The sequence below is a fragment of the Lysinibacillus pakistanensis genome (assembly GCF_030123245.1).
Taxonomy (GTDB): domain Bacteria; phylum Bacillota; class Bacilli; order Bacillales_A; family Planococcaceae; genus Lysinibacillus; species Lysinibacillus pakistanensis.
The window spans coordinates 122501-180171 of sequence record NZ_CP126101.1; the positions used below are offsets into that span (position 1 = coordinate 122501).

At 38.1% G+C, this 57671-nt stretch carries 54 protein-coding genes, 1 tRNA gene and 2 rRNA genes (2 of these 57 running past the window's edge); 38 read left to right on the top strand and 19 right to left on the bottom strand.

Annotated elements, in window-relative coordinates:
• The 3 genes from QNH24_RS00635 to rrf all read left to right on the top strand — a co-directional run.
• Positions 1 to 12 (top strand) — tRNA-Ala (locus tag QNH24_RS00635); it begins 64 nt to the left of the window's first position.
• 215 nt (positions 13 to 227) lie between these two features.
• Positions 228 to 3155 (top strand): 23S ribosomal RNA (locus tag QNH24_RS00640).
• Between the two features lie 113 nt (positions 3156 to 3268).
• Positions 3269 to 3384 (top strand): 5S ribosomal RNA (gene rrf / locus QNH24_RS00645).
• 389 nt (positions 3385 to 3773) lie between these two features.
• Here the strand turns inward: rrf and QNH24_RS00650 are convergent.
• Positions 3774 to 4445 carry a LytTR family DNA-binding domain-containing protein gene (locus QNH24_RS00650; protein ID WP_283870284.1) on the bottom strand — a complete coding sequence of 224 codons (672 nt, stop codon included), beginning with the start codon at positions 4443 to 4445 and terminating at the stop codon, positions 3774 to 3776.
• Positions 4446 to 4660: 215 nt separating this feature from the next.
• Here QNH24_RS00650 and aceA point away from each other — a divergent pair, with 215 nt between their 5' ends.
• Both aceA and aceB read left to right on the top strand, forming a co-directional pair.
• Complete coding sequence (gene aceA / locus QNH24_RS00655) at positions 4661 to 5944, top strand: isocitrate lyase (RefSeq protein WP_283870285.1); 1284 nt, start codon at positions 4661 to 4663, stop codon at positions 5942 to 5944.
• A gap of 112 nt (positions 5945 to 6056) precedes the next feature.
• Positions 6057 to 7655, top strand: a complete 1599-nt coding sequence (aceB, locus tag QNH24_RS00660; protein ID WP_283870286.1) for a malate synthase A — start codon at positions 6057 to 6059, stop codon at positions 7653 to 7655.
• 326 nt (positions 7656 to 7981) lie between these two features.
• On the opposite strand, the gene QNH24_RS00665 is transcribed toward aceB, so the two are convergent.
• On the bottom strand, positions 7982 to 8647 hold the full coding sequence (locus tag QNH24_RS00665) for an O-methyltransferase (RefSeq protein WP_283870287.1): 666 nt from the start codon (positions 8645 to 8647) through the stop codon (positions 7982 to 7984).
• A gap of 128 nt (positions 8648 to 8775) precedes the next feature.
• Between QNH24_RS00665 and QNH24_RS00670 the strand changes: the two genes are divergently transcribed.
• The 6 genes from QNH24_RS00670 (at position 8776) to QNH24_RS00695 (ending at position 13884) form a co-directional block, all read left to right on the top strand.
• Complete coding sequence (locus tag QNH24_RS00670) at positions 8776 to 9663, top strand: LysR family transcriptional regulator (protein ID WP_283870288.1); 888 nt, start codon at positions 8776 to 8778, stop codon at positions 9661 to 9663.
• A 68-nt stretch (positions 9664 to 9731) separates the two neighbouring features.
• Positions 9732 to 10127, top strand: a complete 396-nt coding sequence (locus QNH24_RS00675) for a GntR family transcriptional regulator (protein ID WP_283870289.1) — start codon at positions 9732 to 9734, stop codon at positions 10125 to 10127.
• A 4-nt stretch (positions 10128 to 10131) separates the two neighbouring features.
• Positions 10132 to 11226 carry a DUF1648 domain-containing protein gene (locus QNH24_RS00680; protein WP_283870290.1) on the top strand — a complete coding sequence of 365 codons (1095 nt, stop codon included), beginning with the start codon at positions 10132 to 10134 and terminating at the stop codon, positions 11224 to 11226.
• 137 nt (positions 11227 to 11363) lie between these two features.
• Complete coding sequence (locus tag QNH24_RS00685; protein WP_283870291.1) at positions 11364 to 12035, top strand: response regulator transcription factor; 672 nt, start codon at positions 11364 to 11366, stop codon at positions 12033 to 12035.
• The gene (locus tag QNH24_RS00690) at positions 12032 to 13405 is read left to right on the top strand and encodes a sensor histidine kinase (protein WP_347342937.1); all 1374 of its coding nucleotides are present in this window, start codon (positions 12032 to 12034) and stop codon (positions 13403 to 13405) included. Before QNH24_RS00685 ends, QNH24_RS00690 begins: the two co-directional genes overlap by 4 nt.
• A 74-nt stretch (positions 13406 to 13479) precedes the next feature.
• Positions 13480 to 13884, top strand: coding sequence for a hypothetical protein (locus QNH24_RS00695; RefSeq protein ID WP_283870292.1), 405 nt, complete (start codon positions 13480 to 13482; stop codon positions 13882 to 13884).
• A gap of 57 nt (positions 13885 to 13941) precedes the next feature.
• Here the strand turns inward: QNH24_RS00695 and QNH24_RS00700 are convergent, their stop codons facing one another.
• A complete protein-coding gene (locus QNH24_RS00700; RefSeq protein ID WP_283870293.1) occupies positions 13942 to 15885 on the bottom strand; it encodes an SEL1-like repeat protein in 1944 nt (647 codons plus the stop codon).
• 185 nt (positions 15886 to 16070) lie between these two features.
• Here QNH24_RS00700 and QNH24_RS00705 point away from each other — a divergent pair, with 185 nt between their 5' ends.
• The 4 genes from QNH24_RS00705 to QNH24_RS00720 all read left to right on the top strand — a co-directional run bounded on the left by QNH24_RS00705 (position 16071) and on the right by QNH24_RS00720 (position 19932).
• Positions 16071 to 16784 (top strand): glycosyltransferase family 2 protein, encoded by a 714-nt coding sequence (locus QNH24_RS00705; protein WP_283870294.1) that lies wholly within the window; start codon positions 16071 to 16073, stop codon positions 16782 to 16784.
• 65 nt (positions 16785 to 16849) lie between these two features.
• A complete protein-coding gene (locus tag QNH24_RS00710) occupies positions 16850 to 17110 on the top strand; it encodes a metal-sensitive transcriptional regulator (protein ID WP_004233098.1) in 261 nt (86 codons plus the stop codon).
• 231 nt (positions 17111 to 17341) lie between these two features.
• The gene (locus tag QNH24_RS00715) at positions 17342 to 18496 is read left to right on the top strand and encodes a transglutaminase domain-containing protein (protein WP_283870295.1); all 1155 of its coding nucleotides are present in this window, start codon (positions 17342 to 17344) and stop codon (positions 18494 to 18496) included.
• Positions 18497 to 18627: 131 nt separating this feature from the next.
• The gene (locus tag QNH24_RS00720) at positions 18628 to 19932 is read left to right on the top strand and encodes a transglutaminase domain-containing protein (RefSeq protein WP_283872710.1); all 1305 of its coding nucleotides are present in this window, start codon (positions 18628 to 18630) and stop codon (positions 19930 to 19932) included.
• A 26-nt stretch (positions 19933 to 19958) separates the two neighbouring features.
• Here the strand turns inward: QNH24_RS00720 and QNH24_RS00725 are convergent, their stop codons facing one another.
• From QNH24_RS00725 to QNH24_RS00755, 7 genes are all read right to left on the bottom strand, one after another.
• Positions 19959 to 20906 carry an N-acetylglucosamine kinase gene (locus QNH24_RS00725; RefSeq protein WP_283870296.1) on the bottom strand — a complete coding sequence of 316 codons (948 nt, stop codon included), beginning with the start codon at positions 20904 to 20906 and terminating at the stop codon, positions 19959 to 19961.
• On the bottom strand, positions 20903 to 22417 hold the full coding sequence (argH, locus tag QNH24_RS00730) for an argininosuccinate lyase (protein ID WP_283870297.1): 1515 nt from the start codon (positions 22415 to 22417) through the stop codon (positions 20903 to 20905). Before argH ends, QNH24_RS00725 begins: the two co-directional genes overlap by 4 nt.
• Before the next feature lie 27 nt (positions 22418 to 22444).
• On the bottom strand, positions 22445 to 24166 hold the full coding sequence (locus QNH24_RS00735) for an ABC transporter permease (RefSeq protein ID WP_430674669.1): 1722 nt from the start codon (positions 24164 to 24166) through the stop codon (positions 22445 to 22447).
• Between the two features lie 12 nt (positions 24167 to 24178).
• Positions 24179 to 25249 (bottom strand): ABC transporter ATP-binding protein, encoded by a 1071-nt coding sequence (locus QNH24_RS00740; RefSeq protein WP_283870298.1) that lies wholly within the window; start codon positions 25247 to 25249, stop codon positions 24179 to 24181.
• Between the two features lie 889 nt (positions 25250 to 26138).
• The gene (locus QNH24_RS00745) at positions 26139 to 27230 is read right to left on the bottom strand and encodes an extracellular solute-binding protein (protein ID WP_283870299.1); all 1092 of its coding nucleotides are present in this window, start codon (positions 27228 to 27230) and stop codon (positions 26139 to 26141) included.
• Between the two features lie 197 nt (positions 27231 to 27427).
• Entirely contained in the window at positions 27428 to 28354 is a 927-nt protein-coding gene (locus tag QNH24_RS00750; protein WP_283870300.1) for a DMT family transporter, read from the bottom strand.
• Between the two features lie 18 nt (positions 28355 to 28372).
• Positions 28373 to 28936 carry a GNAT family N-acetyltransferase gene (locus tag QNH24_RS00755; RefSeq protein WP_283870301.1) on the bottom strand — a complete coding sequence of 188 codons (564 nt, stop codon included), beginning with the start codon at positions 28934 to 28936 and terminating at the stop codon, positions 28373 to 28375.
• Between the two features lie 491 nt (positions 28937 to 29427).
• On the opposite strand from QNH24_RS00755, the gene QNH24_RS00760 reads away from it, so the two are divergent.
• The 8 genes from QNH24_RS00760 to QNH24_RS00795 all read left to right on the top strand — a co-directional run bounded on the left by QNH24_RS00760 (position 29428) and on the right by QNH24_RS00795 (position 34589).
• Positions 29428 to 30375: a carbohydrate kinase family protein gene (locus tag QNH24_RS00760; protein WP_283870302.1), complete on the top strand. Its 948-nt coding sequence runs from the start codon at positions 29428 to 29430 to the stop codon at positions 30373 to 30375.
• 19 nt (positions 30376 to 30394) lie between these two features.
• Positions 30395 to 30826 carry a protein-tyrosine phosphatase family protein gene (locus tag QNH24_RS00765; protein WP_283870303.1) on the top strand — a complete coding sequence of 144 codons (432 nt, stop codon included), beginning with the start codon at positions 30395 to 30397 and terminating at the stop codon, positions 30824 to 30826.
• A 182-nt stretch (positions 30827 to 31008) separates the two neighbouring features.
• Complete coding sequence (locus QNH24_RS00770) at positions 31009 to 31212, top strand: PLDc N-terminal domain-containing protein (RefSeq protein ID WP_054771953.1); 204 nt, start codon at positions 31009 to 31011, stop codon at positions 31210 to 31212.
• The gene (locus QNH24_RS00775; RefSeq protein ID WP_283870304.1) at positions 31209 to 32102 is read left to right on the top strand and encodes an ABC transporter ATP-binding protein; all 894 of its coding nucleotides are present in this window, start codon (positions 31209 to 31211) and stop codon (positions 32100 to 32102) included. Before QNH24_RS00770 ends, QNH24_RS00775 begins: the two co-directional genes overlap by 4 nt.
• Complete coding sequence (locus QNH24_RS00780; protein ID WP_054771954.1) at positions 32099 to 32881, top strand: ABC transporter permease; 783 nt, start codon at positions 32099 to 32101, stop codon at positions 32879 to 32881. The genes QNH24_RS00775 and QNH24_RS00780 overlap by 4 nt, the downstream gene beginning before the upstream one ends.
• Before the next feature lie 131 nt (positions 32882 to 33012).
• The gene (locus tag QNH24_RS00785) at positions 33013 to 33306 is read left to right on the top strand and encodes a hypothetical protein (RefSeq protein WP_283870305.1); all 294 of its coding nucleotides are present in this window, start codon (positions 33013 to 33015) and stop codon (positions 33304 to 33306) included.
• A 233-nt stretch (positions 33307 to 33539) separates the two neighbouring features.
• Positions 33540 to 33662: a hypothetical protein gene (locus QNH24_RS00790; protein WP_283870306.1), complete on the top strand. Its 123-nt coding sequence runs from the start codon at positions 33540 to 33542 to the stop codon at positions 33660 to 33662.
• Positions 33663 to 33884: 222 nt separating this feature from the next.
• Positions 33885 to 34589, top strand: a complete 705-nt coding sequence (locus QNH24_RS00795) for a CBS domain-containing protein (RefSeq protein ID WP_283870307.1) — start codon at positions 33885 to 33887, stop codon at positions 34587 to 34589.
• A gap of 17 nt (positions 34590 to 34606) precedes the next feature.
• Here the strand turns inward: QNH24_RS00795 and QNH24_RS00800 are convergent, their stop codons facing one another.
• A complete protein-coding gene (locus QNH24_RS00800) occupies positions 34607 to 35326 on the bottom strand; it encodes a DUF421 domain-containing protein (RefSeq protein WP_283870308.1) in 720 nt (239 codons plus the stop codon).
• 113 nt (positions 35327 to 35439) lie between these two features.
• Here QNH24_RS00800 and QNH24_RS00805 point away from each other — a divergent pair, with 113 nt between their 5' ends.
• Positions 35440 to 36645 carry an MFS transporter gene (locus QNH24_RS00805; RefSeq protein WP_283870309.1) on the top strand — a complete coding sequence of 402 codons (1206 nt, stop codon included), beginning with the start codon at positions 35440 to 35442 and terminating at the stop codon, positions 36643 to 36645.
• A 67-nt stretch (positions 36646 to 36712) separates the two neighbouring features.
• Here the strand turns inward: QNH24_RS00805 and QNH24_RS00810 are convergent, their stop codons facing one another.
• Positions 36713 to 37399 (bottom strand): adenine nucleotide alpha hydrolase family protein, encoded by a 687-nt coding sequence (locus tag QNH24_RS00810; protein ID WP_283870310.1) that lies wholly within the window; start codon positions 37397 to 37399, stop codon positions 36713 to 36715.
• A gap of 724 nt (positions 37400 to 38123) precedes the next feature.
• On the opposite strand from QNH24_RS00810, the gene QNH24_RS00815 reads away from it, so the two are divergent.
• The 10 genes from QNH24_RS00815 (at position 38124) to QNH24_RS00860 (ending at position 46590) form a co-directional block, all read left to right on the top strand.
• Positions 38124 to 40535 carry a Na+/H+ antiporter subunit A gene (locus tag QNH24_RS00815; RefSeq protein WP_283870311.1) on the top strand — a complete coding sequence of 804 codons (2412 nt, stop codon included), beginning with the start codon at positions 38124 to 38126 and terminating at the stop codon, positions 40533 to 40535.
• Positions 40525 to 40947 carry a Na(+)/H(+) antiporter subunit B gene (locus tag QNH24_RS00820; protein WP_283870312.1) on the top strand — a complete coding sequence of 141 codons (423 nt, stop codon included), beginning with the start codon at positions 40525 to 40527 and terminating at the stop codon, positions 40945 to 40947. Before QNH24_RS00815 ends, QNH24_RS00820 begins: the two co-directional genes overlap by 11 nt.
• A gap of 3 nt (positions 40948 to 40950) precedes the next feature.
• A complete protein-coding gene (locus tag QNH24_RS00825; RefSeq protein ID WP_283870313.1) occupies positions 40951 to 41289 on the top strand; it encodes a Na(+)/H(+) antiporter subunit C in 339 nt (112 codons plus the stop codon).
• Positions 41282 to 42787, top strand: coding sequence for a Na+/H+ antiporter subunit D (locus QNH24_RS00830; RefSeq protein ID WP_283870314.1), 1506 nt, complete (start codon positions 41282 to 41284; stop codon positions 42785 to 42787). The genes QNH24_RS00825 and QNH24_RS00830 overlap by 8 nt, the downstream gene beginning before the upstream one ends.
• A complete protein-coding gene (locus tag QNH24_RS00835) occupies positions 42787 to 43269 on the top strand; it encodes a Na+/H+ antiporter subunit E (protein ID WP_054771957.1) in 483 nt (160 codons plus the stop codon). Before QNH24_RS00830 ends, QNH24_RS00835 begins: the two co-directional genes overlap by 1 nt.
• Positions 43269 to 43553: a Na(+)/H(+) antiporter subunit F1 gene (locus tag QNH24_RS00840; protein WP_054771958.1), complete on the top strand. Its 285-nt coding sequence runs from the start codon at positions 43269 to 43271 to the stop codon at positions 43551 to 43553. The genes QNH24_RS00835 and QNH24_RS00840 overlap by 1 nt, the downstream gene beginning before the upstream one ends.
• Positions 43531 to 43890, top strand: coding sequence for a Na+/H+ antiporter subunit G (locus tag QNH24_RS00845; protein ID WP_283870315.1), 360 nt, complete (start codon positions 43531 to 43533; stop codon positions 43888 to 43890). Before QNH24_RS00840 ends, QNH24_RS00845 begins: the two co-directional genes overlap by 23 nt.
• A 439-nt stretch (positions 43891 to 44329) precedes the next feature.
• Positions 44330 to 45130: a transporter substrate-binding domain-containing protein gene (locus tag QNH24_RS00850; RefSeq protein ID WP_429983635.1), complete on the top strand. Its 801-nt coding sequence runs from the start codon at positions 44330 to 44332 to the stop codon at positions 45128 to 45130.
• Between the two features lie 85 nt (positions 45131 to 45215).
• A complete protein-coding gene (locus QNH24_RS00855) occupies positions 45216 to 45875 on the top strand; it encodes an amino acid ABC transporter permease (protein ID WP_283870317.1) in 660 nt (219 codons plus the stop codon).
• Complete coding sequence (locus tag QNH24_RS00860) at positions 45868 to 46590, top strand: amino acid ABC transporter ATP-binding protein (RefSeq protein WP_283870318.1); 723 nt, start codon at positions 45868 to 45870, stop codon at positions 46588 to 46590. The genes QNH24_RS00855 and QNH24_RS00860 overlap by 8 nt, the downstream gene beginning before the upstream one ends.
• A gap of 103 nt (positions 46591 to 46693) precedes the next feature.
• Here the strand turns inward: QNH24_RS00860 and QNH24_RS00865 are convergent, their stop codons facing one another.
• Positions 46694 to 47761 carry a saccharopine dehydrogenase family protein gene (locus QNH24_RS00865; RefSeq protein WP_283870319.1) on the bottom strand — a complete coding sequence of 356 codons (1068 nt, stop codon included), beginning with the start codon at positions 47759 to 47761 and terminating at the stop codon, positions 46694 to 46696.
• Positions 47758 to 48462, bottom strand: a complete 705-nt coding sequence (locus QNH24_RS00870) for a class I SAM-dependent methyltransferase (RefSeq protein WP_283870320.1) — start codon at positions 48460 to 48462, stop codon at positions 47758 to 47760. The genes QNH24_RS00865 and QNH24_RS00870 overlap by 4 nt, the downstream gene beginning before the upstream one ends.
• 320 nt (positions 48463 to 48782) lie before the next feature.
• On the opposite strand from QNH24_RS00870, the gene QNH24_RS00875 reads away from it, so the two are divergent.
• On the top strand, positions 48783 to 49835 hold the full coding sequence (locus tag QNH24_RS00875) for a helix-turn-helix transcriptional regulator (RefSeq protein ID WP_283870321.1): 1053 nt from the start codon (positions 48783 to 48785) through the stop codon (positions 49833 to 49835).
• A gap of 10 nt (positions 49836 to 49845) precedes the next feature.
• On the opposite strand, the gene QNH24_RS00880 is transcribed toward QNH24_RS00875, so the two are convergent.
• Positions 49846 to 50145 (bottom strand): winged helix-turn-helix domain-containing protein, encoded by a 300-nt coding sequence (locus tag QNH24_RS00880; protein WP_347342970.1) that lies wholly within the window; start codon positions 50143 to 50145, stop codon positions 49846 to 49848.
• Positions 50146 to 50654: 509 nt separating this feature from the next.
• Here QNH24_RS00880 and QNH24_RS00885 point away from each other — a divergent pair.
• Complete coding sequence (locus tag QNH24_RS00885) at positions 50655 to 51116, top strand: GNAT family N-acetyltransferase (protein WP_283870323.1); 462 nt, start codon at positions 50655 to 50657, stop codon at positions 51114 to 51116.
• 147 nt (positions 51117 to 51263) lie between these two features.
• Positions 51264 to 52073: a metallophosphoesterase gene (locus tag QNH24_RS00890; protein WP_283870324.1), complete on the top strand. Its 810-nt coding sequence runs from the start codon at positions 51264 to 51266 to the stop codon at positions 52071 to 52073.
• A gap of 12 nt (positions 52074 to 52085) precedes the next feature.
• Here QNH24_RS00890 and tatC read toward each other — a convergent pair whose 3' ends face one another.
• Genes tatC through QNH24_RS00910 form a run of 4 tightly spaced genes read right to left on the bottom strand, consistent with a single transcriptional unit; the run spans position 52086 to position 55652 of the window.
• Positions 52086 to 52931, bottom strand: a complete 846-nt coding sequence (tatC, locus tag QNH24_RS00895; protein WP_283870325.1) for a twin-arginine translocase subunit TatC — start codon at positions 52929 to 52931, stop codon at positions 52086 to 52088.
• A gap of 11 nt (positions 52932 to 52942) precedes the next feature.
• Positions 52943 to 53146, bottom strand: a complete 204-nt coding sequence (tatA, locus tag QNH24_RS00900; protein ID WP_283870326.1) for a twin-arginine translocase TatA/TatE family subunit — start codon at positions 53144 to 53146, stop codon at positions 52943 to 52945.
• A gap of 30 nt (positions 53147 to 53176) precedes the next feature.
• Complete coding sequence (locus QNH24_RS00905) at positions 53177 to 54889, bottom strand: GMC family oxidoreductase (RefSeq protein ID WP_283870327.1); 1713 nt, start codon at positions 54887 to 54889, stop codon at positions 53177 to 53179.
• 16 nt (positions 54890 to 54905) lie between these two features.
• The gene (locus QNH24_RS00910; RefSeq protein WP_283870328.1) at positions 54906 to 55652 is read right to left on the bottom strand and encodes a gluconate 2-dehydrogenase subunit 3 family protein; all 747 of its coding nucleotides are present in this window, start codon (positions 55650 to 55652) and stop codon (positions 54906 to 54908) included.
• Between the two features lie 296 nt (positions 55653 to 55948).
• Here QNH24_RS00910 and QNH24_RS00915 point away from each other — a divergent pair, with 296 nt between their 5' ends.
• Positions 55949 to 57671, top strand: the 5' portion of a protein-coding gene (locus QNH24_RS00915) for a methyl-accepting chemotaxis protein (RefSeq protein ID WP_283870329.1). 299 nt of this gene lie beyond the right edge of the window; 1723 of the gene's 2022 nt are visible here — the first part of the coding sequence; its start codon is at positions 55949 to 55951; the stop codon falls past the right edge of the window.

A 57671-nucleotide genomic window follows, 5' to 3' on the forward strand; every position in this document is an offset into this window, starting at 1 on the left:
TAGGCTCCACCAATCATTTGTTCTTTGAAAACTGGATAAAACGACATTGAAATTGTAACAAACACATTTATTTTTTAAGTTTTTTTATAGGCTTAATAACATAATAAAGGTTTCAAGACACGAGCAGTTCTAGGAAGCAATCGAGTGAATGAAGGAGCGTACTTAAGTACGTAACTGATTGAACGAGTGAAGCTGACAACGAAATGCGATGTGTATTGAAAGCTGCAGGTTAAGTTATTAAGGGCGCACGGCGAATGCCTTGGCACTAGGAGCCGAAGAAGGACGGCACTAACACCGATATGCTTCGGGGAGCTGTAAGTGAGCTTTGATCCGGAGATTTCCGAATGGGGGAACCCACTACGTTTAATCGCGTAGTATCTTGACGTGAATACATAGCGTCTTGAAGGCAGACCCAGGGAACTGAAACATCTAAGTACCTGGAGGAAGAGAAAGAAAAATCGATTCCCTGAGTAGCGGCGAGCGAAACGGGAAGAGCCCAAACCAAGAGGCTTGCCTCTTGGGGTTGTAGGACACTCTATACGGAGTTACAAAAGAGCGAGTTAGATGAAGCGACTTGGAAAGGTCCGCCAGAGCAGGTAAAAGCCCTGTAGTCGAAAGTTCGTTCTCTCCAGAGTGGATCCTGAGTACGGCGGAACACGTGAAATTCCGTCGGAATCCGGGAGGACCATCTCCCAAGGCTAAATACTACCTAGTGACCGATAGTGAACCAGTACCGTGAGGGAAAGGTGAAAAGCACCCCGGGAGGGGAGTGAAAGAGATCCTGAAACCGTGTGCCTACAAGTAGTTAGAGCCCGTTAATGGGTGATAGCGTGCCTTTTGTAGAATGAACCGGCGAGTTACGATTACGTGCGAGGTTAAGCTTTAGAAGGCGGAGCCGCAGCGAAAGCGAGTCTGAATAGGGCGAAATAGTACGTGGTCGTAGACCCGAAACCAGGTGATCTACCCATGTCCAGGGTGAAGGTAAGGTAACACTTACTGGAGGCCCGAACCCACGCACGTTGAAAAGTGCGGGGATGAGGTGTGGGTAGCGGAGAAATTCCAATCGAACTTGGAGATAGCTGGTTCTCTCCGAAATAGCTTTAGGGCTAGCCTCGTGATGAGAATACTGGAGGTAGAGCACTGTTTGGACTAGGGGGCCATCCCGGTTTACCGAATTCAGACAAACTCCGAATGCCAGATATTTATACACGGGAGTCAGACTGCGAGTGATAAGATCCGTAGTCAAAAGGGAAACAGCCCAGACCACCAGCTAAGGTCCCAAAGTAATCGTTAAGTGGAAAAGGATGTGGCGTTGCACAGACAACCAGGATGTTGGCTTAGAAGCAGCCATCATTTAAAGAGTGCGTAATAGCTCACTGGTCGAGTGACGCTGCGCCGAAAATGTATCGGGGCTAAACGATTCACCGAAGCTGTGGATTGACATCTACGATGTCAGTGGTAGGAGAGCGTTCTAAGTGCGTTGAAGTCAGACCGGAAGGACTGGTGGAGCGCTTAGAAGTGAGAATGCCGGTATGAGTAGCGAAAGACGGGTGAGAATCCCGTCCACCGTATGACTAAGGTTTCCTGAGGAAGGCTCGTCCGCTCAGGGTTAGTCGGGACCTAAGCCGAGGCCGATAGGCGTAGGCGATGGACAACAGGTTGATATTCCTGTACCACCTCCTCACCGTTTGAGAAATGGGGGGACGCAGTAGGATAGGGTAAGCGCGCCGTTGGTTGTGCGCGTCCAAGCAGTAAGGCGTGTGTGTAGGCAAATCCGCACACTGTAACGTTGAGCTGTGATGGCGAGTCCGTATGGACGAAGTTCCTGATTTCACACTGCCAAGAAAAGCCTCTATCGAGGTGAGAGGTGCCCGTACCGCAAACCGACACAGGTAGTCGAGGAGAGAATCCTAAGGTGTGCGAGAGAACTCTCGTTAAGGAACTCGGCAAAATGACCCCGTAACTTCGGGAGAAGGGGTGCTCTTGAGCGTGCAAGCGCATGAGAGCCGCAGTGAATAGGCCCAGGCGACTGTTTAGCAAAAACACAGGTCTCTGCAAAACCGTAAGGTGACGTATAGGGGCTGACGCCTGCCCGGTGCTGGAAGGTTAAGAGGAGTGGTTAGCGCAAGCGAAGCTGCGAATTGAAGCCCCAGTAAACGGCGGCCGTAACTATAACGGTCCTAAGGTAGCGAAATTCCTTGTCGGGTAAGTTCCGACCCGCACGAAAGGCGTAACGATCTGGGCACTGTCTCAACGAGAGACTCGGTGAAATTATAGTACCTGTGAAGATGCAGGTTACCCGCGACAGGACGGAAAGACCCCGTGGAGCTTTACTGTAGCCTGATATTGAATTTTGGTACAACTTGTACAGGATAGGTAGGAGCCAGAGATCTCGGAGCGCCAGCTTCGAAGGAGGCGTCGGTGGGATACTACCCTGGTTGTATTGAAATTCTAACCCATGCCCCTTAGCGGGGCAGGAGACAGTGTCAGGCGGACAGTTTGACTGGGGCGGTCGCCTCCTAAAAGGTAACGGAGGCGCCCAAAGGTTCCCTCAGAATGGTTGGAAATCATTCGTAGAGTGTAAAGGCACAAGGGAGCTTGACTGCGAGACCTACAAGTCGAGCAGGGTCGAAAGACGGGCTTAGTGATCCGGTGGTTCCGCATGGAAGGGCCATCGCTCAACGGATAAAAGCTACCCCGGGGATAACAGGCTTATCTCCCCCAAGAGTCCACATCGACGGGGAGGTTTGGCACCTCGATGTCGGCTCATCGCATCCTGGGGCTGTAGTCGGTCCCAAGGGTTGGGCTGTTCGCCCATTAAAGCGGTACGCGAGCTGGGTTCAGAACGTCGTGAGACAGTTCGGTCCCTATCCGTCGTGGGCGTAGGAAATTTGAGAGGAGCTGTCCTTAGTACGAGAGGACCGGGATGGACACACCGCTGGTGTACCAGTTGTCTTGCCAAAGGCATCGCTGGGTAGCTATGTGTGGACGGGATAAGTGCTGAAAGCATCTAAGCATGAAGCCCCCCTCAAGATGAGATTTCCCATTACGCAAGTAAGTAAGATCCCTCAAAGACGATGAGGTAGATAGGTTCGAGGTGGAAGTGTGGTGACACATGGAGCTGACGAATACTAATCGATCGAGGACTTAACCAATATGTTTGAAGCATTCAATGCGCCGTTTATCCAGTTTTGAAAGAACAAGAAAGTTTAAAAAAGACTTGCATTTATAACAAGATATGTTATAATAATTCTTGTCCTTAAAATAGTCTAGTGATGATGGCAAAGAGGTCACACCCGTTCCCATACCGAACACGGAAGTTAAGCTCTTTAGCGCCGATGGTAGTTGGGGGCTTCCCCCTGTGAGAGTAGGACGTCGCTAGGCAATAGTAAAACCAGAGTTTATTTCTCTGGTTTTTTCTTTTTTATTAAATATGAAAAATTAAAATTTATAAAATTGTGTAATTCCAACAAAGTTCAAACAAAAACATAAAATTTGAATTATTCAATTGATATACTCTCTATTAGGTAAGCAGATAACAAACAAAATCTGTCTACCTAATAGGGAGTTTTTTTAGATCAATGTAAACATCTAATGGAAATAAAACATAAGCTATCATATGACTACTTTAAGATGAATTATTTTTAGTTCTATTAATCATCTAAAATGATTCAACAGCCTGAATCCATTGAAAATCAAGATTCAAATGGGGCTAAAAATATTTCTTATGGTTCTACTATCAAAGCCTCAAATCAATGATACATGTGCTCGAATTAGAACTCTAGAGCATTTCGAAGATTATTTAAATAAGATTGACTAACGGGCAGTTCGCTTCCATCCTTTAGGGTAATTATAAAATTGGAAGTAAGATCACGCGCCATTTTTTTTATGAAATGAATATTCACAATATAGGATCTATGAATTCGAATAAAGAATGAGGGTAGACGCATCTGTAGCTCCTTTAATGTGATACTAGTTTTGAATTGATCTCCGTCCACATAAAACCACGTTTTCTTCTGTAGACTTTCAATATGAGATATCTTATCAATAGCCACAGGATTCCATTCCTCCTCATGCTTCCCTGTTAAGAATTGAAATGGCTCTAATTTCTTTTCTGTAAAGGCTGAAGGCAATACTACAACAAGTGCTGCGGGTACATCTAAAATGTGTATTGGATAGCCTATACCATAATAGGGTGTTTCAAATAGGGAACTATCTAATATTGCATCTGTCCGTTTTCTTGTACGTATCACCTGCTCTGCAATGCTACCAGGTTGGACTTGTTGACCTACTTCCAAGTTGATGTTTTGGTGTCCAGAATGAAAATAGATATAGGAGTTTTCGACAGCAATTGCAATGGAAGAATAGGCTGGGATCCAGTCCTTTAGTATTGAAATAAACTGTTGTGAAATATCTTTTGATGAAGAAAAAAACTCATTATTCATTGTGAATATCCCCCTTGTTTGTAAACAGATTACCAAATTTTGTCGCTGAAAAACCTGGTTTTATCATTAAAATTTGGCCTTTTATCTAAAAATAATGAAAATTCAGATGTTCTGTTATATATTAATTTACAACAAATAAACCTGTTATGGAACAGTTAATTAAAAAGTTTTTTAACAGAGTGAATTGTATACAAAGGGGAAGGTGGAATTTCAATATGTCAACACGTCAAGAAAAAATTCAAGCACTAGAAAAAGAATGGGCGGAGAACCCACGTTGGGCAGGCATTGAGCGCTCTTATTCAGCTGAAGAGGTTGTAAAGTTACAGGGGTCTGTTGTGCTTGAACAAACTTTAGCAACTAAAGGTGCTGCACGACTTTGGAAGTCTCTACATCAGGAACCATTTATTAATGCATTAGGTGCATTAACTGGTAATCAAGCTGTACAACAAGTAAAGGCAGGATTACAAGCAATTTACTTATCAGGCTGGCAAGTAGCCGCTGATGCAAACCTTTCTGGTCAAATGTACCCTGACCAATCTTTATATCCAGCGAACTCTGTACCAGCAGTAGTAAAGCGTATTAACCAAGCTTTACAACGAGCTGATCAAATCGATCATGCTGAAGGACGTGTAGATCAATTTGATTGGTTTGCTCCAATCGTAGCTGATGCTGAGGCTGGCTTCGGTGGTCCTCTAAATGTATTTGAACTTGTAAAAGGAATGATTGAGGCAGGAGCTGCTGGTGTTCATTTAGAGGATCAATTAGCTTCTGAGAAAAAATGTGGTCACTTAGGTGGTAAAGTTTTACTTCCAACACAAAATGCTGTTCGTAACTTAGTAGCTGCTCGTCTTGCAACAGATGTAATGGGTGTAGATACAGTTTTAATCGCACGTACAGATGCAGATGCAGCAGATATGGTAACATCTGATATTGATCCACGCGATGCTGAATTTATTACAGGTGAACGTACACCAGAAGGCTTCTTCCGTACAAAACCAGGTATTAAACAAGCAATTGCACGTGGTTTAGCTTACGCACCATATGCAGATTTAATTTGGTGTGAAACATCTAAGCCATCTCTTGACGAAGCTCGTGAATTTGCAGCAGCAATTCATGCTGAATTCCCAGGTAAAATGCTTGCGTATAACTGCTCACCTTCATTCAACTGGAAGGCTAACCTTTCAGAAGAAGAAATCGCTGAGTATCAACGTGAACTTGGTAAACTGGGTTATAAATTCCAATTCGTTACATTAGCAGGTTTCCATGCATTAAACCACTCTATGTTTGAGCTTGCGCATGATTATAAAGATAATGGTATGGCTGCTTACTCTAAGCTACAACAAGCTGAATTCGCTTCTGAATCAAAAGGTTATACAGCTACACGCCATCAACGCGAGGTTGGTACTGGTTACTTTGATGAAGTTTCTCAAGTTATTTCTGGTGGTACTTCTTCAACAACAGCAATGGCTGGCTCTACAGAAACAGAACAATTTGTTTAATTCTAAATTAATTACGCGTATATCCTAAATTCATAATCATAGATAGTCTCCTCCGCTCCTCCTAAGGCGGGGGATGACTCAACTAAATTCACAAAGGTGGGGGAAACTACTAATGGAACAAGCAACAACAGGTAAGCTTAAAATTGTTGGGGAACAAAATGAGCAAACAAAAGAAATCTTAACACCAGAAGCCCTTGAGTTTGTTCTTGCCCTGCACGAAAAATTTGATGCTCGACGTAAAGAACTGCTAACAGCACGTCAAGAACGTCAAAAGCGACTTGATGCAGGTGAGAAGCTTGATTTCTTACCAGAAACAAAGCATATTCGTGAGGGAGATTGGTCAATTGCACCACTTCCAGCCGATTTGCAAGATCGCCGTGTTGAAATTACAGGACCGGTGGATCGTAAAATGGTTATTAATGCATTAAACTCTGGTGCAAAAATGTTTATGGCTTGCTTTGAGGATGCATCATCCCCGACATGGGAAAACATGATTGGCGGCCAAATTAATATGCGTGATGCTATTAATAAAACAATTGAATTTACTCAAGCATCCAATGGAAAGACGTATAAATTAAACGAGCAAACGGCAGTGTTATTAGTTCGTCCACGTGGTCTTCATTTACTTGAAAAGCATGTCCTTGTGGATGGAGAACCAATTTCAGGTAGTTTCTTTGACTTCGGCTTGTATTTATTCCACAATGCAAAAAATGCATTGTCACAGGGTACGGGTCCGTACTTCTATTTACCAAAGCTTGAAAGCCATTTAGAGGCACGACTATGGAATGATGTCTTTGTGTTTGCCCAAGATTATATTGGCATTCCACAAGGTACAATTAAGGCTACAGTTTTAATTGAAACAATTTTAGCTGCATTTGAAATGGATGAAATTTTATATGAACTACGTGAGCATTCAGCTGGATTAAATTGTGGTCGTTGGGATTATATTTTCAGCTATATCAAGCGTCTACGAAACCAGCCTGATGTCATTTTACCTGACCGTGGGCAAGTTACAATGACAGTACCATTTATGAAGGCGTATACATCATTATGTATCCAAACATGTCATAAACGTAATGCACCTGCGATGGGTGGAATGGCAGCCCAAATTCCAGTTAAAGGTGATGATGAGGCGAACGCTATAGCATTTGCAAAGGTTGCTGAGGATAAGCGTCGTGAAGCAACAGATGGCCATGACGGTACTTGGGTTGCACACCCAGGCATGGTTGCTACGGCGATGGAGCAGTTTGATGCGATTATGACAACGCCAAACCAAATCCATAAAAAACGTGAGGATGTAAATGTTATAGCTGAAGATTTAGTAGCTGTCCCAGAAGGTACAATTACTCTTGATGGACTTCGTATAAACTGTAGTGTAGGTGTTCAATATATTGCCTCATGGTTACGAGGAAACGGAGCTGCACCTATTAATAACTTGATGGAAGATGCTGCAACTGCGGAAATCTCTCGTACACAAGTATGGCAATGGATTCGACATCCTAAAGGTATTTTAGATGATGGTCGTGGCATTACATTGGCATTCGTATTAGAAATCTTGGAAGAAGAGCTTGTGAAAATTAAAGAAGCTGTTGGGGAACAAGCCTATAACAGTGGTCGCTATGATGAAGCTGCCGAGCTGTTTAAATCTTTAATTGAGCAGGATGAATTTGCCGAATTCTTGACACTTCCAGGTTATGGAAAATTAGCGTAATCAATAGCAATCTACTAAACGAACATATCCAACTTTCCTAAAATAATTGTGGACTGAACTCGAATGCAGTCCACCCAATTCCACTATTGAAATGAGCAGGGTCTGTTCCCCTGTTCTTTCCTAAACGAAATGAGCGCGTTTTTGTAATAAAAAGGGGTCTACTATAAAAGTAAAGAGATTTAAATGGGGTGTAAGATGTCTTGCAAGCTTAGATGGGGGGCTTGTAGGACATCTTTTTCGTAATTAGGGAAACTAAACACTCTAGAGAACCAGTCAAGAAGCCTTTTCAGGGAGATGTCTCAGTATTTATGAGACACCTCTTTTTATTATTTAACGATCGCTAGCACAAAGCCATCGTACCCCTTAGTACCAACCGTTTGTATAGCTGTTGACTCAATTTGTGTTTCTTCTTTTAATAAATCCATAAATTGTCGCACACCTTGTACCCGTTCATCTTCACTATTTTCATCTATTACTTCGCCATTGCGCACTACATTATCAGCGACAATTACAGCTCCTGGGTTAGCTAATTGTATAGCCCACTTTAAATAGTCTGGATTATTAGGCTTGTCTGCATCGATAAAAATGAAATCGAAAGCTGGAGCTGCATTTTTCAGAGTAGGTAATGTATCTAATGCATTACCTACAATTATTTCCACTTTATTTTCATAACCAGAATCTTTAATATTTTGCTTTGCTAGGGAGGCATACTCTGGATTAATTTCAAGAGTGTAGACTTTTCCTTCTTTTGGAAGAGAGCGTGCTAACCATAAACTACTGTATCCACCAAGAGTTCCGATTTCTAAAATATTCTTTGCACCTTTGATCTTGGCCAATAAATATAACAGCATGCCTTGAGTTGGTGAGACATCGATTTCGGGAATACCTGCTACTTTATTTGCCTGTAATACAGCTTCTAGTTTTCTATCCACCGGTATTAACTTTTCCAAAAAATACTCATCTACATGATTCCAAACAGTTGAATTGGTCATCAAATCTTCTCCATTTCCACATTTTCTCTTGCAAGCTTGCAAGTTAAGTGTATGTTAGAATAAATCATAATAAAAATATATTATTGTTATTAATCCATAACTTTTGATTATGGGTACGAGGTGAAACCATGAATATTCATGCATTGAAGTTATTTTATCAAGTTGCTACAACTGGTAGCTTCACAAAGGCAGCAGAGTTACTCTGTATTAGTCAACCAGCCATCTCAAGTCAAATTAAAAAATTTGAGCATGAAATTGGTGTTCAATTATTCAAACAGCAAGGAAGAGGTGTAATATTAACTGATTTTGGAGAAGCCTTAGCAGAAAAAGCGAGAAACCTTGTTGCACTTGAAGAGCACATTGAATCATTTATTGAGGATTATCTATTTGCAAAAGCTGGTACGATACATATTGTTGCAACTTACTTACCAGCCAACTTTCTAATTCCAAAATGGGCAGCTACCTTTAAAGGAGCACATGAAGATGTGAACTTAGTCATTACAACAACTAATACGAAAGATGCCTTTGAACAGCTAATTCACTATAAAGCTGATATTGCCATTTATGGTGGAGGGATTTCAGAAAGGCCGGAGGAAATAGCTTGGGAGGAGCTTTTTGAAGATGAATTATGGTTTGTTGTTTCACCTGCCCATCGCTATGCAAATCAAAGCATTGCACTTGCTGATATGATGAAGGAACCCTTTATAATGCGGGAGGAGGGTAGCTCTATGAGGGAGCATCTTTTTTCTTTATGTCAAACCTATCAAGTGAAACCGCCAAAAATAGCTCTTCAATTCAATGGCATTAATGAAACCATTCGTTCCGTTATGGCGGGCTATGGTGCAAATTTTATTTCATCATTAGCAGTTCGCGAGTATGTGGATAGCGGTCAATTGGCAAGAGTCTATGTAAAGGATATTCATATTAAACATAAAATTGCTATATGTACGAGAAAGAATGGAAGGCAAAGTATACTTGTACAAAAATTTATAGAAACGGTTAAGAGCTCTCTATAACTTTTCTTTATGCATAATAATCAAATATTTGTTATATTATTTGTATAACAAATATGGAGATGATTGAAATGTATATTCAAATTGAGCCTCAATCTGACGTTCCTATTTATGAACAGGTAACACGTCAAATTATTGAAGGGATTGCAAGAGGAGAAATGAAGCCTGGTGACACCTTGCCATCCGTGCGTAATTTAGCGGCTGATTTAGGTGTTAATATGCATACAGTCAATAAAAGCTATCATGAGCTAGAAGAGAAGGGAATTATCACAATAAGAGCCAAATCAGGAGCTATTATTCGTTCAGCTGAAGAGCGAGCCTTAACACCTAAACAATTACAGCAGATTGAAAAAAATTTAAAGCCTGTTGTGGCAGAAGGAATGGTGCTTGGTGCAACAGCAGAGCAGATTGAGCACATGATGAAAAAGGTATTCGCTGATTTGCAAATATCAGTAGAAGGGGTATAGAGAGATGCTACTTGGTGTTTTTATCACAATCTACATCATAAATTTAGCTTTACAAGTTTTTATTCCCTATATCGTACGAGAAACAATTATCTTTGGTGTTACTGTGCCTGAGCAGAATGTAAAACATCCTACATTAAGGAATATGAAAAAGCATTATGCACAAATAGTAGGAATATTCGGGATTGTGTTTTTAATAGTTATGATTGTAGGCTTTTCTTTTGTACAATCTACCTTCATTCAAGGGAATTTACTACTGGGGTGCTTTTTTGCTATGCTTGCGGTGAGTATGGCACTATATTGGATGAACCATCATAAAGTTTTAAAACTTAAAAATCAAGAGCAATGGGGCTTGCATATCAAGCAAGTACGCTCTGTTGATTTAACAGCACGTAGCAGAGATGAAATGCTGCCATGGCCATTTTATGTAGCACCTTTAGGAGTAACAATCTTTTTAATCATCTTTACTTTGCTACATTACGAACAAATACCAGATAAAATAGCTGTTCATTGGGGGCCAAGAGGTGAGGCAGATTCTTGGAGAAATAAATCGTATTTTACAGCCTTATCTTTACCATTGATTATGCTAATGATGCAATGTATGATGTGGGGAGTTGTTGATTCTATAAAGCGTTCAGCGATTAAATTAGCTGTTAATCGTAAGGAGGAATCGTTGGAGGATCAACTGAAAAGTCGAAAATATATGAGTTGGAGTATTATGCTAATAAGCTATACGCTAACAATTCTATTTACGGTGCTACAGCTTAGCAATATTTATCCTTCAATAGCTGAAGGCAATAAACTTTTACCGTTATTTATTTTTTATTTAGTAATTATTCTAGGCTCTCTACTTGCTTATGCATGGAAAAAACGTCAGTTGCGTGTGAAGTTTGAAGAAAATTCCGATTCTAAAGTAATGGATTTGGATGATGACCGCTTTTGGAAAGGCGGATTAATCTATATGAATAAGCAGGACCCTTCTGTTTTTGTAGAAAAACGCTTTGGCATAGGCTGGACGATGAATCTTGCAAATCCAAGAGGCTATATTGTCATTGGATTACCACTTCTTATTATGCTGTTAATTTGTATCTTTGCACTCTAAAAACCTCTCGCTGTTGCAGGAATGTAATGCAAACATTTTGCATTGCACCTGCATAAAATAGGGGAGTTTTTTTGTCTCCAAAAAGTAACATATGATAAATTTTAAGGAGCGTAAGGAAAAATGGAGGGTCAAATTATATGAAAATTCTTGTTGTGGATGACGATGTGCACATCTTACAGCTTGTGAATATATATCTTACAAAAGAGGGCTATCAGGTTTTACAGGCGGAAAATGGACAGCAGGCACTACAATTACTTAAGGGGAGCTTACCTGATTTAGCAATTGTAGATGTGATGATGCCTGGAATGGATGGTTTTACACTTACGGAGATTTTGAGTCAAGATTACGATATTCCTGTTTTGCTGTTAACTGCAAAAGGAGAGCTTGAAGATAAGGAACGAGGATTTTTAGCAGGCTCAGATGACTATGTTGTGAAACCTTTTGAACCAAGGGAATTGTTATTTCGTATAGCGGCTATATTACGTAGATTAGATAAAAAAAATCAAATTACTATCCAAGTAGGTAGGCTAATCATTGACCGTCGAAGCTTTGAGGTTGTCATTGGAGAAGATACATTAGTTTTGCCATTAAAGGAATTTGAGCTACTTGCTTTACTCGCCTCACGTCCAAATCAGGTATTTACACGTAGTTTCATTATGGCACAAGTGTGGGGCTATGATTATGATGGTGATGAGCAAACGTTAAATACGCATATGAAGCGCATTCGAGAGAGATTGCACCACTATATAACAGATGTTGAGATTACAACAGTGCGTGGTGTTGGTTATAAGCTTGAGGTTATTACATGATGAAAACATTATATAGTAAATTTGTAATCACAACGATGCTTGTTATGATTGGTAGCTTGTGTATAGGCTTTCTAGCGACAAATACTTATTATCATCAAGTTGTAAAGGAAAAAAATGATGCTAAAAATGTGAATATTGCGCGGGAAATTGCGAGCTATCTAGAGACCACAAAGCCTGAAGACCTTGATAAATATTTCACAACTTTAGGCGGAATTGGCTACCAAATCTATGTTACAGATGGTGATGAAGGGCAATTTTTTGGTGGTGAATACCGTGATAAATCACTGTCATCTAAGGTAGTTGATCGTGTTATAGGTGGGGAAATTTATCATGGTATGCGTGAATTTCCTAAAGAGACATTTGTGACAGGCTTTTTTGCGAATGAGCTTATTAATACGATAGGTGTACCATTTACAATTGAAAATAAGCATTATGCATTGTTTTTAAGACCTGATATTCGATTATTATTCTCTGAGGTTCATACAATCCTAGCGGGGCTTATTTTAGTAATGACGATCCTTAGCTTATTAGCCATGCTATTATTTGCTAAAGCATTAATTCGCCCCATCACAAAGCTAACTGAGGCCACACATCAACTAGCCCATGAAAAATTTGATACGTTATTGAATATTGATCGTGCAGATGAGATTGGGCAGCTGGCAATTAGCTTTAATGTCATGACAGAAAAATTACAGGAAAATGATCGCATGCGTAAGGAATTTATTAGTAATGTATCACATGATTTTCAGTCACCATTGCTAAATATTCAAGGTTATATAGATTTATTAAAGAATCCTTCGCTAACAGAACAGGAGCGGCAGGAATATACAATGATTATTGAACTGGAAACAAAGCGCCTTTCTACATTAACGAAGCAGTTACTTTTGCTGACTTCATTGGATCAATCTACAAGATTATTAAAGTGTGAACCTTATCGCTTAGATGAGCAATTGAGGGAGACTGTTAGCAAGTATCGCTGGCAACTTGAGGAGGCAAATATGCAATTAACCTATCAGCTTGTGCCCCTTATTTATAGCGGTGATGCAGGACTGCTACAAAATGTTTGGGATAATTTGTTGACCAATGCTATTAAATATAATGTCGAGAACGGAGAAATTCATATTCGTTTACAGGAGCAATCGACCTATGTTGAGGTACTAATCGAGGATAGTGGTATAGGAATAACGACTAATCAATTACAGCAAGTATTTGATCGTTTTTATCGAGTAGATGCTTCAAGAACAAAGCAAGGGACTGGGCTTGGGCTAGCTATTGTTAAACAAATTGTAGAACTACATGAAGGCTCAGTTCAGATGGAAAGTGTTATTCATTCTGGTACAAAGGTTTTTATCCGTTTACCAAAATTGTAATAAGGAGTTCATGTAAAGTTCATGTTCCCCCAATAAACTACTGATAGTTGAAAAAGCTTAGGGGGAATAATCGAATGGAACAAAAATGGAGTTTACGTTTAATACGCCTTGCTGCAATTTTTGCGTTGTTTGGAACGTATTTGGGTTCACATATGTCCGGTTCAGGAAGTTATCAATTTAGACCAATACATGCACACGTTTTACTAGTAGGCTGGTTAAGTATGTTTGCATGGGGAATTTTTTACCGTGCGTTCAAAGTGAAATCTCAAAAATTGGTAACTATACATGGCTGGACAGCTATTTTAGGTGTTTTTGGCTTAACGTTAGGGATGTGGTTTTACAATTTAAACCCATTCAATTTTAGCAGTACATTTACATTAATTTTCTTTATTGTAGGTGGGACAACCTTGTTAATAAGCTTTGCATTATTTATCGTTGTAACATTTATGATTCAACAAAAAGAAGAAATGAAAATGTAAGGCTAATACCGTGTCACATTTAGGCTAGTAGGTGACACGGTATCCTCGCTTAATTGGCTATTCTTTTATATTTTCGAGAGACATCTTTAGCCATTTTGTTGCCTCATTATAATCTTGAGCAACACCCAGCCCCTTTTTATACAGCATACCTAGCTGAAATTGGGCCTTTTGATGGCCTTGATTAGCAGCTAGACGATAAAGTTGAGCGGCCTTTACAAAATCCTTAGGGACACCCTGTCCATGACAATGCATTTGAGCTAATTGATATCGTGCTTTAGCATGCCCCTGTGCTGCAGCCTGTTCAATCCATTTCGCAGCCTCAGTATAATCCTGTTCGACCCCTTTTCCTTTATCAAATAAATTTCCAAGCTGGTATTGAGCACCTGCATGCCCTTGAATGGCTGCTAGCCGATAACAGCGCCGTGCCTCTTCTAAATCTTGTTCAATTCCTAAGCCCTGTTCATATAAAAGTCCCAATTGGTATTCTGCTTGAATATGAGACTGATCCGTGGCTGCCCTCCACCATTTCGCAGCCTCCCTATAATTTAATGTGCCACCAGCTTCATTTACATATAATAATCCAAGCTCGTACTGGGCATCGGCATAGCCTTTTTCTGCGGCTTTTTTAAAATAAGGTAAGGCTTTGTCAGACTGCTCAAGCTGATATACATACATACGCCCAAGCTCGAAGCCTGCACTTATATGTCCATGACTAGCGGCGAGCTGCAACCATTTTTCAGCTAAAGCTATATCTTTTTCCTTTTGATACAGTAGACCGAGACAATATTGAGCATTTGTATGCCCACTATGTGCCGCAAGCTTAAACCACTTAATAGCCTCTACTTGGTCCTGAGCAATACCTTGACCTGTGTTATAGAGCATCGCTAATTGAAATTCTGCATTCGTGTGGTCTTGGAGTGCTGCCATGTGGAACCATCTAGCAGCTTCTTCAAAATTTTGTGTGATACCACGACCTTTTAGATACATGTAGCCGAGATTATACTGGGCACTTGCATCACCTGCTAAGGCGGCCATTTCAAAATAGGTCACCGCCTCTTCATAGCTTTGCTCTACACCTGTTCCGTTATGATAAAGAAATCCAAGGTTATTTTGAGCACTTGTATTGCCTTGATTGGCTGCAGAAATATACCATTTTGCTGCCTCAAAAAAATCTACAGGTACACCTAGTCCTTGATTAAAAAGTACGCCTAAATTATACTGAGCATCAGCATTTCCTAAATTCGCAGCCTCTTTATAGTAATGAGCTGCTTTCTCATAATCTTGCGAGACACCCTGTCCTAAATGATAAAGTACTCCTAAACTATATAAAGCATTTACATCTTTTTGCTCCGCAGCTCTCTCATACCATTTTCTTGCTAGAATATAATCTTTTTTGACACCGCGACCGTGATTATAAAGCACCCCTAAATTATATTGGGCGCTTGGATTGCCCTGTTTTGCTGTCATCTCGAACCAGTCTGCTGAATTTTTATAGGCCTCTACTGACTGATGCTCTTGATGTAGTATATTGCCATTTAAAATGGATGTTAAATCTTCAAAATTAGAGCTTTTACTTGGTAATTTGGCCTTGAAGCTTCGATCGTAGCGTTTAAGAAACCACTCTACAATATCACTTAAATAATCAAGAACAATTTTCGCAGCCTTTGCCTCGACAACCTCATTGCTTTGACTGGAGGCCATTTTATTCACAAGGTTCATTAGTAAATAGATACGGCGTGGATGTATTTTAGCAACAAAATTACGTTGATTAAGTAAAGAATGTACGCTTTTTACCCTAGGTTCCACTTGCATTTCTAATTTATAAATTTCATATAAAATTTCCTCTAGTACGAGAAGTGATTTATGTAGGGATAGAGCTGGCTTCGAAATAGCGAATGCATTTGCATCCTGTAAATTTTCAGCTAAATTTAGGAAGGATAGTGCTCTTACTTTCTTACATTGATCTTGTAGGATTTCCTCTTGCCTGACGATTGTCCTCACCTCTTTCATTCTCTTTTTTCATATATCGGGAAAATATCTATATTATTGATATGTTTAATGGGATTCATCAGTTGAATTGTCATCGTTACATGATACTATGTGATATAAGGGAGAAATTCAAAAAGAATTGTTAAAAAGTTCATCTGCCAAAGCTTCATTTTAGTGCCGTCCGGAGGATAGAAATAATGAAAAATATTGCAGCCATTATTCCAGCATTTAATCCACAATCTTCATTAATAACATATGTACATCAGCTTTTAACAACAACGATTTCACAAATTATTATCGTTAATGATGGTAGCGATGATAAATATGCAAATATTTTCGAAGAGTTGAAGAGCATTAATTGCTGCCGAGTGTTAGAGCATGATAAAAATATTGGAAAGGGCGGCGCATTGAAAACGGCATTTTCTTATATATGGTCTCAAAAAAATCAGTTTCAAGGTGTAATAACTGTCGGTGCTCACAATCAACATACAGTGCAAGATGTAAAATTGGTATTAACGATGACAAAGGTATTCTCAGAAGGGATTGTGCTAGGGGTACGTAATTTTCATTCATCGGACAGTACCCTTTTATCTTACTGGGGAAATCGCGCAACAAGCTTGTTTTTTGAGCTTCTTTACCATAAAAAGCTAATGGATACTCAGACTGGCCTAAGGTATATCTCTATAAAAGAACTTCCATGGTTGCTGCGAGTAAAGGGAGCACGTTATGATTATGATACAAATATGCTAGTTGCTGCACTTAAAAGAAAATGTCCAATTTTTGAGGTGGAGATTGGGCAATTACGTTTAAAGAAAAACACCATTATTCAATATGATGAAATAACAAATGCAGGAACAATTATTACTAAAATGCTTATGAATTATTTAAAACCAAGGGACAATAATCAATAAGTTTATAAATAAAAAACAATAATTACTCAAGAACGTAGCGAGTATGGAAAAAAGGAGCAATGATGATGGAGTATTCAGATCAGGTAAAAAATCGTGTTAAACGTATGGAAGGCCAGCTACGTGGTATTTTGAAAATGATGGAGGAAGAAAAGGATTGTAAGGCAGTCATTACCCAATTGTCTGCAGTACGTTCAGCAGTAGATCGTACGGTAGGGGTGATTGTAAGTACAAATCTTTTAGAATGTGTACAAAATGCTGAAGGGGATGGCGAGAAAATGAATGAAGCTATTCAGGAAGCCGTGAATTTAGTAGTAAAGAGTCGTTAAACTTATGGTAAAAATACCCACTAAACTCACTAATTTAGGTGGGTTTTTATTTTTGCAAAAATATAGTTTATTTCGGTGCTAATACAGAAAAAGTGGGGATTTTAACCTATGGAATTTTATGGTTTCTTTAGTTAAAAGTCATAGTTAGTGAACTTGTACGATAGATTTATAGTTACTTTTTCTGTTATGCTAATTATTAAGAAGATTACCATAAATGGGAAGGTGATTATTATGAAAAAATGGCTGATAGGTGGAGTAGCTATATTGATGTTAAGTCCAACAGCAGCTCTTGCTCAAAATACAGATACTCATCCAGAAAATACTTCCCCAGTGATTGCTTATAATGTAGTAGCTAATTCTAAAGTAACGACATGGGATCAATTCACTGCAGAAATCGTCAAGCAATTAAATAATTTCACACCAGAAATTAAAATTACATATAGTGGTTCAATGACTAATTTTAAAGATAAATTTATGGATGCCTATGATAAGGCTCAGAAGCAAGCCGTCTATGCGAGTGGTCATTTGGAAAGTACCGCTATATCTGCGGATTCATCTGGTAATGTGACGTTTAAAGTCAAATATTTCACAAACCAATCACAAGAAGTAGCTGTACAAAAAAAGATTGATCAAGTATTAAAAACAATTATTAAGCCTTCTATGACAGAATTTGAAAAAGTAAAGGCCATTAATGATTATATTGTATCGAATAGTGAGTATGGTACAAAGACAAAGGCTAGTCCTCATAGTGCATATGCGCTGCTAATGGAAGGGCAGGCTGTTTGTCAAGGTTATACGCTAACGGCTTATAAAATGCTGGAGCAAGTAGGGATCGAATCGAAATATGTTGTTGGCTTTGTTAACGGCAATGAGGACCATGCATGGAATTTAGTGAAGATCGATGGCAAATGGTATCATTTAGATACAACATGGAATGATCCTTTACCAAATCGTGTAGGTGTTTCTTCATACGATTATTTTTTAGTAACAGATGCACAGCTAAAAAAAGATCATACTTGGATAACGTCAGATTATCCTGCTGCAACAAGTACAACATATAGTTATATGCAAAATGTTCATTATGCTTATCAAGATAAGAACACATTATACTTTAGCAATACAGCAGATAATGATAAGTTGTATAAGCTTGATTTAGCAAGTGGTAAGAAGACTAAAATTATTGATAAGCGTGCCCTCTATATTACTGGTGCGGACAACTTTTTGTACTTCAGTGACTTCAGCAATAGCGGTTACTTAACGAAACTAAATCTAAAGACATTAAAAATGGAAGTGCTAGTAAAGCAATCCGTTTCTGATTTAAGAATTAGTGATAACCATTTAGTTTACAATATGAATAAGAAAGAACAAAAACTTAAAATAAACTAGGATTCTAAAAAACATAAAATTTAGGACCTCTTAAAATTAAATATCTGTAAATAAAATGTAAGCACAAAGGAGCTCTCAAGTGAGTTCTTTGTGCTTTTTTGTATATAATAAAAAGAGGAAGACGGTTGGAGGTGAGGATTTTGTGGAAAAAATTAGCCATTATCGTAATAATCGTTATATTTATTGACCCAATTTATACGACTGGAAAAGCAGTTGTCCAACAAGTAATTACTTGGGCAAATAATGATGAAATTGAAACCATGCTGCTCTCAACAAAGGAAAAAATTGTAGATGTCACTGCCAAATTGTCAGAGAATACCTCTATTGAAACAGCCACACCTCTAGAAGAGGAACCAGAAGCAAGGGTTGCTGTGACAGCTCCTACGGCTCCGAAGCCTGACGCAAAATTAGTTGTAACAAATGCAAAGGAAATGGCTGATGCAATGTATGCCTACTACAGTAGTTTTTCACCAACGTTTGAGATTCAATATAAAGGGAGTACACAACGAATTGAACAGATTGTGGAAGAAGCCTATGACAATGCTATTAAACGAGATGACTATGTATATGGACATATTAGCAAACACTCAATCAGGTTTGAATATGGTAGAAAAACAGCCACAATTTATGGTAAACAAAGCTATTTGATGACACCAGATCAAGCAGCATATGTGGAAACAAATATTCAAGATATAGTTGCCTCTATTCAACAAAATTCTTTAAATGATATAGAGAAGGTAAGGGCTGTTAATGACTTTATCGTTGCTAACACAGCTTATACTGATCAAACATCTTCAAGCCCACATAGCGCATATACTGTACTGGCTGAGCATGGAGGGGTTTGTCAAGGATATGCATTGTTAGCACATTCGATGCTCCAAAAGCTAGGTATAGAAACAAAATATATAGTGGGCTATGTTGGACAGGAAGGACATGCTTGGAATTTAGTCAAGCTGGATGGCCAATGGTATCATCTTGACACAACATGGAATGACCCAGTCCCTGATCGTAAAGGGGCGGTGCGGTATCAATACTTTTTAGTGGATGATCGAACGATGGCAAAAGATCATACATGGATCGCTGAAGACTATCCTAAAGCGACGAGTACTAAATATAACTATTTTCATAATATAGACTTTCCGGCTCAGGTAGGGCAGCAAATTTTTTATAGTGATGTTACTGATGATAATAAACTATATATGCTTGATTTGAAAACGGGTCAGTCAATGCGTATTTCAAACTCTCGAGCCCAATATATCGTGTATGCAGATGGCTGGCTCTACTTTAGCAATTATTCGCATGGCGCGTATTTAACAAAAATTCGTCCTGACGGAAGTGGGGAACAGATCCTCAATAGAGAGGATACGAGGGATTTATTTGTAAAAGACGGCTATTTATATTTTACGACAGATGGATTGAAAAAAATGGCGCTCTAAATCAAGTATATAAAAGGCCTATGACATTATAAATTGTCATAGGCTCTTTTTGTACGCTCTATAATGTAATAAATAGGCTGATGATGGCATAAGGAAACCTCAATTTGTGGATACATGGATTTCATTTCCTGAGAGAAGGTTTTAAAAATAATTGGGTTATGCTTAATAGCACCACCGTTGCAATAAAGGGTAAATGCGCCACCATTATAGCCAATTTTTTTCAATACTGCACAAGCTAAAAGCACTAATTCATGGGCAGCTTGCATGGATATTTGAATGGCACAAGGATCCTTTTTAGTTACTGCATCTGCCAAAAATGCGCCCATTTTTGCGAGCTGTGCATTTGTATAAGATGGATTGAACAGCCATGCAGCTAGTTCCGTAACATTTTGAATGCGTAAATAATGATAGACTGCATTTTTTAGGATGGTTGGTTCCCCGCGTCCGTCCTCCATCTTGAAAATAGCACGAATTACTTCTTGTCCTAACCAATAGCCGCTACCTTCATCCCCTGCGCGATGTCCCCAACCACCAGCGCGTGCAATTTTAGAGCCATCAAAGGCATACGCAATGGCACCCGTGCCTGCAATGAGTAAAGCACCTGCTTGTTCAGCAGTGACCCCTAGTAAAGTAGCTTGTGCATCATTTTCAATAATAAGTGTATCGACTTGCAATGAAGTAGAGGAGATGGCCTGTTGAACAATAGCTGATACAATTTCATGATCTTTAGAAGAATCAATCCCAGACAATGCAAAGGTCGCTACCTCAATTTTTGAATCCTCTTGTTTTTGTAAAAAATCATATACATTTGCTAGTAAGGATTGCAATACTGCTGTAGCTGATTCAGTACCAATTGCTTGATAGTTGGAGCCCTTTGTGGAATTTGAATATTTAATTTCACCAGATTCGGCATGTACGACTGCACAAGCCGTTTTAGTAGCACCACCGTCAACAATAAGGAGCCATTTCGTCATTGATTCCAGTCCTCTAAAAATACAGTTAATTGTTTTTCTGCCTCAATGATTTTTGTCTCCTTTGCATGAATCCAGGCATAAAGATCTTGAGCTTTTACCTTAGATTTTTCAAGCGACGCCTTCATTGTTTCTGGTGCTGGGCCACCAGGCAATGTACGAACACCTACAAAAGTTTCTGGTTTTAAAGTGTTATAAAAATCCTCTTCAGAAATATTTAACGGTTTACCAGTAATTAACTTAGATTGTGTATTCGCTAATCCCCATGTAAGGCTTACTAAAGATTCCTCACCGTGAGCAAGCAGTACTTTTATGCATTTGCTGACAATGCTATGTGATTGACGGAAGGATATCCCCTCTGACCGTACCAGGGTATCAGCAAGCTCTGTTACATTGGCAAAGCTATTTTCTGCTCGATTTTTTAATTTTTTCTTGTTCACATTCATTGTCACAACAAGTGAACCAAATAGTTTGTAAATACCTAGTAAACGATCAATAGCACGCCATAAATAGGGTTGCATATCATCTTCTGTGTCTACGATATCTCCAAACGGTGTATTATGTACCATTTGTAATACTGTACTAGCATCCCCAACAACCGCTGAGAGTAATGAACGAGTATGCTCGATTGAAACAGGGTTACGTTTTTGTGGCATGATGGAGCTAATTTGTACATATGGACTTGCTAGTGTAAAGGCATTGAACTCCTGCGTAGCCCACAGTAAAAAGTCCTGTGATGTGCGACCAAGATTAAGTGCCGCAAGCTGTACAATGCTTGCTGCCTCAGCAATATAATCTGCACCTGCAACAGCATCCCAGGCATTTTCGATAATTTCATCGAATGCCAATAAATCACGCATACGCTCTCGACTAATTTTGAAGCCTGTTGTTGTTAGTGCTGCTGCCCCCATACTGCTACGGTTAACTGTTTTGTAGACATGCTGCAAACGTTCGAAATCCCGTTCTAACTGATCAATAACAGCCTTCAAATAATGAGCAAAGGTTGTTGGCTGTGCCTGTTGAGTATGGGTATAGCCAATCATAATAGTATCAACATGCTCCTCTGCAGCTGCGATTAAATCATCATGTAATGTTAATAATTCACGCATAAGCAATAATAATTTTTTTCTTAGTGTCATGCGATAAATGGCAATACCCATGTCATTACGACTTCTGCCAATGTGAAGATTTCCGGCAACATCACCAGCCAATTCTATCAATTTATTCTCAATACGGAAGAATAAATCCTCATATCTTGGGCTGTAATCCTCTAAGCGATAGTAGTTTAAATCTAGCTTTTTAAGTGCGACACCAATTTGTTTTGCCTCTTCTTTTTTTATGAGACCTTGTTCTTCCAGCATTTTCAAGTGTGCAATATTAATTTGTAGCATGATTGATAAAAAGTTTTTCTTTGCTTCATCATAGGCCGGTTGTAAGACAATTTTGCGATAAATATTAGAAGGGAAAATCATCCCATCTTCTTGCTGTGTTTTGTTGCGGAAATCTTCAAACATGTTCATTGCCTCCTAGTAGATGAGCAGTTAGATGGCCGAGCCAGCACTGCCCTTAGATAACTTCTCAGAAATAATCAGTACAATTAAAATTAAACAAATTTGTAAAACACCATAAGCACAGGCAGTTCCAAATTTAAATGAATATAGTTTTTGGAATATAGCGACGGACAGTGGAATAGTAGATGTACTGTAAATAAGAATGGATGCTACAAACTCACCAATGCTTTGGACAAGCGCTAATAATGTTCCTGCAAGAATTCCAGTAAAGGTAAGCGGTACTACGATTCGACTAAACGTATACCACCAAGTGGCACCTAGGCCTCGTGATGCTTCTTCAATAGACTGATCTAATTGTACAAGTGAAGCGGATGTCGAGCGAAAGACAAGCGGTAAATGTCTAATAAAGTAAGCTAATGGCAAAATCCAGAACGTCCCAATAAGCACCTGATTAAAAGCAAAGACGTTTTCAGTACTAAAGGCTGCAATTAAGTTAACAGCAACAACTGTCCCTGGCAATGCCCATGGTACCATAATTAGTATATCAAGTAATGTTTTACCTTTGAAGTTTAATCGTATCATAGCGTAAGCAGCTGCAACCCCAAAAATTATATTACCAATCGTTGCAACAACACCCATCTGTATAGAATTCCAAATGGGTCGCCATGTGCGTTCATCTGTAAACAGTGCTACATAATGACTCATTGTGTATTCAGTTGGGAGAATTTGCGTTTTCCATGCACCATCCACGGAAAATGAAATTAATACAAGCACGATAATGGGTAAAATCAAAATTAAGGTACCAATGAACGATGCAGTAGTGGCAGCTATTTTCATTCCCTTTGAAGATACTTCTGATCGATGGATACTGACGCCTTTGCTTAGATTTTGATAGTTTCGGCGATTTTGATACCAACGCATTAGCAACAGAAAGGAGATAGACACAAAGGATAAAATCATAGATTGTGTCGCTGCCATATCTAAATTGCCATTCGTACGAGATAAATAAATTTGCATTGTCATGGTACGCTCTACACCGAACATTAATGGTGCCGTGTAGGATGCCATAGATATCATAAATACTAACAATGAGGATGCCACTATTGAGGGGGTCAGCATCGGTAATATAACCTTTGTCCATATGCGGATACGTCCAGCGCCAAGGCTCGTAGCTGCTTCCTCTAATGCTGGGTCCAGCCCCTTTATAGCTGCAGAGGCAGTCAGATAGAAATAGGTATACATCGTGAACGTATGGACAACGATAACTCCCCAAATTCCCTTTAATGAAAAGGGTACTTGATCCAATCCAAATAAATACTGGAAGGCGCGTGGAAAGATACCGCTTTCCCCATATAAAAATGTAAAGGACAACACACCTACTAACGGTGGAAGAGCCATGGGTACTAATATTAAAATTGATAGCAGCCGTCTTCCAGGAAAATCATAACGTTCCAGTAAAAATGCCATTGTCACACCGACAATTGCACAGCATATAACACTGATGACTGAAATATATAGACTAGTCCATAATGCTTCTAAATTGGCGGGGCTAGCCAGATCAAAAAATTTTTTATAGGAGAAAAATGGATCATCACCTGAAAAACTCTGTAAAAAAGTTTGATAGAAGGGATAAACCACATAGGCAAACAATACTAAAAATAATGGCGCAATAAGGATATATACAAACCCATTTGAATACATAATTCGTGACCATATATTTTCTTTAGGAGAGTTGATGGGCGTTTTGTTCATGTTATTCCCCCCCTATTCCCCTAAAAAATACAATGCATCATACGGAATATTTAACGTAATATCCTCACCAATCTTTTTTAATGAATCGCTTGAATTAACAATCATAACTTTTAGCGAAAATTCATGAAAATCGACAATATAATTCACGCTAATTCCAGTAAATTCAACAAAAGAAATTTTACCAGTCAAAGTATTGTCACCTTTATCAAGATGAATCGATTCTGGACGAATAGAGATAAACACTTTGTCTCCAATCATATGCGATAAAGTTAGAGGGCTTTGGTGCTTTCGCCCGGTGAGAACAAGGCCATTTGCTGTTTTTGCTTGTATATACTCGTCATCAATAGCATCAATAGTTGCTTCGATTAGGTTTGTTTCACCGATAAAATTTGCAACGAAGCGGCTTAAAGGGCGATGATAAACTTCCTGAGGGGAACCAATCTGCTTGATATAGCCATTTTCCATCACCATAATGCGATCAGACATGGCCATGGCTTCCATTTGATCATGCGTCACATAAATAGTTGTAACACCAAGCTCGCTTTGAATTCGTTTTATTTCAATTCTAGTTTCCTCACGCAATTTTGCATCTAAATTCGATAAAGGCTCGTCAAGTAGTAAAATATCTGGCTCAATCACAAGAGCTCTTGCCAATGCGACCCTTTGCTGTTGGCCGCCTGATAGCTCATTGATTTTTCGGTTTCCATATGGATCTAGATGAACAAGCCCTCGAATTCGATCGACCTTTTGTTTTATTTCACTTTTGGTAAGTTTTCTAACCTGTAAACCAAAGGCTATATTTTCATCAACCGTCATATGGGGAAATAGAGCATAGTTTTGAAACACCATACCGATATTCCGTTTATTGGGCTGAAGCCGAGTCACATCCTGATCATCAAATAGAATTTTCCCCGCTGTTGGGTAGTAGAAGCCGGCAATCATTCTCAAAGTGGTTGTTTTACCACAGCCACTCGGACCAAGAAATGTAAAAAACTCCCCAGCTTTAATATCAAGACTTAAATTTTTTACACCATGCACCTGACCAAATTGCTTAGAGACATTCTCTATTTTGACACTTCTCAAAAAAGTGCTCCTTTCTCGCAGAAAGTTAGAATACATGAAGGCTTTCAAATAAGAAATTCTGTTATCCTTTCGGTGAGCAATAGGTGGTCATTTATACAAAAATAGCAAACTAGTGATAACACTAGTCATAGTGTTGAAAAACTAAATGGTCAAGGATACCTTTGTGAATATTTAGTCAAAATGAAGATGATTTCCGTTCCAGGCTACTCGCTTTGTTGCTGACGCTTCGCTTTCGCACAGAGCAAAGCTTCCTGTGGGCGAGCGACGAGCCGCTTCCTGCGCTGACGCTCCGTGCAGGGTCTCATCTGTCTCGCTATCCCACGGGAGTCGAGTAGCCTTGCACTCCAATCAGCAATAGTGTAGAACTTTAAATATTTTCTTCCCTCAAAAGTAAAATAAAAACATGTTACTCACCATCATTAAATGGATAGAATAGTGGTACAATTCTATAGCTGTCAACCTACATTCTATGCATAAAACTACTTTTTCACTTTACATAAAAAGCCACTTATTACTGTCGCTCTGCATTCACATAGAAAAATGTTATCAAAGCTCCATTTTTGCACAATATAGTGATGGCTAAGACTTCAAATTTATCACTATTAATTTGTGTGAAATGCCAGAAGAAAATACTATGAGCAGTGGTTGATTGGAGTGTAGACTGAGTGACTCCTCGGGGATTCAGCGTCACAGATGAGACCCTGGAGCGAGTGAAGCGGCTCATCGGACGCCCCCAGGAAAGCACTCAGTCGGAACGGAGATCAACCCCTCGTTTTGAAAAAGGACTATACTTTTAATTTGTCACCTTGATTTCATTGACATAATAGTATTTCAACAACATGACTAGTGATAACACTAGTAAGCTATTTTCTATCATTAATGAGAAATGTTATTTACCACGTCCTTTAATATTATTATCCCAGTATTCCATCCACTCGGCTTCTTTTTCCGACATAAGCTGCCAATCAATATCAAAAGTTTTTAAATCTAGCTCTTGGAACCATTCAGGCATTGTTGCTTTATCGATATCAGAACGTGTAGGAATCTGATAATAATCATTAGCTAGTTGCGTGACCATACCCTTTTCAAATAGGAATTCAACGAACAGCTTTGCATTTTCTAAGTTTTTCGCATTGTTGACAACAGCTACACCATCTACTAAAATTGGTGCACCACTTTTTGGATAAATGTAGTCAAAAGGATAATCTGTCGTATATTTTTTTAATAAAATATCTTGCAGATTCCATAACGAAACACTGCCCTCCTGACGAGTAAGCTTTAAATAAAGTGCATTTGGATCTTGTGTATATTCTTTTGTATTGGCATCTAATTGTAATAGCCAATCATAGCCCTTTTCAGGGGAATCATCACCTTGACGTACAATCATCGAGGAATAAATAGTCCGCATAGTTCCAGATGCTAAAACACCACGAATTAAAATTTTATCCTTCAATTTAGGATCTAATAAGTCATCCCAATCCTGTGGTCCAGATTCTTTCGTTAATACATCACTGTTAATCATAATTACTTCGGGTAGAAGCATTTCACCAAACCAACGTCCTTCTGCATCTTTATGCGCAGTATTGATGGAATCGATAAAACTTGGCTTCCATGCATGAAGTAAATCCTCATTGGCCCCAACAATAAGCGCTGATTGTGTACCACCCCACCAGAAATCAGCCTGTGGGTTTGCCTTCTCACCACGTAGACGCTCTAAAATTTGCTGAGCCCCCATTGTCAAAAACTCTACCTCAATGTCTGGATACTTTTCATTAAATTGATCGATTACCTTCTGTACCATCTCCTCATCGCGACCAGTATAAATAACTAACTTGCCTGATGGTGATGTTTCAACATCAGCCTTTTCAGGATTTGGCGTTTTGTCATCATTTGTAGAATTCTTGTTGTTATCACTACTACATGCAGCTAAGACAATGAGCATTAGCACAAGGAAAAAACCGAAAATACGCGATTTTTTCATCCTCTTCTCCTTTCTCCAATTGAGTAACTTGCATATAGCAGTATAATACGGAGGTAACACAATAATGTTAGAATTATTAAAAAATTCTAATTGCCCTCATCATAAACTAAGTAAATATTGGTTATCAACGCCATCATTACAAAATTCGAAAAAACTCCTTAAAAAGGGCTAACCATTTTTAAGGAGCTTCATTTAAATTATGCGTTTTTATTGTTAATTGGTTCTAAAAAAGTGTCTTTTTGTCGACGTTGGGTAAGAATTGTAGGAAGCATCATCCCGACAATGACAAGAATTATACCGATTATTTGTATAGTAGTTAATGGTTCATGTAGAACAATAACGGAAACTGTAACTGCTACAGGAAGTTCTATCGCACTTAATATGGAGGCAAGGGCACCACCAATTTTCGGAATGGCTATTGAAAATAAGTAAATTGGCAAAATAATGCCCAAAAGCCCTAAAGCTAATCCATACTTCCATAAGCCTTGAACAAATAATTTTCCATTCCATATAATTTCAGGGTTCAGGACGATACTAATTAAAATAAGTGCAACGAAGGATACAATTAACACACGGGCAGTAGTTGTAATACCTTCCACAGGTCGTGAGTTAAATTGAATAAAACAAGCAAAGCTAAATGCAGCAGCAAAGCCAAACAGCCACCCTTTTATTGGGATGCCACTTAGATCCACATTTAACACACCAGCGGCTAAAATGGTTCCTGCAAATAAAATAATAAGAGAAATCACTTCTGGACGACTTGGTAACCGTTTATGTAATGCACAATCTAACAGTAGACCAATCCAGGTAAATTGAAAGAGCATCACTACTGCTAAAGAAGCAGGTAGATATCTTAATGATTCTCCATAAACAATACCTGTAGTTCCAGTAAGCAGTCCTGCGCAAACCAAAATAGCTAGCCCGCTTTTCGATGGCTTGGGTAATTGTCTTTGTGTTATTAAAAAAATAGTGAGGACTAGTAAGAAGCCAATAATATATTGACTTGATACAGCCTCCCCTGATGTAAAGCCATGTTGCATAGCTACTTTGACAATTGTCGACAGTACTCCATAGCTACTAGAGGCAATAACAATCAGTAGAGGATATAGTAAATTAGTTTTCATATTTTTGCGATTCACTTCCTAAATTTGCTTCACCATATGATGAAAAGGTTCATCAATAATTGACCATGGTTCTGTAATGACGAAGCCTAAACGTTCATACAAACGACGTGCATTTTCTTTTTGAGTTTCAACATTTAACGATAGTTTTTTAAAGCCTCGCTGCTTTGTTAGTTCCTCTGCATATTGAAGCAGCAATGTACCAATTCCTTTACCACGAGCCTCAGATGTAACACATACTGTATCAATATAGTACTCGTCCTCGTGAGCCTCTTGATCAATGATAATAGAAGGTGCATTTTTAGATTTCAGCCATTTTACAAGGTTAGCATCCATCTCAATAGCCTGCTCGCCATTGTAATAAACAAGAATTCCTAATACGTGTTCATCCTCAATGGCTACATAAGTATTTAAATAAGAATGTCGATTATCTTCACGTTTGAAAAGGTTTGATAATTCTCGTTTAACAGCTTCCTCTGTCTGTTCACCAGTTAAACGATTGGCAATATCACCAATAGCATCCATTATTAATGGAACAACGGCATGGGCATCCTGTGGTTGCGCTTGTCGAATTGTTATACTCATTGTCAAAATCCCTACCTTTCTATAGGCAAGTATAACAAAGATAGAAGATGACTCAAGTTTTAAGTCAAGGATGCTCGCATTCCTATTCTTCAGAAAACTTTAACTTCTTTCAGCGGAAATCTCCCATCTCTATAGGTGGTGAGATGAATTCGAATCTAAGCTACTTTTCAGAGGGTCCAAACACCCGTTGAAATAGAGGAACTCAGTCTAAGAACGCAACGTCCTGTGGCAATTTATCTGTGCGAAAGCGAAAGGAAGTTAATAAAGGATGTTAGCCTAAAATCATCGCATCCATGCGATAACGGCTAACTGACCTGCGTTACGCGGGCCTAAACACAAAGCCGATTCCAGACGCAATTATGCCGAGGCATAATTAATACATAAGCCCACCACTATGGAGGATTAAGGAAAGGCGTCTTCATGAAGTTTCACTTTATGCGACAACTATTTTCATGTTAATCTATAATGAATAGACTTTTGGGAGGACAACAATGACAAAGGATGAGAAGGATTTTATATTAGTCTATGGAGATGCTTTTATCGACTATATTGCTGATGATGTAACAAATACATCTTTTACTAAATATATGGGTGGGGCGACTGTAAATGTGGCAGCGGGTATTAGCCGTATTGGTGCGCCATCTGCATTAATTACCATTACTGGGGATGACGAGGGCTCACAATTTGTGAGAGATGGACTTGCGCAAGAAGGGGTGACCCTGGATTATGCAGTTTTTAACCCTGCAAAACGTGTTAGCGGTGTCTATGTGCATTTAACTGAAGCATGTGAGCGAATTTTTAAAGATTATGTCGATGAGACGCCAGATTTACAAGTAGAAGCGTCCCAATTGAATGAAGAAGCTTTTAAACATGCCTCTGCGTTAACTGTTTGTTCAGGTACAATGTTCCATCCTACAGCACTTGAAACAACACGTGCTGCAGTAGAAATGGCTAAGGAAAAAGGGGCCATTATTGCGATGGATGCAAATATAAGACCTCTACGCTGGAGCAGTGAGGAAATCTGCCGTGAAACAGTCACATCTTTTTTTGAACAGGTAGATATTTTAAAGGTCACAGATGATGAACTTTTCTTCCTCACAGAGACAACAAATTTGGCAGAGGGAATTGAGCATTTAAACAGCTATCTAGTGCCAATTATTTTAGTTACTGTTGGTGAAAACGGCACATATGCAGTATTAAACGGTGAGACGGTTCATGTACCAACAGAGAAGGTAGTGCCAGTGGATACTACAGGTGCCGGGGATGCTTTTATGGCTGGTGTATTACGTGATGTTCATTACAATGGCTTACCTACAACAGAAGAGGAGCTTATTCGTTGTGTAAGCTTTGGCAATAAACTAGGTGCTTTAGCGGCAACAAAAGCGGGGGCTTTAACAGCTCTTCCTTATTATGATGATATTAAGCATTTGCTTAAATAATCATGTGGAGCGTGTATAAATGGAGAAGAACTATGATGTGTTAGTGAAGGATCGATTATTTTTCGGTGGGGCAAAGGATGCTGAAGCGGCTTTTGAGCATGAGTCCGTTGATATTGTAATAGATGTTCGGGTAAATGGCCTTACCCCAGAAGAACAGAATGAGTCTGCATATCTGTACAAGCATTTACCGATAGCTGATGATGATTTAGAGGTAGCACCATCTATAAAAAAGGTAGCCGATGAAATCATTTCTGCCTATGAGAATGGCCAGAAGGTATACTTTCATTGCGGAAGTGGCGGTGGACGAGCAGGTGTTGCAGCCACAGCTGTATTGATGGAGCTTGGATTTGCTAGCTCTCTAGAGGTGGCTGAAGCGGCTGTAAAGGAGGCACGACCACAAGTAACAATCCGTCCAAAAATGGCGGATGCTTTGCGAAAACTATATAAATAATAATTAGGGGAGTACCATAAATTATTTTGGTACTTCTTTTCTATAAAATGGTCCTTTTTAGCAAAAAACATAACTAAATAGATTTGTATTTCCTTATAATGGAGTTTCCTTAATTTTGTTCTATACATATTAGAACAAAATTTGTTATAGTAGTGGTATAACAATAAATTGAGGTGATCAGTATGATAGAGCAGTTAGGGAGTATTCCATGGGCAATCATAGCACCACTAATCATCGTACAATTAATTTTAATGATTGTAGCTCTATTTGACTTACGAAAAATTCACGCTACGAATGGTCCTAAGATTTTATGGGTTTTAATAATTGTTTTTGTTAATCTACTTGGACCCATTGCATACTTTATTGTTGGGAGAAAACAAACATGACAATATTGCTTAAAGTAACAGGTCTGACTAAGCAATTTGCAGAAAAAGTTGTAGTGGATGATATTGATTTCACACTAGAAGAAAATACATCAACAGCTTTGATTGGACCGAATGGTGCAGGGAAAACAACAACTTTATCGATGTTAACCGGCCTTTTAAAGCCAACTTCCGGAAGTGTAAAGATGCAGAATGGTGAGGTAAGAGACAACATTGGTTTTTTACCACAATATCCACAATTTCATCCTTGGTTAAGTGCGATAGAGTTTACAGAAATGGCTGCTAAATTAAATGGAGTCCCTGCTAAGAGCGCTAAAAAAGATGCACAAAAAACGCTTGAATTTGTTGGATTGGGTAATGATTTAAATAAGAAAATTGCCACATTTTCAGGTGGTATGAAGCAACGTCTTGGCATTTCCCAGGCAATTGTGCATAAGCCTAAATTACTGTTATTAGATGAGCCTGTTTCTGCTTTAGATCCAGTAGGACGAAGGGAAGTTCTTGATTTATTAAAGGGCTTACAGCAAGAAACGACTATTTTATATTCCACACATATTTTAAATGATGCAGAGGAAATGACAGATCAGCTATTATTTTTACGTGATGGCAAATTAGTAGAGCAAGGAACATTGCGAGAGGTACGCCAGCGCTTTGATGAGCTCCATTATGTCGTAGAATTTAGCTCCGAAGAAGAGGCAAAACATTTTACTGATCAATATGAGCCAAAAGGCAAAGTCAAGGGCTGTTTTGTTTATATAGCAATTATTGATGAGGGGCCAAGTATGCAGCAGCTACTGAAATATTTAAGTGATACACCTTATAAAATTCGAAAAGTTGAAAGACAAACGGCTTCACTTGAAGAAATTTTTATGAAGGTGGCGAAAAGAATATGAGAGGATTTAACGTACTACTGCATAAGGAATTTAGAGAAGCTTGGCGAAGCAGGAAGTTCTTATGGATACCTCTTGTATTCGCATTACTAGGTATGAGTGATCCACTGACGAACTATTATATGATAGATATTTTAAATGCTGTTGGAAATGTACCAGAAGGATTTGAAATGTTGTTACCAGAGTTAATGCCCGTTGATTTATTACAGGCTTCTATTGGACAGTTTCAAACAATAGGGTTATTAGTAATAATGGCTACTTTCGTTGGATCAATTAGTAAGGAGCGCGCAAATGGAATGGCGACACTCTTATATGTTCGTCCAATTTCATTTGCTGCATATTTTCTAAGTAAGCTTACGGTTTTAAGTGTTATAGGTTTGGTAAGTATTATAGCAGGCTTTACAGGTAGTGTTTATTACACAGTAATTTTATATGGTTCATTTGATGTAGCAACACTTCTAGCAAGCTTTTGTACTTATTATGTTTGGCTGGTATTTGTACTAGCGGTCACACTTCTAATGAGTGCAGCATTTAAAACAACTATTGCTACAGCATTTACGTTCATTGTCATTTTTGTTGGACAGATTATAGATGCATTGGTGGGCTCATTTTGGACCATATCACCGTGGAAAATGCCGGCATATGGTGTACAGCTTATCCGTGGTACGATGGAAATGTCGGATTATTGGTGGAGTATACTAATTACGGTTGTACTACTTATAGCTTGTATCGTTTTAGGAATATGGACCATGAAGAAGAATGCTGCAATGACAAAGATTTAGAGCAATTTAAAAAATGGTGAAATGGCTAGCAAAATAAAGTGCTAGTCCTTTTTTGTTGTATAGTATATAGTTTTTTAATGGATTTAAAAATACATATTGATGCACAGCTTGAATGAATAGGGAGGTGTGAGATGGCATCCATTATCTATTATATAGTACAGCTGGGGAACAGCTATTATCACGGGTCAGATGAAGATTCTATGCTTACTACAGATGAAGAGCAGGCATTTGCTTTTACGAATAGTGATACAGCGGAGCAATTAGCCACCAAGGTTAATGGAACTGTTTTGACAAGAGAGGTCAGCTTTGAAGAACTAGAGGAACTTTCAGCAGACCATTGGACAGAATATAATGCACTGCCAAAAGATGAACGTGACATAATTGAATCCTTTTGCAGCAAACTTAAACTAGGCAAAGATGAATAAATTTCAGGTGAGTCGATCATTTTATCCCTTCAAATAATGTAAATTCACAAACTGTTCAATGAAAGCGTTTTGAATGTGAACAGTTTGTGAAAAACCTCACATAATGCTTTTCTTTTGAAAAAATCGGAGTAGAATAGGAATCAAGTTAGAAGTTGTTATAAAACAGATGGATAAAAATATTACCAATAGCTTAATTGTTATAATACAAAAACAAATTGATGGAGGATTTTACTATGTGGGTTATTACAGTATTTGAGCAAAAAGATGTTCGTATTTTTGAATATACAAACAAGAAGGAAGCAACACAAGCACTTCAGCATTTTAAGAAAAACGCAGTATTGTCTTATACAAAATAATCTTAACCCTTAGCTATCTCAAAACGTAGCTAAGGGTTTTGTTCTTTTATACAAACAACAACAGGAACTATTCATTTATTGTTAATTCTATCTTCTTTCTTCGCTTCATCTGTACCTTTTCTTGGAATCTTAGTCATTTAGGCATATAATGTAGCTATAACTCGAAATTTGTCAAATAACTCGGAAAATATGAAAACTAACATGTGAAGGAAGGTTAGTAAATTGACAATACAAAATTCCGATCGTTTTCTTACAGCATTTAATCGGATAGATCATAGGTTAAGAGATATTGTGGGTGCCAAAGATTTCATGCCCTTTTACCGACTGATTGATCAAGCAAAGAAGAAGGATGTACTAGTGCGGAAATACGAAGATGATTTGAGGTCCTATGCAGACCTGAGAAATGCCATTGTACATCATCGAACATCGATGGAATTTGTGATAGCTGAGCCACATCTTGATGTGGTTAAAAGAATTGAGCATATTGATTCAACTATTGCTAAGCCTACATTGGTTGGACAAATGTTTCGCAAAAAAGTGCTTGTTTTTCAGGAAAGAGATTCCTTAAGGCATGTGTTGAAGGTTATTCGTCAACGTAAATTCACACAGTTTCCTGTATACCATAAAGATCAATTTAAAGGATTAGTGACGACAGTTGGCATTACTAATTGGCTAGCTACGATGATGGGAGGCAATCAAATTCCAAAGCAGATTCCAACCCTACATGATATTTTAATGCATGAAAAAAACCGAGTGAATTACAAATTTGTGAGTAGATACATAACGATTTATGAGGCTGAAGATATTTTTAAGCAAGGTGTGGAACGTGGTCGACGATTTGAGGCATTGTTAATAACTGAGCATGGGAAGCCGCAGCAAAAACTAATTGGCATTATTACACCATTAGATATTGTGAAAATTGATTAGCAAGACAATACAAGCTGTTAAGGGCTTGATCGTCTTGCTTTATCCTTAAGACTGATATATAACGATCCATTTGCTTGAACTTGAGCAAAATAGACATCTTCAACGGATTGGACATTCTGCTTTTTCAGCTTTTTCAATAGCCAGTCTTCTGTTAATTCAAGTTCAACTAGGTTTTCATAAATAAGCTGTCCATCTGAAACCACTTCGGTTGGAATATAGCTTGGCGGAGTAACATCGGCCTTCACATCCTGCTTAGTTGCTGGTTGTTCGGCGGGCTTTGGAAGCACACTCAATTTACCAGTAGTTTCAAGCAACGCATATTGAACATCTTGAACAGAGAAAACAGCCTGTTCTCGAAGCATCATTGTTAGCTCATCCATATGCAATCGATTTTTCTTTAAGGCAGATTCTAAAATAAGACCGTTTTGAATAACAATGGTTGGTTTGTCATCGATCAATACTCGAGCCTTTTTAGACTTAATAGTAATAATCGTCATTAAATAGGTTAACACACTCCACCAAATTAATGCGATAAGACCATCTGTAAAGGGCGTCTCTGCTTGTGCTGCTATTTCAGAGGCGATGGAACCAAATGTAATACCTGTTGTATAATGGAAGAATGTGAGCTGTCCAAGCTGCTTCTTCCCAAGAATACGAGCTAAAATGAGTAATGCAAAAAAGGAAAGTGTAGCTCTTAGAATCATTTCCCAAAAATTAACTTGAAAAAAACCGTCCATATTCATCAACTCCTAACACTGCTGTCGGAAATTAGCTTGTGCAAAAAGAGCAAGAATATGCGATAATCATTTATTATCGTAATTTGAGAAAATTTAGAAAGTGGGTGTGCAGCATGAACAATTCAGTAGAAAAAATAAATAATCCAATCTATCCAATTATGATTGCAATAGCTGTTGCCCACCTTATTAATGACACGATGCAGGCGGTAATACCAGCGATGTTCCCGATATTCAAGAGTGATTTAGGTTTAACCTTTACACAAATTGGACTTATTTCATTTGTTTTAAATATGTTCGCCTCTGCATTACAGCCAGTGGTGGGTTTTGTTAGTGATAAAAAGCCCATGCCCTATGCTTTGCCAATCGGTATGATAAGTTCATTCATAGGTATTGCAATCATCGCGTTTACAACCCAATATTGGGTAATTATTATAGCGGTATTATTTTTAGGCTTTGGCTCTGCTATATTTCATCCAGAAGGCTCTCGTGTTTCATTTATGGCAGCAGGCTCTAAAAGAGGGCTAGCACAATCGATTTATCAAGTGGGTGGTAACTCAGGTCAAGCGCTTGCACCATTGATTAGTGCCTATATTTTTAGTGTTTTTGGTCAACGTGGTGCCGCAATGGTATTAGTAGTAGCAGCTATTGGTATTGTTGTATTAAGTAAAATTGCTACATGGTATAAAAAGAGGTTAGAGCAGGAACGTTTAGCAAAGAAAAAGCGTGTATTAGTATCCACCTTACCACCATTAACAAAAAATCAAGTGGGTATTGCACTGACTTTATTATTTACTATTATTTTTGCACGATCATTTTATACAACCAATATTACAAGTTTTTATGTATTTTATTTGATGGATCATTATGATGTCAGCCTTCGACTCGGACAAATTCTTATTTTCAGCTTTATGGCATTTGGTGTTGTAGGAACATTTTTCGGTGGTTCATTATCTGATCGAATTGGTAGAAAGAATGTTATACTGTTATCTGTTGTTGTACCGATGCCGTTTTGTCTGGCACTTCCATATGTTCCATTATGGGCAGCTATGATATTCCTAGTGATTATTGGTACACTCATTATGATTAGCTTTTCGGTGACAGTTGTATACGCCCAAGAGCTAGTCCCATCAAAAATTGGTACAATGGCTGGTTTAACTACGGGCTTTGCTTTTGGTATGGGAGCAATTGGAGCGATGGTCATTGGTGTTTTAATGGATCATAAGGGAATAGATTTTACGATGATGGTCGTTTCCCTATTGCCTTTATTGTTATTAGTAGCCTTTTTCTTACCAAAGGATAAACCTTCATCAGCAGTATAAAAAATTAAACGCGTCTCAAAATTTGAATGAACCTGCGAAGGACATTTAAAATTTGAGAACGCGTTTTTTATTGACGTAATGGTGATAAAAACTCTGCTGGTAGATTTTCTTTATCTATAACGTAGCCCTCTGATATATGAACTTCATGCATTTTATCGTTATAGGTAAATTTAAAAATGCCATTGTCAAAGTCGGTGCCAATTTCTTTAAAGAAAATGCCCTCAATCGATACATATTTCGGACATGTAAATCCTACTTTAAAGCTTTCGTGCTCTTTAATTAAATATGCGCGTACACCCTTCTCATATATGTCATTCGCATCATCATCTGTTGGACGCTGAACAGCAACAATATGGAAATCGACAAAGGGAACCTCTTTTAACAATACGTTTAAGAATGAGCCTTTTGTGATCTCTTCCCAACGACTCTGCGCACTTTGACCTACAATTATTTGTGAAATTCCAAAATTCTTTGCTACTTCTGCGATAACTTTTTGTATAGGGCGTTTTTCATCATCTAATAAAATGAATTTTTCAACATCTAGCTCATCCGATAGCTTTTTCCATTGCTCAATGTAGCTAGATTTTTCTGCATCAAATGCATCAAGGGGCTGTGAGTCTACCGAAAGAATATAGAGCGGGCAATCTAACATTGTAGCCATTTTATGTCCACGGCGTATTAAGCGTTCCCCATTAAGACCGTAATAAACACAAACTAAAATACTTTCGTCTAAACGCCCTTTCACATGCTTCATAAAAAATTACACCTCTTATCTTGTTGTTATTTTGTTATTTTCACTGTCAATTTTGAAAAAATTATCCTAAAACAGCTAAAATCGATGCTGTTACAGTGCATTATGCTCATTTATATTGTATACTTAAAAATGTATAAAAGTTAATGACAATATATCGAGAAATCCTTGAGAAATTAGGTTTATTTCTATAACTCACACATATTTTATTTATGCATTTTGCGCATTTAAACGAATTGTCTCTATATGCCACACTATTATGCAGTGAGTTAAATAGATAGTCAAGTCTCTCGGTATTCCTTAGTAAGATTGCGTTTAATTTTAATAAGCTTTCAATTTTAAAATACTTTAGTTACCAGCTCTAAGTCCCTCTAGTTTTTTCTTACAGCACTATCATAAAAAGCTTACTGACTCATAAATTAAGTTGCAATAAAAATCCTTTTATCTCACTTTTAATTCATCATACATGATATCTTCTAAAACCCCTTAAGGATTATTCGAAGGAATTTCTGATATATTCGTTTAGCTTTACTATATTCATATTGGCGTTTTTTTGGTAGGTAATGAGTACTAGCTGAAATAAATAAAGTGTCCTCAACAACGTAGTTAATTTTTTTTTGCTATGAAATAAAGCATACTATCTTCATTAAATTTGGGAATACTTTATTGGCATCATTAAAATCAAACAACTGTCTGTAGGGCGAAATCGAAAGTAGGAGGTTTTCATTTGGTTACAGTTCTTATTGCGATACTTTTTCCATTTGTCTGCGCTGCGCTTATTCCACTTCTTTATAGGCGACTAAGGCGTGTTTCACATCTTGGCTGGTTTGTGTTAGCCGTTCCATTCATCTTGTTTCTTTTACTCGCTCGCTATATTCCTCAAATTGCCGAGGGTAAAACGTTTATTCATACATATGAGTGGATTCCCTCTTTTAATATAAATTTCACAACATACCTAGACGGTCTCAGTATGATATTTGGCTTACTGATTACTGGTGTAGGTAGTTTGGTTATTTTATATTCTATTTTTTATTTATCAACGAAAGAATCTCTTCATCATTTTTACTGCTATCTATTACTATTCATGGGCGCTATGCTTGGCGTCGTTTTTTCAGATAATTTAATGGTATTATACACGTTTTGGGAATTAACGAGCGTGTCCTCATTTTTATTAATAGCATTTTGGCATCATCGAAAGGCATCTCGAGCTGGTGCGAGAAAAGCCATGACGATTACAGTTTTTGGTGGACTATCTATGCTTGCTGGTTTTTTAATGCTTTTTGTAGCATCAGGGTCATTTAGTATTCGTGAGATTATAGCTAATGTAGAGGTAATACGTGATCATACACTATTTACGCCAGCATTAATCCTTATATTAATTGGTGCTTTTACAAAGTCAGCACAATTCCCATTCCATATTTGGCTACCTGATGCAATGGAGGCACCCACTCCAGTCAGTGCTTACTTACACTCCGCGACTATGGTAAAGGCAGGAATCTATTTAGTTGCACGTTTTTCCCCTGTATTTGGCGGCGAGGCCATTTGGTTCTGGCTTGTTAGTGTGATTGGTCTTGCAACATTATTCTGGGGTTCATTTAATGCGGTACGCCAAACAGATTTAAAAGCATTATTAGCATTTTCAACAATAAGTCAGCTTGGCTTGATTATGAGTTTATTTGGACTAGGGTCGGTTGGTCATTATTATGGCTATGCTGAAAATACTATTCTTTATACGCAGGCAAGTTTTGCAGCATTATTTCATCTTGTGAATCACTCCACTTTTAAAGGTGCGTTATTTATGATGGTCGGTATTGTCGATCATGAAGTAGGTACCCGTGATATACGACGTCTTGGTGGCTTAATGGCATTGATGCCTGTAACGTTTACAATTGCCGTAATTGGTGGTTTTTCGATGGCTGGATTACCACCGTTTAATGGTTTTTTAAGTAAAGAAATGTTCTTTGCTGCAATGCTAGCTATTCGTAATGTAGAAGCCTTTTCAATTACTGAGGTTGGGCTTTTATTTCCGATTATCGCATGGGTGGCGAGCATTTTTACATTTGTCTACAGCTTAATTTTAATAAGCCGTACATTCTTTGGAAAATTACAGCCGGATAAAATAGATAAAAAACCACATGAAGCGCCAATTGGTATGCTAATTTCGCCAATTATCCTAAGCATCCTTGTAGTGGGAATCTTTTTCTTTCCGAATGTGCTAGGACATTATATTTTAGAGCCTGCAATGGCAAGTATATATCCAACTTTCCCATCGACAAGTGAGCTTACACCGCATATTCATGCATGGCATGGCATTAATGCAGAGTTGTTAATGACACTAGGAGTTATCATTATTGGGGCTATTTTATTTAAAACGTTAAAAAGCTGGAAGCCTTTATATCGAATATTCTCACAAAAGTATACTTTTAATACGTATTACAATCGTCTTATCGAAATGAGTGAAAATGGTTCAGCAAAGCTAACTAATCGCTATATGACAGGGAATTTAACTCATTATTTTATCTATATATATGTATTTTTTGTTGCGCTTATTGCCGGCTACTTTATTTGGTCAGATGCAATTGTATTTGATTTTGCTAAGGATTCCACTTTTGAATCCTATGAGCTAATTCTAGTGTTTGTAATGGTGTTCGCAGCAATATGGATGATTTTTGCAAAGGGTCGTGTGACGGCCATGTTGTTAAATGGTGTACTTGGTTATTCAATTGCCTTTTTCTTTGTTATTTTCCGTGCTCCTGATTTAGCCTTGACGCAATTAGTTGTTGAATCTGTAACGACTGCTTTATTTCTTCTATGTTTTAAATATTTACCTGATTTAATGCCAGAATCAGCCCATAAAAGGATCCAATGGTCAAATGCCACTATATCTATTTTAGTTGGTGCTACCGTTACTTTGATAGGCTTAGCTGTAGTTCATTTTGATCGCTTTGAGCCTGTTTCTACTTACTTCAATGATGCCTATGAGCTTGCAGGAGGCTCTAATATTGTAAATACGATACTGGGGGATTTTCGTGCATTTGATACGATGCTAGAGGTTGTCGTTCTTCTAATTGCTGGCTTAGGCGTGTATACACTTACGAAGCTCAAGCCACGAAAGGAGAAGACTGACCATGAAAATTAATGACGTTATTTTACGTACTGTAACTAAAGCAGTCGTATTCATTATTTTAACCTTAGGCGTTTATTTGTTCTTTGCAGGGCATCACGCTCCAGGTGGAGGCTTTATAGGTGGTCTTGTACTTGCCTCGGGTATTGTTCTGTTGTATTTAGCCTATGATATAGAAACCGTGCATAAAGGAATGCCATTTGATTTTAAAAAAATGGCAGCGTTAGGAGTATTGCTTGCTACGGGAACAGCTATCGGATCACTATTTTTTGATGTCCCATTTTTAACACAGGCACACACCTATATTGATGTTCCGATATTTGGGGAAATGGGCTTTTCGACTGTCACCATTTTTGAGGCTGGTGTAGCGTTAACCGTCGTAGGTGTTGTAGTGACAATTATTTTAAGTATAAGTGAGGATGAGTAGCCAATGGAATCTTTAATACTTGTATTAGTTGGTGTATTAGTAGCAGTTGCGACGTACTTAATCCTCTCGAAACAGTTATTACGCGTAATTTTAGGAACTGCAGTTTTATCACATGCAGCCCATCTCCTAATTTTAACAATGGGCGGGCTGAAAAAAGGGGATGTCCCACTTTTAGGAGAATCAGAAGGTCCCTATACCGATGCATTGCCTCAAGCATTAATTTTAACTGCAATTGTTATTAGCTTTGCAGTGACAGCATTTGTGCTTGTTCTTGGCTATCGTGCCTATAAAACAAATGGTTCAGGGAATTTTGACGAAATGAGAGGTACGCCAGATGAGTAATATGATAGTTTTACCATTAATCGTACCCGTTATTACGGCAATTTTACTAGTTTTTTTACGTGAACATATTACCCTGCAGCGCATTATTAGTGTATTAACATTAAGCTTTGTGGTTTTAATTAGTATCGTATTATTATTAGGCATTCAGGAGCAGGGTGTGTTACGAATCGATTTTAGTGGCTGGGGGCCACCCTTTGGTATTCTATTTGTTGCGGATTCATTTTCCGTTTTACTTGTTTTAATAGCGAATATTGTCGCTGTAATATGTGTCCTATATGCCTTGTTTACGATTGGCAGTAGCTATGAAAAAATGTATTTCTATCCATTCGTATTACTCATGGTAGCAGGAGTCAATGGTTCATTCTTAACAGGGGATATATTTAATCTGTTTGTGTGCTTTGAGGTAATGTTACTGGCCTCATATGCGCTCATAAGTTTAGGTGGCGATAAGATTCAGCTTCGGGAGGCATTAAAATATGTCCTTATCAATATTGTTGCCTCTTGGATTTTCCTAGTAGCATTAGCCTTTTTATATGGAACTGTTGGAACATTAAATATGGCACATATTTCTGTCCGTGTAATGGAGGCTGGGGCAGATCCAGTTATTACAACGGTTGCTCTTATTTTTTTAATAGTCTTTAGTTTGAAGGCTGGTTTATTATTGTTCTTCTGGTTACCAGGCTCATATAGTGTTCCACCTACAGCGATTGCTGCACTTTTTGCTGCATTACTAACAAAAGTTGGCATTTATGCGCTTGTCCGTACCTTTACCTTGCTATTTCCAAACAATCCAGAGGTTACACATGTTGCACTCGGGATTATGGCAGGATTTACGATAATTGCTGGTTGTATGGGCGCATTGGCAGGGCGAGATGTACGAACTATTGCCTCTTATAATGTCCTTATTGGTGTTGGATTTATAGTTGCTGGTCTTGCGATTGGTACAGAGTCAGCGCTACAGGGAGTAACTTATTATTTAATGCATGATATGGTAGCGAAAGCTATGTTATTTTTGGCAGTAGGTATGATGATTTATGTTACGGGTGAAACGTTAATTGATAATATGAGTGGGCTAATTCGGAATTATCCACTTTTCGGCTGGTTATTCTTTATTGTAATGTGTTCACTTGCTGGTATACCTCCATTAAGTGGTTTTTTAGGGAAGGTGTTAATTGGACAAGGTGCAATTGAGGGTGGGAATTTTATCCTATTAGGTCTAGGATTTTTATCAAGTTTAATTGTCTTGTATTCCCTTCTACGAATCTTTCTTTCCTCATTCTTTGGAGAAACAATTATTAGTCTAGAAGATGAGAAACCATTACCGAAACGCATTGTCTTGCCATTAGCATTATTGGCCGTTTGCACAATTGGTTTAGGGATTGGCGCTGAGTGGATGGCGCCATTTGTAACAGATGCAGCAGAAACACTTTATACGCCATCGATTTATATTGATGCTGTGTTAGATGGAGAAGTATGGCAGGGTGAGGTGAGTAAATAATGGCAATGCAATTTATTCTAAATTTATTTATCGCAACCCTTTGGTTATTGTTACAGGATGAGGTGGTTCCACAATTTTCTACATTCTTAATTGGCTTTATTGTAGGTATTGGGATTTTGTATGCGTTGCATCGTTTTTATGGCACACAATTTTATTTAAGACGTGTGTTTTCCATTATTAAATTACTATGGCTCTTCAATTGGGAGCTACTATTATCAAGCTACAGCGTATTAAGACAAATAACTACGCCAAGACTTCAAATTACTCCTGGCATATTTACGTATAAAACAGTACTAAAGGGAGATTGGGAAGTAACAGCACTTGCATTACTGCTCACACTTACTCCGGGATCAGTAGTGATGGAGGTTTCTGAGGAGGGCGATGTGTTCTATATTCATGCAATGGACATTGAGCAATCGAAGGATGCTGTTATTCGTTCTATAGGAAAATTCGAACAAGCAATAATGGAGGTGACACGTTAATGATTGAAAATATTTTACTCTTAGCCTTAGCTTTATTTAGTGTTTCCATTGCGCTGTCACTGTATCGTGTTATTCGGGGACCGTCTATGCCAGACCGTGCCATTGCTCTTGATACTATTGGTGTAAATTTATTGTCAGCAATCGCCATCGTATCGATCGTATTGAAGACAAAGGCATATTTAGAAGCAATTTTGATATTAGGGATATTAGCATTTATCGGTACAATCGCTTTTACAAAATATATCGAAAGAGGTGTGATTGTTGAACGTAAATCAAATGATTGAATGGGCGGCTGTCATCCTCATTTTGATTGGCTCCATTGTTAGTGTTATTAGTGCATATGGGATGATTCGTTTACCTGATGTATACACACGCTCCCATGCTGCAACGAAAAGTTCTACGTTATCGGTATTAACATGTTTATTAGGTGCATTCATTTATTTTTGGGTGCATGATGGCTTTGTAAGTGTACGGCTAATATTAGGTATCCTCTTCGTCTTTGTAACCGCACCTGTAGCAGGGCACTTAATCTGCCGAGCAGCCTATCGCTCCCGGGTTCCATTAGCACAAGGCTCTGGTGAGGATGAGCTGAAGCCTAAGCTATTTCCAGAAGAAAAATAGAGGGAAGACTGTTTGCCAAAGCAAGCAGTCTTTTTTGTATTGGTGGATGGAGGCTTTAAAGTGCTTGATAGTCATGCTGAATTAGTGGATTAAACCTCCGAAATGGTGGATAGAAACGCAAAATGAATGGATAGTGTTATTACGATTATGAATGAGATTTTTTGGGAATTAAACAATTGTAGGATAAAAGCTGATGAAACGGAAAATAGTAAAGGTACATCGGAATAAATATTAAAAATAAATTGACTTATCAGAAAATTATGTTTATAATATTTGGCTAAAAATTATTCACTTTAGCTTGATTATTATTTCAAAAGAGTATATCTTAATTAGCAGATAGATTTTTTATTCTTTTGAATGAATAATTATCCATTCGACTATTTTCGAGAAATACATTTCTCATACACAATAAAATATACTTAAAAGGAGATCTTGGATGATGAAGAATAAATTTTTCTTGCTTATGCTTGTTCTAGTAATTGGTGTACTAGCTGCATGTGGCGCAAAAGAAAATAAAGACAATAGTGCAAATTCAAATGCAGATGGGGCTACAGAGCAAAAGCAAGTATTAAAAGTAGGTACTTCTGCTGACTATGCACCATTTGAGTATGTGGATGCTGCAAAAGGTGAAGATATTATCGGGTTTGATATAGATTTGATCAAATTAGTTGGTGAAAAAATTGGTGTAGACATGCAAGTGCAGGATATGGATTTTAACAGCCTAGTACCAGCATTACAAGCAGGTAAAATTGATGTAGTTATTTCTGGTATGACGCCAAACCCAGAACGTGAACAAGTCGTTGATTTCACGGATAAATACAATGAGACAGAACAAGTAATTATCGTGAAAAAGGAAAGCGGTATTAAAAAAGAGGCTGATTTAGCTGGCAAGAAAATTGGTGTGCAAACAGCTTCTATACAAGAAAATTTAGGGAATAATATTGCAAAAAAAGTAGATGCAACTGTTGAAGGACGTACTCGAATTCCTGAAATCATCCAGGATATGATGTCTAAACGTTTGGATGCCGGAGTTTTAGAAGGCGGCGTTGCCAAAGGTTATCTCAAAACTAATGATAAATTAGCTGCTTTCCCTGTTGAAGAGCAACCAGAAGATTTCAAAGCAATCGCTGTTCCAAAAGGAAGCGACCTAAAAGATAAAATTAACAAAGCATTAAAAGAATTAGCTGATGAAGGTAAAATTCAAGAGCTAGAAGAAAAATGGTTAGAAAAAGTTGAATAAATAAATGGACTGCGATAGCTCTATTTTGGGCTATCGCTTGTGCTTTTCATATTCTTAACAGAAATCAAGAAAGGAGGGAGATGCTGTGAATTTAGATTTTTCAGCTATCGTTCCCTCTATTCCTTATATATTAAAAGGAATAGGTGTTACACTTCAAATTGCAATTGGTGCCTCGATTATCGGTTTTATCGTAGGGGTGCTACTCGCATTATGTAAAATTGGTAAAGTGCGTATTTTACGTTGGTTTGCAGATTTTTATACATCCATTTTCCGAGGTACACCACTTGTCCTACAATTATTAATTATTTACTATGCAGTACCACAGCTATTTGATATTCAAATCGAACCAATTCCAACAGCGATTATGGCTTTCGGCTTAAACTCTGGTGCTTATATTTCAGAAATAATTCGCGCTGGTATTAATGCAGTTGATAAAGGCCAGATGGAAGCGGCACAAGCACTTGGAATTCCCTATACAAAAATGATGAAGGATATTATTATCCCACAAGCAGTAAAAAATATTTTACCATCTTTAGTCAATGAATTTATTACATTAAATAAAGAAACAGCAGTAGTAACAGTTATTAGTGCCTTAGATATTATGCGTCGTGCTTATATTGTTGGGGGTTCGACATATCGCTACCTTGAGCCATTACTCTTCGCCGGTGTAATTTATTACATCATGACGCTTGTTTTAACGTTCCTTGGTAAACGAATCGAGAAAGGAATGAGAAAAAGTGATTAGAATTGAAGATCTTCATAAGTCATATGGACAAAATGAGGTACTTAAAGGAATCTCAACTGAAATTAAAGAAAAAGAGGTTATTGCCATTATCGGTCCATCCGGCTCGGGTAAATCAACATTTCTTCGCTGCTTAAATCTATTAGAAGAGCCAACGAGTGGAAAAATTACTATTGCTGGTGATGTTCTAACAGATAAAGGGACAAATATTATGAAAATACGTGAAGAAGTCGGCATGGTTTTTCAGCATTTTCATCTTTTTCCTCATAAAACAGTACTAGAAAATTTAACATATGCACCCATAAATGTGAAGGGAATGGACAAGTCGGCTGCTATAAAAAATGCAGAGGAGTTACTAACAAAAGTGGGGCTATTTGAGAAGCGCCATGAGTATCCTAACCGTTTGTCTGGTGGGCAAAAGCAACGTGTTGCCATTGCTCGTGCCCTTGCAATGGATCCAAGGGTAATTTTATTTGATGAGCCTACCTCTGCACTTGATCCAGAAATGGTTAAAGAGGTTTTGGCGGTTATGAAAAATCTTGCAGATACAGGGATGACGATGTTAATCGTTACACATGAGATGGGCTTCGCTCGTGAGGTGGCAGATCGCATCCTATTCCTCGATGGCGGGAAGCTAATTGAGGATGCTCCACCAGAACAATTTTTTACAGAGCCATCTACTCAGCGTGCAAAGGATTTCTTAGAGAAAGTGCTATAGTTTAATACTGCATCATAAAAAACAATAGCTATGCCAAGCGGATAAGGCAATAAAGCACGGTGATTGTTAGATAAATTTCTAATAATCATCGTGCATTTTTTTATTAAGAAAATTCTTCTATTAATGAAGAAAACGTAAAATGTTTCTTTATTGTTTCGATGGTAAACAATTCCTCAATATGATAGGCTCCTGCTGGGTGATGATGTTCAAGTAATTCAGTAGCAATAGTTGCTGCAATTTTAGCTGTTACCATTGATTCGTCATGCTCCAAAAATGTTATTGCTACAGCTCTCTCCTCAAACTGATCCCTACCAATCGCCTCTACCTTAATGCCACATACATCAGAACCAATTTTTATTTTTTGAATAGCTGATGCAAGTAGTTTTTGTACCTTGTCCAATTTTAGCATATAGGATAGACGACTTTTTTGTAAAAACGAGACGAATCGATTGAGCGACTCTACATCAAAGCCCATTCTCGTAACGATTTGACTAGTTGAGAAATGCTTGGTTAATGTATGTTGATCAGAAAAATTAAATTGATAGAGACTACGCTTTCCAACACCCTTAAATTGAACAACTCTCCTATTTGTAAAGTTAGTGATGGTCTGCCTTTTATGCTGATAATTAAGGTGGTAGGGCTGATTCAGCTGGTCCAAAATCCATAAAACTGCCGCAGTGCCATGAGTATCACCAGCTCCAAGTAAAATTGAGATATGAAGCTGATCGATAGTAGTTAATTGCTGTGCAGCATGCATCGCCATTAAATTAGTTAATCCTGGTGCCATACCAACACTGTAAACGATTGTAGAATGATGTTGTTCAGCAATTGGATGAAGATCCTCTAATTTTTTTAGAAAGGCATAGCTGGCAGTAATATCAATATACATAATGCCCTCCCTCAAGCAGAGCTGAGTAAATGCAGTATCTTGTTGCTCTAAACACATAATCACAAGCGCTACACCTTCTAATTGCTGTGGGTTTACAGTCTTTGACACATCCATCTGTATTGGGGTTGCAAGATGATTGCAGCGAGCGCAAAATAGCTTAGCCTTTTCTATATTTCTACCAGCGATCACTATTCTATTCGGGTAGCTTCGTAGCAGAAGTTTTGCTATTTTTCCACCGACTTCACCATAGCCTCCAACAATTAAGATATTCTTTTTATTCATATAAAATCTTCTCCCTTAATAGCTACTAATGCGTCAATCATATGTGTTTTAAAATAGGGAATGATTGTTGTAAAGCCGACCTCCTGCAACAAAACAATAAGTGATTCGAATCTAATCGGATGTGTTGTAATGCTAAAGGATTGTTCAAAACGTTGCCAATGATTTTCAGAAATTCCGTTATGGAGCATAGAGCTTCGCCAATAGAGGAGCTGATGCTTGAGTGCTGAGGAATTTAAATCAGCATTTATAGATGATATAAATAACACACCATTTACCTTCAAGCTTTCTGCTATTTTTTGAAGCATGGCTTTCTTTTGATCAACATCTTTCATAAAATGTAAAACTAAATGACAGGTAGCTACATCAAATAAGTCTTTTACATTTAATGTTAGTAAATCTTTTTCAACCCATTCAATATTAAGTACATATGGTAGAATATTAATTTGTTTAGCTGCTAGCTCTAGCATTACATGGGATGTATCAACTGCGGTGAAATGAGCAGAAGGTAATGATTCACCTAATGTTAGTAGCTCTTGTCCGCCACCTGCGCCTACTACTAAAATTTTATGTTTTGTAGGAAAGCTATGAAGTATATTTACCATCATGTCATAAATAAGATCGTAGCCAATAATCTTCTGACGAATGGATTGTTGGTATGCAAAAACAGAAGAGTCATCCCAATTGTGTAATGATTTGGTCATTTAAATACCTCCTAAATTTTTGTGGGTAGTAGATGAATAGTGTAACTGCTTCATCTTTAAGCAATCATTCTTATGATAGATTGCTGACTGTCTTGTGAAGTCACCTAAGATTTGGCTTGGGCTGTTCCTTAAAATAAGTATTCGTACTTCCGTTTCCCATGTAATAAGCCTTTAGTTGATGTGACAGCAAGATGTTCGGAAAAATGGCTGGTGATTTTGGTGCGCTAATTGTTGCCTTGAATTCAATTAAGAATTATTCTCAATTATAAAGTCTCAGAAAAAAAGAACTATCCCATATTTCTGGGGGGAGGTAAGTTTTTATGAAGGATACACAATATTGGCGAAGAAAATCTGAACAATGCTTAAAGCACAGCGAAAATTCATTTGAATACCGCCAATTAATGATAGAAGCTCTACGAACACAAATAAATTTTGATGCTTATTGCTGTACTTTAACGGATGCACATACACTTTTTTCGGTAGGTGCAGTTACTGAACATTCAATAGAGGCTATTCATCAGGAGATTATGGAGTTGGAATATACTATTGAGGATATAAATAAATATGAATTCTTAGTACGTAGTGGTCAACACATGGGTAGGCTAAGCGATTCGACAAGTCAAAGCTTCCGCTATAGAGAAGTGTTAAAGCCTAATGGATTTAGTGATGAAATACGAGCTGCATTAATTTATCAAGGACAATGCTATGGTTTTTTAACATTGTTCAAAAGAGCGGAAAGTGAGCTGCCCTTTTTTCAAGATGAAGATCTAGCACTGATAGAAATAGTGATGCCAATTATGGGGGAAAGGTTAAAGGAGTTCCATCATTATATTATTGAGGAGCGGCTTCCAACTGTAGAGGGAGAACAAGGCATTGTAATTATTGATAAAGAGCTAAGAGTACTATCTAGTAATACAAAGGCTTACGAATTGCTATCAATTTTAAGAAAATATGAAAGCTTAACGGAATGGCAAGTACCTAAGCCTATTCAAGCAATATGTGCAAACCTACTTGCTGACAATTACAATACCAATACTTCTTTAATAGTGCCTATTAAGGATACAGGTTATATTGCTATTCGTGCATCACTCATGCTGACAAGCCTTCAAGAACAGCAAATTGCTTTATTAATAAATGAGGCATCATCGAGAGAAATGCTAAACTTTTTAATAATGGCTTACAACCTTACGCCGAGGGAAAAGGAAGTGGTATTTGAAATTATTAAAGGAATTCCAACAAAAGAGATTGCTTATAATCTTGGTATTTCACATTATACTGTACAGGATCACTTAAAGGTTATTTTTCAAAAAGTAAATGTCTCAAATCGAAATGAGCTAGTGTGGAAGATCTTTTCTCGATTCCAATTAGATTAATAATGTGGATTTAATAAAAGAATCTACTAAAATAATAGCAGATTCTTATCATTGATAAACGGTCTTTTTGATGAAATAATAGCTCATAACCAAAGCCTAGTACATTTAAAATTTTGGCATGATTCTCAAAAATGGATTCTAATTTTTTCCTGAGATTACTGATATGAACCTTTGTTGCTTGGGTTTGTCCGATACTGTCCTCTCCCCAAATCAATCTATAAAGCTCAGATGGATGAAAAATTTGCCCAGGATGTGACAAAAGAGTTATATCGAACTGATAAAAATAATGTGACAACATTAATCGGAGCATCCGAATGGGATTACGCAATTTTGAATCGCACACACGAATACGATGTTATGGACAATGCTAAGAAAAAATTAACGACAGGAGGAGAGTGTTAAAAATGGCAACTTGGACTTTTTCGTTAATGCTAACAAATTGCAACAGATTGTGAATTAGAAGTTTTTCATAAGCAGCTAGATTGGGGTATTTGGAATACAGAGGATATTGAAGACAAGGCGCCTCTTAATGTTCCGCCTAATACAACTATTCAGGCATTAGGCATAAAGGCTTCAACTGGACCAAATGGCTATGAATGTTCTTGCTCTTGGCGAGATAAGGTACCATCAGGTGAAAAATCTTATGGCACCATCTCGTTATCATTAAATGTCCCGCAAAAAAGAAAAATAGAGCTGAATGCTTAGCTGATCATCAATTTCATATAGATGGCTGGTGGGACTTACCAGAAAAGGGTCATAACTTTGTGCGATCCATCATTGTAATCACTAAAGATTTTTAGGAGAGATTGGAGCGATAAGATGAGAGTAGAGCTTAAGCCTATTACGAAAGATGATGAGCCATTTCTCTATGAAGTCTATGTTTCTACTAGAAGAAAAGAAATAGATTCATGGGGATGGTCTGCTGAACAAATACAGCACTTTTTAGAAATGCAGTGGTGCGCACAGCAAACTTCATATAGGAAGCAATTTCCAGATGCAAGTCATTGTATTATTCTTTCAGATGATAAATATGTAGGTCGGTTGTTAACAGAAAACCTACCAGAACATCATCATCTTATTGATATCTCTATTTTGCCAAGTTTCCAAGGTAAAGGAGTAGGAACGTTTCTAATTACTCAACTTCAGCAGAAAGCAAAAGAAGAAAATAAATCAGTGATATTGCAAGTTTTTCAGACAAATCCTGCAAGAGACCTTTATGAGAGACTAGGATTTCAAGTAATGTCAGCTGATGAAATATATTTGAAAATGAGATGGCAATAAAAAGAGGATGAACTTAGGAAATAAATATAGGCAAATGAATTTGATATAGACTATTTGAGTATTCTAAGTGCATGTACTTTGTTTTTTGCTTATAATAGGAGAGTCAGAATTATTCTGAACAAGTAGCCACAGGGTGAGCGATTGCGATTGAAAAAATTATTATATGTAGTTATCTTTTTTGTTTTTATAGTCATTTTTTTGTACGTAAACAATCACTGGCTGGTTGTCAGCAAGCATGTATTCGAATCGGAAAAAGTGCCTGCTAGCTTCGACGGGCTACGCATTACCCAAATAACAGACCTTCAGGATGCTCTCTTTGGTGAACAGCAAGAGAAACTCATAGCAAAGGTGAAGACAACAAATCCCGACCTGATTTTTATTACAGGTGATTTAATTGACAGTAATCGCTATGATTTGGAGCGTAGCTTGCAGGCTGTTAGAGGATTAGTGAAACTAGCGGATGTCTACTATGTACTTGGAAACCATGAGGTAGCTACTAATAAGGTAAGTGAAATTTATGAGGTGCTTTCATCGTTAGGTGTACATATATTAGCCAATGAATCGACAGTTATTGAGCGCAACGGGGAGCGCTTAGCGATTGTTGGTATAGAAGATCCGTTAATGGGTAGAACAACAGAAGACATGCTAGAGATGGTAAATGTACAACCGGATGTTTTAACCATTTTATTAGCACATCGACCAGAAGTGTTTAATACGTATGTAAATTATGAAATTGACTTAGTGTTTGCAGGACATGCTCACGGTGGACAGGTCCGTATTCCCGGTATTGGTGGTATCTTTGCTAGAGGGCAGGGATTATTCCCAAAATATACAGCAGGTGTATATGAAGAAAATTCTACAACGATGGTCGTTAGCCGAGGACTAGGGAATAGTTCTGTACCTTTTCGAATTTTTAATCTACCGGAAATTGTCGTAATGGAATTAAAGAAAAAATAAAGCACTGCGTCTTTACTGCGCAGTGCTTTCTATTTGTTTCCGTTCAATACGTTTCACAAGATATATACTTATTTCATATAAAATAACCATTGGAACTAGTACAAGCAGCTGACTGATAAAATCAGGGGGGGTAATGACAGCCGAACCGATACCCATCGCAATATAAGACCAGCCACGGATTTTTTTCATAGATTCAGCTGTGAGTACACCAATGGATGATAAAAATAGGGCGACAATAGGTAACTCAAATAGTAGTCCAAGGGGAACTGTGGTCATAACTAAGAAGTGCATATATTCACTTGCTGACACCATTACATCAAAGTTTTTGGCTCCAATGCCTACAAGGAATGTGTAGCTAAGTGGATTTACAACAAAATAACCGAAGGCTACACCCATTAAAAAGAGTACAAGCATGACAGGTGCATAGAGTCCAAGAAAGCGACTTTCTTCCTCCTTTAAACCTGGCTTTACGAAGATCCATAAAAAGTGAACTAGAAATGGCATCGAAAGACCAAAGGCAAGTGTGGTAGAGATTGTCATGTAAAATTTGACTACCTCTAATGGACCTAAAATAATAAGTGAATGACCCCTAGTTACATAAGGGAACCAAATATTAATGGTAGAGAATACAACAATAAAAAATAAAATAAATACGACAAGTCCTTTAATAATTTGCTTTCTTAATTCTGTAATATGCTCAAATAATGAAGCCATTGGAAAGAGTGGTTGATCCGTCACTGACGCCTGATCAGTTTCAGTTGGAGTTTCAACAAAAGCCTCCACAGGTGTGAGAGGCTTAGCTTCTTTCTTATCAAGAGGACTTAAATATTTTCTTTTTCTGTCTTCATATGGATCCATAGGAACACCTCCTACGAAGCATCAGATTTTTTTTCTGCTTTTTTTGGTTGCTCATCATCGTCATCTATAAGCCCCTTTGTGGACTTTTTAAACTCTGCAAACGTTTTACCAACAGCTCCGCCAATTTCCGGTAGTTTTTTCGGGCCAAATACAATTAAAACAATAACTAAAATAATAATTAGTCCAGGTACTCCAATTGCTCCAAGTCCTCCCATAGTCTCGTCTCCTTTAAATTAGTATATTTTTTACACCAATGAACCGCCTGATTTGCTATATTTCACAACACCCTCTGCACATCGATATGCTAGTGCACCTAATGTACCAGTAGGGTTATAACCGCTATTATGAGCAAAGTTTCCTGCGCTCACAGCAAATAGATTCTCTACATTCCAATGCTGAAGATAATTATTGACAACCCCATCCTCTGGCTTTGAGCTCATAACAGTTCCGCCAGTGTTATGTGTTGTTTGATACGGTACAATATTGTAATCAGTGATTTCAGCATTTGGAACAACTGTTTTTGCGCCCATTTCCTTCATAATGTCAGCCGCACGAGCCGAGATAAATTTATGAAGTGCTCGATCCTGATCTGTAAAATTGTACGTTAACTGTATTAAAGGTAAACCGTAAGCATCCTTATAGGTCGAATCAAGAGATAAATAATTTTCTTTATGTGGCATGGAAGCACCTTGAGCACCGATACCGAATGAGCGTGTATAGTAGTGAATAGACTGCTTTTTAAACTCGGGTCCCCATGTGGGTGTATCAGGGGGAGTTGGATTTGAAACAATAGGGCGTGTGCCTGTTTGCGTCAGTGCTATATTTCCGCCATGAATAAAATCTAAGTCGCTATGGTCGAAATTATCTCCATTATAGTCATCAACACTCACCCCAAGTGAGCCTGCCCCCATAAATGTGTTAAACTGCTCGTCAAAGAATCCTGCAGCACCAGGAAGTATTTGATAGCAATAATTTCTTCCAAGTGTTCCTTTTCCCGTTGCTGGATCATAACGCTCTCCAATATTAGAGACCATCAATAGCTTGGCGTTATTAAAGACATAACTTGTAAGAACAACGACATTTGCAGGTTGTATAAATTCTTCTCCAGATATCGTATCGATATATCTAACACCAGTTACTTTATTGCCTTTCTTGAGGATTTCTACAACGTTGGAGTTATAACGTAAATCAAAATTACCTGTTTTTAAGGCAGTTGGTACAACCGTTATTTCTGCAGATGACTTTGCCCCATATTCACAGCCGAAGCGCTCGCAAAAGCCGCAATATTGACAAGCATTAATCGTTTCACCATCAGGATTCTTATAAACCTCTGATACATTTGCAGAAGGAACCATATAGGGTGATAACTTAAGTTTTTTTGTCGCCTTTTCAAATTGCTGAAGCATTGGCGTCATTTTCATAGGACCCGTAGGATAAGGATTTGAGCGTTTTCCACTAAATGGGTTTTTGCCATCGCCAGAAATACCTGCTGTTTTTTCGAATTTGTCGAAATAGGGCTCCAGCTCATCGTATGTTAATGCCCAATCTTGAATTAGATAGTCAGGTCCGAGTTTATTTGGGCCATAGCGCTTGTCCGTTAATGTTTTAATTTGAAAATCGTAGGGCAAGAAGCGATATGTCATACCGTTCCAGTGTGTGCCAGAACCCCCAAGCCCCTCGCCAAGTAAGAAGGAGCCAAGCTGTCGCATAGGTAATGCCTTCATGTTGCGATTGTTTCGGAAACTGATTGTCTCTTTTGAAAGGTTTTGCATTATATCATATCGAATTGCATAACGATACTCGTCATGAATACTCATAAAATCTTCTGTCCCTCGTTTTTGCCCACGCTCTAAGCCAACGACCTTCAATCCAGCCTTCGAACATTCTGCAGCGACAATGCCTCCAGTCCAACCTACACCGACTGTCACAACGTCTACGCTCGGTAATGTTGTTGCCATGTGCTAACCTCCTTTTTTAATGACCGCCTAATGAACTAGGCTCAATTTTTTGGAATTTCGGATCTTCAATTTGTGATATATATGCCATTTGATGACCAGGGAAATTCTTCATACGCCAGCCATCCATATTTTTGTTTCCACCATACATAGGGTCAGAATATGCCCCCTCTAATGTTGCTGCACGCAATAAAGTAAAGAAGAATGCAGAGGTGACTCCACTCATTTGTACTTCACCTTTCTGGAAGGCTGTCAAAATTTCATCCATTTGTTTGCCATCTAAATCATTGAAGCTTTTTTTGTAGCGCTTCTGAGCTTCAGATTCAAATTTTTGGATTCCTTGCTTAAAAATCTCTCCGCGTGTTAGGCGACTTTGGTAACCCTGAGTTGGGGCCCCCTCAGCAAACGGACCGTGCATGTATTCTTTGGAATTACTTCCGTATTGTCCTGCGAGCTGATGATCAATGAAATAAGGGACATCTAAACCTTTTGCTCCTGGACCTAAATCATCTTCTGGAAAAATACGTTCAGTAGCATTAGATAAAATATTGAAATCTCTCTGATTCATAAAGAACATTTTTGCTTTTGGTGAGCCAAGCGCTTCATTCGTAGTGCCATGCTGACCATGCTCTTGTGTGGAAGTTCCCTTGCCTGGTAGGTTATAGCCTACAAGTCCTCCGATTATTCCACCACCGACTAATGTACCTGCTGCAATCCCTGTTGTTTTTAAAAAATCTCGTCGTGAAACATTATTTTCTGAACTCATGGAAATCCTCCCCTCAAATGTATAGAAACTTTCCTATCTTTTATAATCAGCAAAAAAAATAAATTATAATCAAACTTATTGGAAGAAATTTTATTTCTATCCAATTATAAAAACCAGTCCAATGTAATTAAGAAAATAAGTGAGTAATATGTTCAGAAATGTAAACACTATTAAAGTAGTGTAAATACCATTATTAAACAAATATTATTCTTATTGGAAAAGTTTTGTTGACTTCTTCTTTTTGTGACCTTACTCTGAAGAAGAAGGACAAAAAAATACTAAAAAAGATGTTAAATATGGGAGATGTGAGAAAAAAGAATATGTGGATTAAGGGTATAGGTGGTAAACTAGTTGTCGCAATTATAGCTCTAGTATTTGTAACGTGTGGAACGCTTGGTGCATCTACCATGATTAGTAGTACGAAAGCAGTGGATGAGCAGGTTGAATCCAATTTAGTATCTAGGGCAGCAGATGTGTCAAAATACATAGAGGAGCACTTCCAATTAACTTTAGTGGAGGTAGAGGCAATTGCTGAGCAGGAAGTAATTCGTAGTATGAATTTTGAAGATCAAAAGAAATATTTAACGAAGCGCCTTGCAGATAATGAGAATTATTTAGGGTTTGGGATTATTACTGCTGATGGTGTTGCCCATTATTTAGATGATACTATAGCTGATTTAGGGGACCGTGCCTATGTGCAGGAAGGTTTTACAGGTAAATCCGTAATGTCCGACATAACAATTAGTCGGGTGACAGGTGAGCCAGTTATTCTAATTGTTTCTCCTATAGATACAGTGACAGGCGAAAAGGCTTTATTGTTAGCTCGTATCGATGGCTATTATTTATCAAAAATTGTAGAGGATATTAAAGTTGGAGAAAGTGGCTATGCCTTCATGCTAGATGGAAAAGGTACGATTATTGGTCATAACAACCATGATTATGTAAAAGAGCAATATAACCCAATAGAAGCGGCAAAAGAAACAGGAAAAGTGACGGGGAGGGCATTAGCTGCTCAAGAAATGATTGATCATACGCAAGGATATTTTTCCTTTCAAAATGATGAAACAGGTACAAATCTTTTAGGTTATCACACTTTAGAGAATGGCTGGAAAATGGGTGTTATTGCGCTAGAGGGTGAAATGATGTCAGGTCTTTCACGTTTAAAAGTCAACTTCATCATTACAACAGTTGTTGTCACTATATTAGGCTTGCTTATCTCATTTGCAATTTCACGATCTGTCAGCAGACCGCTACGTCATGTTTTACGCATTACTGAGGGGCTATCTGAAGGTGACTTTACTCAGGAAATCCCCGAAAAATATTTAAAACGACATGATGAAATGGGGACAATGTCAAAAGCTTTAGACCAAATGACGGACAATATGCGGGAAATGATTTCACAGGTGGGACAAGAAGCTACTGCCGTTAATGAAGCCTCATGCGATTTAATGGAAGATGTGCATGCTGTAACAAAACAATCTAAGCAAATAGCAGGGGCAATAAATGAGGTCGATCGTGGTGCGCAAAGTCAAACAGCGATGGCAGAGGAAAGCGCGTCAGCTATGGAACAAATGGCTTTAGGGGTTCAGAACGTTGCAGAGGTGGCTTCCACAATTGCTACAAATACACAATTTATTTCCCAGAAAATTAGCGAAAGTAACAAAGCTGTTCAACAATCCATTACACGAATGAATGAAATTCAACAGGGGACTTCGTTGGAAATAGAAAACATTCGTAAACTGGAACAAGAGTCCGAAGAAATTAGTTTAATTTCAAAAATGATTACGGATATTTCTGACCAAACAAATTTATTGGCACTAAATGCATCGATTGAAGCAGCACGCGCAGGAGATGCGGGCAAAGGATTTGCAGTTGTCGCTGAAGAGGTTCGCAAGCTATCCGAGCAAACAGCTGAATCAGCAACGAAGATTAATGTACTTATAGAAAGAGTACAATCCTACACATTAGAAGTAGTAAAAGCAGCTGAAATGGGAGAGGAAAATGTTGAACGTGGATTAG

Excerpts from the sequence above, each read along its gene's own strand:
- QNH24_RS00650 (WP_283870284.1), bottom strand. The coding sequence starts at position 4,445 with ATGAATAATGAGTTTTTTTCTTCATCAAAAGATATTTCACAACAGTTT.
- aceA (WP_283870285.1), top strand. The coding sequence starts at position 4,661 with ATGTCAACACGTCAAGAAAAAATTCAAGCACTAGAAAAAGAATGGGCG.
- aceB (WP_283870286.1), top strand. The coding sequence starts at position 6,057 with ATGGAACAAGCAACAACAGGTAAGCTTAAAATTGTTGGGGAACAAAAT.
- QNH24_RS00665 (WP_283870287.1), bottom strand. The coding sequence starts at position 8,647 with ATGACCAATTCAACTGTTTGGAATCATGTAGATGAGTATTTTTTGGAA.
- QNH24_RS00670 (WP_283870288.1), top strand. The coding sequence starts at position 8,776 with ATGAATATTCATGCATTGAAGTTATTTTATCAAGTTGCTACAACTGGT.
- QNH24_RS00675 (WP_283870289.1), top strand. The coding sequence starts at position 9,732 with ATGTATATTCAAATTGAGCCTCAATCTGACGTTCCTATTTATGAACAG.
- QNH24_RS00680 (WP_283870290.1), top strand. The coding sequence starts at position 10,132 with ATGCTACTTGGTGTTTTTATCACAATCTACATCATAAATTTAGCTTTA.
- QNH24_RS00685 (WP_283870291.1), top strand. The coding sequence starts at position 11,364 with ATGAAAATTCTTGTTGTGGATGACGATGTGCACATCTTACAGCTTGTG.
- QNH24_RS00690 (WP_347342937.1), top strand. The coding sequence starts at position 12,032 with ATGATGAAAACATTATATAGTAAATTTGTAATCACAACGATGCTTGTT.
- QNH24_RS00695 (WP_283870292.1), top strand. The coding sequence starts at position 13,480 with ATGGAACAAAAATGGAGTTTACGTTTAATACGCCTTGCTGCAATTTTT.
- QNH24_RS00705 (WP_283870294.1), top strand. The coding sequence starts at position 16,071 with ATGAAAAATATTGCAGCCATTATTCCAGCATTTAATCCACAATCTTCA.
- QNH24_RS00710 (WP_004233098.1), top strand. The coding sequence starts at position 16,850 with ATGGAGTATTCAGATCAGGTAAAAAATCGTGTTAAACGTATGGAAGGC.
- QNH24_RS00715 (WP_283870295.1), top strand. The coding sequence starts at position 17,342 with ATGAAAAAATGGCTGATAGGTGGAGTAGCTATATTGATGTTAAGTCCA.
- QNH24_RS00725 (WP_283870296.1), bottom strand. The coding sequence starts at position 20,906 with ATGACGAAATGGCTCCTTATTGTTGACGGTGGTGCTACTAAAACGGCT.
- argH (WP_283870297.1), bottom strand. The coding sequence starts at position 22,417 with ATGTTTGAAGATTTCCGCAACAAAACACAGCAAGAAGATGGGATGATT.
- QNH24_RS00735 (WP_430674669.1), bottom strand. The coding sequence starts at position 24,166 with ATGAACAAAACGCCCATCAACTCTCCTAAAGAAAATATATGGTCACGA.
- QNH24_RS00745 (WP_283870299.1), bottom strand. The coding sequence starts at position 27,230 with ATGAAAAAATCGCGTATTTTCGGTTTTTTCCTTGTGCTAATGCTCATT.
- QNH24_RS00750 (WP_283870300.1), bottom strand. The coding sequence starts at position 28,354 with ATGAAAACTAATTTACTATATCCTCTACTGATTGTTATTGCCTCTAGT.
- QNH24_RS00755 (WP_283870301.1), bottom strand. The coding sequence starts at position 28,936 with ATGAGTATAACAATTCGACAAGCGCAACCACAGGATGCCCATGCCGTT.
- QNH24_RS00760 (WP_283870302.1), top strand. The coding sequence starts at position 29,428 with ATGACAAAGGATGAGAAGGATTTTATATTAGTCTATGGAGATGCTTTT.
- QNH24_RS00765 (WP_283870303.1), top strand. The coding sequence starts at position 30,395 with ATGGAGAAGAACTATGATGTGTTAGTGAAGGATCGATTATTTTTCGGT.
- QNH24_RS00770 (WP_054771953.1), top strand. The coding sequence starts at position 31,009 with ATGATAGAGCAGTTAGGGAGTATTCCATGGGCAATCATAGCACCACTA.
- QNH24_RS00775 (WP_283870304.1), top strand. The coding sequence starts at position 31,209 with ATGACAATATTGCTTAAAGTAACAGGTCTGACTAAGCAATTTGCAGAA.
- QNH24_RS00780 (WP_054771954.1), top strand. The coding sequence starts at position 32,099 with ATGAGAGGATTTAACGTACTACTGCATAAGGAATTTAGAGAAGCTTGG.
- QNH24_RS00785 (WP_283870305.1), top strand. The coding sequence starts at position 33,013 with ATGGCATCCATTATCTATTATATAGTACAGCTGGGGAACAGCTATTAT.
- QNH24_RS00790 (WP_283870306.1), top strand. The coding sequence starts at position 33,540 with ATGTGGGTTATTACAGTATTTGAGCAAAAAGATGTTCGTATTTTTGAA.
- QNH24_RS00800 (WP_283870308.1), bottom strand. The coding sequence starts at position 35,326 with ATGGACGGTTTTTTTCAAGTTAATTTTTGGGAAATGATTCTAAGAGCT.
- QNH24_RS00805 (WP_283870309.1), top strand. The coding sequence starts at position 35,440 with ATGAACAATTCAGTAGAAAAAATAAATAATCCAATCTATCCAATTATG.
- QNH24_RS00810 (WP_283870310.1), bottom strand. The coding sequence starts at position 37,399 with ATGAAGCATGTGAAAGGGCGTTTAGACGAAAGTATTTTAGTTTGTGTT.
- QNH24_RS00820 (WP_283870312.1), top strand. The coding sequence starts at position 40,525 with ATGAAAATTAATGACGTTATTTTACGTACTGTAACTAAAGCAGTCGTA.
- QNH24_RS00825 (WP_283870313.1), top strand. The coding sequence starts at position 40,951 with ATGGAATCTTTAATACTTGTATTAGTTGGTGTATTAGTAGCAGTTGCG.
- QNH24_RS00830 (WP_283870314.1), top strand. The coding sequence starts at position 41,282 with ATGAGTAATATGATAGTTTTACCATTAATCGTACCCGTTATTACGGCA.
- QNH24_RS00835 (WP_054771957.1), top strand. The coding sequence starts at position 42,787 with ATGGCAATGCAATTTATTCTAAATTTATTTATCGCAACCCTTTGGTTA.
- QNH24_RS00840 (WP_054771958.1), top strand. The coding sequence starts at position 43,269 with ATGATTGAAAATATTTTACTCTTAGCCTTAGCTTTATTTAGTGTTTCC.
- QNH24_RS00850 (WP_429983635.1), top strand. The coding sequence starts at position 44,330 with ATGAAGAATAAATTTTTCTTGCTTATGCTTGTTCTAGTAATTGGTGTA.
- QNH24_RS00865 (WP_283870319.1), bottom strand. The coding sequence starts at position 47,761 with ATGAATAAAAAGAATATCTTAATTGTTGGAGGCTATGGTGAAGTCGGT.
- QNH24_RS00870 (WP_283870320.1), bottom strand. The coding sequence starts at position 48,462 with ATGACCAAATCATTACACAATTGGGATGACTCTTCTGTTTTTGCATAC.
- QNH24_RS00875 (WP_283870321.1), top strand. The coding sequence starts at position 48,783 with ATGAAGGATACACAATATTGGCGAAGAAAATCTGAACAATGCTTAAAG.
- QNH24_RS00880 (WP_347342970.1), bottom strand. The coding sequence starts at position 50,145 with ATGCTCCGATTAATGTTGTCACATTATTTTTATCAGTTCGATATAACT.
- QNH24_RS00885 (WP_283870323.1), top strand. The coding sequence starts at position 50,655 with ATGAGAGTAGAGCTTAAGCCTATTACGAAAGATGATGAGCCATTTCTC.
- tatC (WP_283870325.1), bottom strand. The coding sequence starts at position 52,931 with ATGGATCCATATGAAGACAGAAAAAGAAAATATTTAAGTCCTCTTGAT.
- tatA (WP_283870326.1), bottom strand. The coding sequence starts at position 53,146 with ATGGGAGGACTTGGAGCAATTGGAGTACCTGGACTAATTATTATTTTA.
- QNH24_RS00905 (WP_283870327.1), bottom strand. The coding sequence starts at position 54,889 with ATGGCAACAACATTACCGAGCGTAGACGTTGTGACAGTCGGTGTAGGT.
- QNH24_RS00910 (WP_283870328.1), bottom strand. The coding sequence starts at position 55,652 with ATGAGTTCAGAAAATAATGTTTCACGACGAGATTTTTTAAAAACAACA.